This is a genomic window from Streptomyces sp. DSM 118878 (genome assembly GCF_052936595.1).
The window spans coordinates 4,145,769-4,200,327 of sequence record NZ_CP193622.1 but is presented as its reverse complement, the minus strand read 5'-3'; the positions used below and the strand labels follow the sequence as shown (position 1 = coordinate 4,200,327).

Genomic DNA, 54,559 nt, shown 5'->3' with positions numbered 1-54,559 from the left:
GTCATGGGCGACGTCACCACTTCCGCCTCCCCTCGCGCCGCGAGGTCGAGCCAGGCGATCATCCTCCGATCGCCGCGCACGGCCAGGGAGAGAGCCTCACAGTCCAGGACGAAGACACGCAGCGGCCTCTGCCCGTGCTCAACGGCTCGCTTCTTCACGCAGCCTCTCCGGTGTTGTGCTGTCCGGAGGTGCGCCGCCGCTCGTGTTCGGCGTCGAGATCCTCCAGCTCGTCGAGGGCTGCCACATGCTCGTCCTCAGTCACGGGCCCGTGTTCTTCCTGTAGCCAGTCGACCAGTTCCAGCAGTCGGTCCCGGTCGCGCTTGAAGCGCAGAGCCTCGGCGACGTACGCCGAGAGGCCCCGCTCTGCCGCCTCCGCGCGGATCTCGTCGAGGAGATCCTCTGGGATCGTCACGGTTACCTTCTTCGTCGCCATACAACAGACCATACTCGCGGTGTCACACTCCTTACCACTGGCGCGCGGCGCGTCAGGGGACCCCGCGAAGACCCACTTCGTGGGTGCCGTCTCATGGGTGCCGTCTGGTGGGTGCCGTCTGGTGGGTGCCGTCTCGCTGGGGTTCGCGCCGAATGGAAAGCGCGAGCGCTCGATACCGCGAACGTGCGCCGGGATTCAGGCGTTTGCCGTTGGGCGCGGATCTCGGCCACGGGGCGCGCTGGACATGCGAGCGCCCCGGCTTCGGCGGGAGGAAGCAGGGGCGCGGTCGGCGGGGGCCGGTGTCAGTCGCGGAACTCGCGGCGGTTGACCGCCCCTATGAAGTTCCGCCAGCCGTCGCGGGTGAACAGGAGTACGGGGCTGTCGAGGTCCTTGCTGTCGCGTGAGGCGATCGTGTTGGGCAGAACAGCGATCTCTATGCACTGCCCCTCACCGCTGCTGTAGCTGCTTGTGAACCAGTCGGCAGTGGTGAGGTCGGGGGCGTTCATGCTGTCTCCAGTTCATGCGTCAGTTCGGCCGTCGCCTTGGCAATCAGGGCGAGCGAATCATCGGGGCTGAGGGCCTGCGCCCGCAGGTTGTCGAAGGTCGTGGTGTAGCGGGTGATGTCGGCGTCTGATTCAAGGAAGCTGTCGTTGGCCATCGAGTCGATGTAGACGATCTGCCCGTCCTCGGGGTCCGGGAAGGAGAGCAGGGCGAAGCCGCCGGGCATTCCCTGGTGTGCACCAAAGGCGTAGGGAATGACGTGCACGCTGATGTGTGGCCGGTCCGCCAGTTCTTGCAGCTGCTGAAGCTGATCGGCCATGACGGTCGGTCCGCCGACCTGTCGTCGTAGCGCGGCCTCGTCCATGATCGCCGTGAGTTCCAGCGGGTGCTCTTTGGTGAGGACGGCTTGACGCTCCATGCGGGCTCTTACCCGTTGTTCGAGGTCGTCCCGCGTGGCATCGGGCAGGTGCCCCTTGATGACGGCGTGGGCGTAGTTCTCGGTCTGAAGGAGGCCAGGGATGTACAGAGCCTCCCAGTTGCGGACGATCTTCGCCTCAGCTTCGAACTGGATGTAGGTGTTGTACTCGTCGCGCAGTGCGTCGTGGTACGGCCGCAGCCAGCCCTGAGTGTCCGCTCCCTCGTGCAGCGCCGTGATCCGCGTGCGCTGGTCATCGCTGACTTCGTAGAGATCGAGCAGCGCCATCAACGTGCGCATCTGGGGCCGGCCTTCCGGCTTTTCGATGCGGTACAGCGTGGCGGGGCTGATGCGCGTCTGCGCGGTCACGTCGTCCTGGCTGAGCCCGGCGGCTTTCCGAGCCCGTTTGAGTTCGGACGCCAAGCGACGGAGGCGCACCGTCGGCGGCCTTGCGGTCACGCTCACTTCCCTTCCTCACTCCATGAGCGGTCACGGCCGAGTGTCGCCCATCAGGCGTCGTTCGCCAAGCCGATTCGCAAATGAAGGGACTTCATTTGAATGGCTTGCATTGAGCCGGACGGGAGGGTCATGCTGAGCCCCGGAGCGGCCACCCACTGTGACGAGTCGGTAGCCGGGAGTTGACTGCGCCCTGTGGGGCCGGGGTTCGCACCTTCGGGGCGTGGCCCGATCGACTGGGAGGACCGACCCTTGACCCTCGTGATCTATGCCCTTGCGCTGCTGCTGCCCGGCACTGGCCGCCGCAGGCTCCCCGCTGGTCCGCGACACCGGAAGGGGGGCCCGGCATGGACGGTGTGACGTACTGGTTCCGGCACACGGCCGAGCCCAGGGCGGTGCCGTTGGGGCGGCGGTTCGCGGTGAACGGTCTCAAGGACTGGGGACTTGAGCACATGCGCGAGTCCGTGACGCTGATCGCTTCGGAGCTGTTGACCAACGCCGTGGAGGCCACCGGCACCACGAAGGCCGAGCTGAGCTATCGCGAACGCGAGACGCTGCCGCTGGTCGCGGTGCGGCTGCGCGTGTGCAGCCGGACGCTGACGGTCGAGGTCACACCAGCCGGACGCTGCCCCGGATGCGAACGCCCGACGCGGACGCGGAGAACGGCCGGGGCCTGCCGATAGTGACGCTGTTGTGCGAGCGCTGGGACTCGTACCGCCATCCTTCGGGCGGCAAGGTGGTCTACGCGGTGATGCCTCTCGCGCGACCGGCGGTGGCGATCACGCGAGAGATGGCTGGCGGAACCGGAGGCGTTGTCGAGCCGGCCCCGCGAGCCGTCCTCGATGCCCCGGATGCCCCGGATGCCCAGGACGACCTGCCGTTCAGCCTCGGAAACGACCACCCTGGCCGCTAGGACGTCGAGTTCGCCCAGGAGGCCGGGCACGGCACCGGAGTCCCCACTTGGTGATGCGGTCTTCGAGTTCGCAGCGCGTGCCCATCAGGTGTGGAAGGGCCTGCGGGAGCAAGTCGGCTCCCAACTGGCTCCCAACCTGCTGATAGCCGGCCTCGCCGTGGGCGCGATCCCTCTATGGAAGCGTCCGATTGGGGGGTCTACAGGTCATCGGGCAGCAGCCGGAATGCTCCGTGTCCCGTCAGCGGCCGAACCATGCGGAAGTGCCGGTCCGAGGTGAACATGACCTCGGTTCGGTAGGCGGCGGCCAGAGCGACGTTCATGGCATCCGTCATGCCGATGCCCTTCCCTCCGTCTGCGTCCCGGTAGCCCTCGAGCACTGTCATCGCCGTGCGCACATGGGGGGTGATGTCGGGGATGGAGAACTTCCGCCTCTCAGTGCCCTTGGCGAGGAAGTCGAGCGCGTTGTATGCGGCCTGCGCACTGATCTTCGTGGTCACCAAGTAGTCGAGTTCAGCCAGGACCATGGGTGAGATCACCATATGTCCAATGGTGGAGAAGGCTTTGCGGTGGATGGCGCTGCCGTCCGTCAAGGAGACGAGAAGCCGATAGAGGGCATTGGTGTCAGCGATGACGACAGCGCTCAAGAGCCCATCCCCTTCAGGGCTTCTTCGATGTCCTCATTGGTGAGATCGGGCCCTGTCCCGATGTCCGGGATCTCCATATCCCCCATGGGCTCAGTCGAGTAGGGCGGAACCTCGTCGGCGTCGATCGGCACGACACGGGCGACGGGGCGGCCGTTCTTGGTCACCGTGATGGTCTCGCCTCGCTCAGCGGCGGCGAGTATCTGCGAGGACCTCTGGTTGAAATCACGAGCAGTGGTTTCCATGTACTACATGTTACTACTTCGTGGCGGCGTTCATCCGTTGCTGGCGCAGAGGGCGCAGACACAGCCGACCCTGCTCGGTCATTCACCCATGGCCGTGTACCTGCTTGTACTTCTTGATCAGATCCTGTGGCAGCCTGCCCCGTTCGTTGACGGCGTGTCCCTGGCCCTTGGCCCTTGGCCCATGCACGAACAAGAGACGGTGTGACGCCTGCACATGAATCCTGTTGCCGCGGGACGGACGGATTCCCAGGTGACTCAGGACTTGATCGTCTGGGAGGAGTGGGTGGTCCCTCTCCGCTAGGCCTCTCTGGCGGTCCCTCTAGACCGGTCGCTTCAATGACGGCAGCCGGCGCCCGCAGACGGGCGGCGGCCAAAGAGGGTGGCGCCGTGACGACATGGTGAGCAAGTCGGCTCCCAGATGGCTCCTAGTGCTGGCGGAGATCGACACGTCGCGACTCGTGGAATCGGCCGTGAAGCTGCGGTCGGCGACATCCGGCACTGGATGCGTCGTGGTGCCGCAGATCACTGAGGGGTATCTGGCAGCCGCGCAGTCTGTGCGCGCGACGCGCGGGGCTCAACCTCGACCTGGCCGACGCTGTGAAATGTGGGTGTGGCGTGGTCTCGTGAGGGCTGGGGAGCGAGTTGGCTCCCAAAACGGCCCCCCAACGCACATCAGGGTCGGTACTGATTTCTCAGTACCGACCCTGACCTGCTGTTTTGGCTGTCGGGGTGGCGGGATTTGAACCCACGACCTCTTCGTCCCGAAGCAACATCAGTGAGGGCTACTTCTGGGGCGGCTGCGCCCGTCACCTGCGCGGACAGCTCGCTGGCGGTCGCGGCTGATCGTCTCTGTGCGTCGGCGTTGTCACGCAGTTAGACACTCGGCCGGTGTACCGCGCGATCGAGTTTTTTTGATCTTGCGATCCGTTGGCGAGTGCGGCATCTGCGCAGATCACCCGGGCGCAAGACGCGATCTGCCAGACCGACCAGCAGCTTGAGACTTGTGGCCGCGCGACGCTGTACGCCTGTGTTGATGGGCTGGATCTAGCGCCTCCAAGCACCAATAACTGAACGCTTGTTCGATTGCTTCCGGTCTCGTTGGCGGCTACAAGCTATTGATAGGCGACAGCGCCTTCTGGGCATATGCCGATGAACGCTACCCTGCGTGCAGGTTAGGCGTGACGTAACTGGGGGGCGGCATGACAAGCTTCGGGTACAGGCTCTTCACGTTTTCTGTGTTCCGGGGGAACAAGCGTAGCCCCGTGAACCTCAAGGACTGCGAGGGTGAGCACTATAAGGACATCGCGGTCAGGCTGCTGAAGTCGCTATCTGTCCCGGTGGTTGGTGATCCTCCCCAAAAGCCGGACGAGTCATTGGTGGCCGAGACGGGAGAGATCCGCGGAAAGCCTGCCCTGCGGGTGGAGGACATCGACGTAGTCGACAACACGATACGTGCAAAGATGTGGGTCGGACGTATCGGAAGTCATGAAAAGGCTATGAGTCATGACGGAACCGGCGACTTCGACATATCTGACCGAGCGGCAATCAATGGATTTCGCGTCATATTCGCTTTCCCTGAGGATGGCACGCAAGGAATCCTTGCCGTGGAGTCAATCAGTCGAACCTGCCCCGTGAGCAGCCTGGTCAAGTGGCTCCGATACAAGTCGCAAGAGGAGAGCCACAATAAGAGTAGTGGTTCCGACGCAACTGTACTTTGGTGGAAGCCTAAGGTGCAGGGATTGGCTGACGAGGCCCGGCTCGCTGAGATGATCGAAGCAGGGTTGGCCCAAAGGCTCGTGCTTGTTAAAAAGACCGTCACCACTTCGCGCACCAGGGAAGAACGGGAATTCGAGATCCGAGCCCCGTTGACGAACCAGGGAAAGATCACGAGGGTGGCACGCCTGGTAAAAGGGTGGGCCTTTCAAGCTAAGGAGGCTGACGAGGCGAACGTGACGACCAACGCGCAGGCGGCCCGTCAACTAGCTGCCATCGTGAGCCCAGAGATCGAGGATCTTGATCTCGATGACGGATGGGTGGAGCTGAACGACCCGGACGATCAGACGAGGCGGGTGAACCCCAGCACTTTCACGGACGTGTTCACCTACAAGCTGTCCGACGATGAGCCCGTTGTCACACCCAAGTTCTATGCTGGGGTACGAGGGACTGCGCTAGGGCTACAGACAGCCGCCAATTTGGCGATTGAGTGGCCCCAGACGTAGCGACTAGGGGGGTAAGCGGTGCTTGATCGATTTAATGTCGCTCCCATTCTTCGTGGCCACTGGAAGGGCTTGAGTAATGGTCAATATCTCACGCATCGACCAGATCTGTCTGCCAGGGCGGTTTTGCTTCTACCGGTGGTCTTATTCGGTTTCATGATCTACCGCGGGGCCGGTCTGGCAACTCCTGCCGCCCTACTCACTGGGGCGGCACTTTTGGCGGGCGGGATGCTGAGCGCGTTCACGCATCTTTCAACACTACGCCTCAAGATCACGGAGTGGGATGGCGACGAGCGAGTAAGTCGCTTCAGTACCGAGAGGGACATGCTGGATGAGACTGCGGCCCACCTACTCACGGGCTCGCTTGCCTGCATTATAGATGCCGCGTCCCTCGTAGTGGGCATGAACGTGGGTCTCGACAAAAATGGCCATCTGACCGGTTTCTGGGCTGCCCTTTCGGCAGGCATCAGCCTCTACGTGCTGCTGCTATTCATCGTGGTCCTGCCGCGTTTGTATTCGGCATATGTCGAGATAAACGCTGTTGCTGGTCGACTCAGCGGATTCACGCGAACTAAGAAGAGGCGCTGAGGGGCAGGGAGGAGGGGTGCCGGTATCCTGCTGGCACCCCTCCTGATGAGTCCGTCGCCGTCAGCCGAGGTATGGGGATTCCCGGTGCTCCAAGAAGTGCTGGAGCCTGAGCCGCTGTGTGTGGTGCATCGGTAGTTCCTCAAGCTCCTCCGGACGGACAAATCGAAGCTCGGTCGACTCGTTGGAGATCGCGAGCTGGCCGCCGATGGTCCGAGCCGTGAAGCAGACGTTGAACTGTCGCCGGACCTCGCCGTCCGTGTACTCGATGATGTGCTTCGGGTCGGTGTACGTGCCGACCAGGCCCGTGATCTCTACGTCGAGGCCGGTCTCTTCCTTGACCTCGCGGACCGCCGTGCCGGGGAGAGAGTCGGTGAGGTCCATGCCGCCGCCCGGTAGTGCCCACAAGTCGTTGTCCCGGCGTCGCTGAAGCAGGATGCGCCCTTGCTCGTCGGTGACGACCGCTGAGGCCGCGACCACCATGCTGTTCGGCTTCGGGGCGTTCGGGTCGTCGTAGTACTCGGTGCGCGCCATGGTCACTCCTCCTGCTGTACCGGCTTCGCCGTCGCCCATACCGCGTCGAAGCTCTGCCCGTAGGTGTCGAACATGCCGCCTTCCCCGTGACGACGGAGATGCCACACCGGGGCGCCGTACGCGTTCACTCCCCAGACGTGGGCGTTGACCAAGAGCTGGTCATCGGCGCGGTACAAGGAGTTGTAGAGGGTCGTCTCGTGCGTCCTTATCTCGATGCCGGAGACGCCGATCAATGGGCGGTAGTGCATCAGGGCCAGTCGGCATCGGGACTCGATGCCGTGGCCGAACCGCTCCTCCTGGCCGCGCGCCTGGACGTTCGGGCTGTCGGCGTCGCCCACCGCGATGCGCACGGCGCAGCCTTCGGCAGCTCGCTCGCGCAGCAAATCGTTGAGCCGCGGGTACGCCTCATGAAGGAAGACGGCCGCGTACACCAGCACGTCGATGCGCTCACGGGCCTGCGTCATCATGTCGATGAACGTGGATACGGGGAGGTCTGCACGTTGCTCGTAGAGGCCCACGAGCTCCGGGCTGATGGCGCGGGCGGCGCGGGCCTGCCTGAGTGCCGGCCAGAGTGCGTGCACGTCTTCTCCTAGGGCTTCAGCCGCCTCCAAGGCTTTGGCACGGCGCGGAGTACGGCCCAGGTTCACCCATCGCTCGACCGACTTCGGGTCGACCTCAACTTCCTTCGCCAGGGCGGCGTACGTCCAGCCTCCGGCCGCCATGACGGCACGTAGTCTCTCGTTCTGCATGAGTCTCCCCCTGAGTCTCGGGACGTCACTAGGGACGTTCTACCCGACGCAGGACGTCCCGTAGTGGGGTTTGGGGGTGGTTCCTAGGTCCCATCGTTTGACTCGATGCTTCTTCGCATGAGCACGGCGGAAACCGACTGCCCGACGAGTGGCACAGCACTCCGGTTCGGAGTCGGTTTGTTCCCGCGGCGAGGAGGAGCAAAGGTGACCGACAACGCGGCTCTACCCGATATCGGTGCCCTCATGGTGGATAGGCGCACTGACAAGGCGGGGGTGGTCATGGGCCATGAAGGTCCGTACGTACAGCTCCGTCCGCCTCGCGGAGGCATGGAGTGGGATGTCCCGCCCGAAGCGCTCCGTAAGCCCAACCAGCCCGAGGAACTGAGCGCGAAAGTGGCCGTGGCCAATCAGGTGTCAGTCAGCGGGCGGTGGGGCCTGTGAGCCCTCGGACCACGTTGCGGTTCGAGACGTGGCTTCTCCAGCCCGACCGGGAGCCTGACGCCGAACCCACGACATACGCCATGCAGTGCGCCGTGGACGGCGAGACGTCACCGGCAAGTGAGGACTTCGCCGAATCTCAGGACTGGGTTCTCAAGCACTGCGGCAAGAACCCCTCGCACCACACTTTCCGCGAGATCATCACGCGCCCCTGGCGAGCATGGATGAGCGTATGACGCGCCGGGCGATCAACTGGCTGGGACAGTTCACCGGCCCACTGCTGATCATCATGATCTCCGGGTCATGCGGCCTTGTCATCGGCGCCGCCCTGGCCTCCAGGGCACCCCTCCTCTGAACTCCCATCCTCACCGACCGAAGCCGATCGACGTGGTTCCGCCACGTTCTGCGGGCTCGGTGAGGACGGGTCTCACATCTGCCTCCGGCTTGCCCAGAGCGCACAACTCCCGCCCCACCTCGGGCGAGGACGTCAAAACAAGAGACCGGACTACCCCTCAGCCTGGACAGCATTCCGGGTGGTCCGGTCGCGGAAGCCCTGATCAGGACCCCGGTGCCAATGGTACCGGGGCGGTCGGCGTGCTCGAACGCGGGTACAGCCGCAACCCCGGCACGGAATTGTCGAGTTGGAGGAATCTCTTGTTGCGGCGCGGCCCATGGAAGCCCCGTTCTGACCTCAGCCACCAAAAGTCAGCCACGACGGCGGGGCGGGCGAACATGCACTCGTCACGTATGTCTCCAGCAACCCCGTTCCGGTCTCAGCCACGCTACTTCTCTGCGTCACGGACCGCTCCACGGTTCGGCCTGCGCGTTGCCGACGTGGCATGGCGGCCGTGCTCGCGCTGCGGTTCTGCGATCGGCGCGGCTCTGGGGCATCGAACGGTTGAGTGGCGTGGTCGGGATCAGTGCGCGTTGGCCGGGCCACGGTGCTCGGGTGATCGGTCGCTATCGCATCTTGCCGTCCGCCTTGGCGGCCTTGCGCGCTGAGCGGCGTGGGGCCGCCGCAGCAGTGGCGGAGACATGGAGCGGCGGCGGCCCCAGAGCCGCCTATCACTTCCCGCGGGTCGACTCCGTCGCCGTGGGCACCGATGATCCCGCCCATCTGGGCGAACTCGTCGGCACTCTGGCCGCCGAAGTCGAGGAGCGAACTATCGAGGAGTACCGGAGTCTCCTACGGGACCGCTCGCGCGGTCAGCCTGCCTGAAGCTCCTTGATGACCTGTTCGGCCATGCGTCGGGCGGGTTCCAGCCGAGGGTCTTCCGGGTGCGCGTACGGCCCGAGGATCTTCGAGCAGGCGAACAACGTCATCAACTTGCCGTCCCGGCTCTCGAAGTCGGACCGACGCTCCTGCCGCACACGATCGGCCAGAGCCGGGACAGCAAGGGAACTCGCCCACAACGAGGCGGAGTCCAGCCCCAGGGGCGCGTTGCCCCAGTCCTCCCAGTCGAAGAGACTGAACGCCGGAGCGGTCATGTTGGCCCAGTTCAGATCCGCATGGGCCGGCACCCACCGCCCAATGGCAGTATCGAAACCGTCGGAGAAGGCACTGCGGATGGACTCGGTGACGAGGGACTGGGTGATGGTGTCGGCGTCCGGCGTGGCGACCCGCCTCGTGCGCTGGGCCGCCAGCGCGTCCAGCGAGGCGTTCAAGGCAGCCCACCAGTCGTCCGGCAGCTCCGGGGCTTCAGTCAAGATGGCGCTTCCGACGGGAGCCCCCGGCAGGAGTTCGGTTTCGTCGGCTCGCCACATCACCGGCTCGTCCGCGGCCCGCCAAACCACACATCCGTGCCATTCAGGCTGGGCGATGCCTTCCAGACGCGCGGCACTTTCCGTGCCGTTCCACCCCTGGTCGGGGACCTTTTCGAGCAGGCGCCGTTCGATCCGCACCCAGGTGTCGCGGTCAGTTCTAGCCCCCACGGATCGGCGCTTGCGCACCATCGTGTCCGGGAGCAACCCCACTTGCAGAGACCGCTCGACGCGATCAAGAACCATGTCAACCGGCTGTACGCGTAGGTCGGCAACCTGACCTGTGGAGACCGAAAGCGCCATGGACGCGACCGTAGCAGTAGCGCGGTGACGGGATCCGGCGCCGAAGCACCGGCGAGAGCCGCGGGCCACGTCCAGATGATGGTTACGACTGAGAGGGGGGCCGTGCAGCCGGTGCCGCCGGCAGCGGCTGCGCATGAGGAAGCAGGCTCTGCCGGCATCCGGCCCAGGTTTGGACACCACTCAGCTGCTGCTCACGGGCCCCTGGCCCCCGGGGGAATCCATGACGGCGACTTTTGCGTAGCGCCTGGTAACCAAGTCCCGAGCTCGGCTCCCCAGAAGACCTCCAAACGCAAATCAGGCCCGGTACTGATCTCTCAGTACCGGGCCTGACCTCTATTTCAGCTGTCAGGGTGGCGGGATTTGAACCCACGACCTCTTCGTCCCGAAGCAACTTGGGACGCTCGCTACCCGTGGGCTGCTGTGCCTGTCACCTGCGCTGATGGTCCGCTGACGTCCACGATTGTTCGTAGGTGTGCCTCGCGCGGTTGTCACGCAGTTAGACACTCAGTGCTTGGCGCTGGCTTGGATGGTTGGGCGCGAGGCGCGGCCTGAGTTTGGACAGTTACAGAAAGCGACAAACGGGCCAACGTCGGATTGGTCGGGTACTACGCTCCGTCGCTACGCTGATCTCCGATCACGGAGCGTAGTACCCGACCACGAGTCGCGCGTGCACTTTCTTAAAGCTTTACCTTGGTCAGGCGTCGGCCAGCACTGCGAACTGCTGAGTGTGGAACGCCCCAGCCTTGCTGCCGCGTAGCTGCTCGGCCCCCAGCTCCTCCCAGCCGGGCACGGTGCCGGGAGGGGGCCAACCTGGTGTCGCGTGTTCAGCCGAGTGGATTGCTGTTCGCACTAGGACGTCAGCTTGCTTCACGATCTCTGGGGCGGAGGCGCCCGTCAGAGTCATTTCGACGTCGATCGTCATCGCGCCTGCATCCATGGCTACGCCAGAGTCCAGGAGCTCGGGATTGCACTGCTCGAGCACGAGAAGCGCGTCCATGATGCTTTGCGAGCTAGTAGCCAGTTGCTCGGCCGTTTCGCTGCCTTCCACTCGGAAGGTCCACCGCACACTTGCTTGGAGAGTCACGGGATCCCCTTCCAACATGGCTGACGCTTCCCCCAGCTCACCACGTTCTTTGCATAGTCTGCCCCACTGGGCGTCAAGTGATACCACCGCATGTGGAGGCCGCACGGGCACTTGAGCATGTAGTACTTCGGCGGGTCTTCGATAGTCCAATCATTGCGATCGAACAGTTCGAGTACTGCTTCATGGTCTTTCCTGGTGTGCTTCTTCCAGTACCCCACGTCACCACCAGCTTAAGTTCCCCTGAGCTGGTCGATTCTAGGGGCAACATGCCCATGGTCACCCGGCTTTTGCCGTGTGTGTGCCACTCGCCTCTACCTACCGAATAGTACGTCTCGACGTCAAGAGGTGCAGGACACGCGGCGAGGTCTGCGACGAGGGTCGGTGGAGCGGCCTGGGACGGGAGCTGCCACGGGGCGGATGATCATGGCCTCGTAGCTTCTGGCGAGTCGGGCAGCCCGTGAAGTCACCCGCGGCGCGCCGTTGGGGCGGCAAGCCGTGGGCCCCTGCTAGCGCCCGATCGGAACCTCGTAGACGATCTCGCACAGTGCAGCGGGCACGACGATGTCGGCTGTCTCCACAGGTTGACCCTCGTCGCTGTAGTACGTCCGGCGGATGTGAGTCACCAGTGATGCCTTCTGGATACCCAGGAGCGATGCTTCCTCGGTGGTCGCTTGCCGCGGCTCCGGCTGCTCAATTGCGTGGCTGACGCTGACGCCGATCTTAGCCATGCGGTTCACGACTCCTGCCCCGGCGTGCGGGCCTCCCTCGGGGAGGACGACGAGAGTGCCGCCGGTGATCTCGTACGGCCAGCCACACACCCGGAGAATCCGCTCTCGCCGCGACGATCGCCCGAGACCTCCAGCTCAACCGCGATATCGCCCGTGGAGCCCTGCGCGACCAACTCGCCCCGGAAAGAGCCGCAGTATGACCACCGCCCCCGCTGACCTGCTGACCGTGCCGGAAGTCATGGTGCGGCTGAAGCTCGGACGCTCCAAGGTCTACGACCTGATCCGCACGCGCCGCTTGTCCTCGATCACCATCGACCGTGCCCGCCGTATCCCCGCCGTCGCGGTCCAGGACTTTATCCGTGACCAGATGGAAGAGGCGGCCTGATGTCGAAGCGACGCAGTAGGGGAGACGGCGGGACCCACTGGGACGAGAAGCGCCAACGCTGGAACGCCACGGCGAGCCTCGGCTTCGACGCCAGCGGCAAACGGATCGTGAAGCGGGCCAGCGGTACGACCAAGACGGCGGCTAAGGCCAGGCTCAAAGAGGTGCTGCGGGACTACGAGGACGGCCTTGCGATCGTGCCCACCGGCTACACCGTCAAGCACGCGGTGACGGACTGGCTCACGTACGGGCTCAACGGGCGGGACTCGTCGACGCTCACCAGCAACACGATCCTTTGCAACACCCACGTGATCCCCGCCCTGGGCGCTCGGAAGCTCCGGGATCTCAGCGCCGACGACGTGAACAAGTGGCTCGCGGCCAAGTCGAAGGTACTCAGCACGCGCCCACTCGAAGCGGTCCGCTCCTGCCTGAACCGTGCTGTGAAGCGAGCTATGGCGCGGGACAAGGTGAAGCGCAATGCCGTCGAGCTGTGCTCGGTCCCCGCTGGGCGCCCCGGCCGGCCATCCAAGTCTCTCACGCTCAAGCAGGCCGACGCCGTACTCGTGGCTGTCGAGGACTCCGCGCTCTACGCGTACTTCGTGGTCTCGCTCCTCACCGGCGGCCGTACCGAGGAGATGCGCCCTCCCCCGCTGGGATCACGTAGACCTTGACGGGGACTCGACCGTCGTCCCTGAGATACCGCCGCACCTCGCCGTATGGCGCTCGGTCCGGAGCTCCGGCGACACGAAGACACAAGAAGTCCCGCCGAAGGCTCGCCCTGCCCGGTCAGGCTGTCGACGCGCTCAAGATCCAGCGAGAGCGTCAGGGCTGACAGCGTCTCGCGGCTGGTGAACAGTGGCAGGAGGGTGGACTCGTCTTCACGTCGGCCGTGGGCACCGAACTGGACGCCGCGAACGTCCGGCGCGAGTTCCGCAAGGTTCTCGCCCAGACCGCGCAGATGCCCGGTATCGAGATCGACCCTCGGGAGTGGACACCCCGTGAGACCCGGACGTCCTTCGTCTCGATCTTGTCCGACGGGGGAATCCCGCTCGAAGAGATCTCCCGGCTCGTCGGGCACTCCAGTACGGCGTGACCGAGGAGGTCTACCGGAAGCAGATCCGCCCGGTGATCCAGGCCGGGGCCATCGCTATGGACCAAATCTTCGGGATGAGGAGCGGGAACTAGTAGTGCTGGTGAGAGTCAGAGAAATGGCCCTCACCAGCACCTTTAGCCGTTACGGGAGGTGGCCAGACCTCCACTGCGCGCGAAGGTCGGTGATCACCGTAAGCACAGTGCTAAGCACACGGGCGAAGGCTCGTACGAGGGGAGGAAGAAGCCCGAGAATACCCAGGGCGCCCAGAAGACACAGAGTGACGCGATCATCCCAGTTCACCAGCTATGCACCTTTCGTGACTGGCACGGCTGGACTGATCCACAGTGCGGCAGACTCAGCCCAACCGCGCATAGCGGTTGAGTGAGTTCTGCCGACGCACAGAACCTAAGTTCTCCTGGATGCCGATGACTGGTGATCAACGGCCGATCTGCACGAGAGAGAGTCGAGTGATCCCTACTCGCTGGCCGCGTCGCGCCGCGCAAATAGAGGTGTATCCCTCAGGTGGCGACTTTCCAGTCTGGCCCGCCACCTACCCGACCTATTCGGTCTGACGGCAGGTCCCTCAATCGAGAGCCACACCGTAGCGGGGATCGTGAGGCGGACGCGATGACTCCGGTGGAGATAGTCACTCAGATAGACACCCACAAAGCCAGAAGGCCGGTACTGAATCCAGTACCGGCCCGCTGGCCTGCTGCTTAGCTGTCGGGGTGGCGGGATTTGAACCCACGACCTCTTCGTCCCGAACGAAGCGCGCTGCCAAGCTGCGCTACACCCCGATGTCGTTGCTCCACTGTCCGCACTGCTGCGGTCGCGGCGACATCGACAACTCTAGCGGACCAGCGGCCGGAGACGAAATCCGGTTTTCGCGGGCCGGGGCGCCGGGGGGAGAGGTGGCTCTTCGGCCCTGCCGGGCCGCCACGCCCCCCGAGCCGGCGCTCAGGCCCGCGGCACCAGCGTGAGCAGGGTTACCTCCGGGGGGCAGGCGAAGCGCATGGGGGTGTAGCGGTTGGCTCCGCAGCCCGCCGAGACGTGGAGATAGGACGTGTGGCCCTCGGCCTCGTGCGTCGAGAGGCCCTTCACCCGGTCCGTGTCCAGGTCACAGTTGGTGACCAAGGCTCCGTAGAACGGGATGCAGACCTGTCCGCCGTGGGTGTGACCGGCCAGGATCAGCGGGTAGCCGTCCGCCGTGAAGGCGTCCAGGGAGCGCAGGTACGGGGCGTGCACGATGCCCATCGAGAAGTCGGCGTCGGCCTCCGGACCACCCGCCACGCGTGCGTAGCGGTCCCTTTTGATGTGCGGGTCGTCCAGGCCCGTGAGGGCGATCTCGTAGCCGTCGATCTTCAGGGAACCCCGCGTGTTCGTGAGGTTCACCCAGCCCGCGGCGTCGAAACCGTCGCGCAGGCCCTCCCACGGGTTGTGGATGACGCCGACCGCGGGCGCGTTCCCGTTCAGGCCGTGCTTGCCCTGGACCTTCTCGAGGAGGTAGCGGGCGGGGTTGCGGGGCTTCGGCCCGTAGTAGTCGTTCGAGCCGAAGACGTACGCCCCGGGGAACTCCATCAGCGGACCGAGCGCGTCCAGCGTCTCCGGCACGCCCTCGGGGTCGGAGAGGTTGTCGCCCGTGTTGATCACGAAGTCGGGGCGCAGCCCCGCCAGCGAGCGCAGCCACCGCTGCTTCTTGCGCTGCCCGGACACCATGTGGATGTCGGAGACCTGGAGGACCCGCAGAGGCCGTATCCCCGACGGCAGTACGGGCACCGTGACCCGCCTCAGCCGGAAGGAACGGGCCTCGAAGCCCACCGAGTAGGCGAGACCGGCCGCAGCCGTCGCCGTGATGCCCAGGGGTACTGCGTATCGCGCGCGCATCCCTCCATCGTGTCAGACCCCGCAGGCCCGCGACGCCGAGGGCATCCGCCCCCAACTGTCGCCCCGCCAAAGCGCCGGCGGCGAAATCGAGGGGCCGGGAACCTTCCGCACCTGCCACAATCGACCCATGACCACGCTCAAGTCGAAGCTGCAGGAAGACCTCACCGCCGCGATCCGGGGGCGTGACGAGCTGCGCTCCTCGACGCTCCGGCTGACCCTCTCCGCCATCACGAAGGAGGAGGTCTCGGGCAAGACCGCGCGCGAGCTCTCCGACGACGAGGTGCAGAAGGTGATCGCCCGCGAGGCCAAGAAGCGCCGCGAGGCCGCCGAGGCGTTCGGGCAGGGCGGCCGTGCCGAGCAGGCGGCGCGCGAGCAGGCGGAGGGCGAGATCCTCGCCGAGTACCTCCCGAAGCCGCTCACCGACGACGAGCTGCACGCGATCGTCGCCCAGGCCGTGGAAGAGGCCAAGGCCGCCGGGGCCGAGGGGCCGCGCGCCATGGGCCAGGTCATGAAGATCGTGAACCCGAAGGTCGCGGGCCTCGCCGAGGGCGGCCGCGTCGCCGCCGCGGTCAAGAAGCTCCTCGCGGGCTGACGGGCGCCCCCCGGGACAGACACCACACGGCAGGACCAGTAAACACGTACACGTACAAGAACAAGTACACGTACAAGCACTGAGGGCGCCCCCCGATTCGAGGGGCGCCCTCAGTCGCGTACACGAGCCGCCAACGCTGGAGGCGCGGGGCTACTGCCGCCGGCCGCCCCCACCACCGTTGCCGTTGCCGTTCCCGCCGCCGTTCCCGCCGCCGTTGCCCAGGCCGCCGATGGCGTCCGGCGGGATGGTGACGTCCTGCCAGTTGTCCCTGAGGCCGCCGTCGCCCCCATCACCGTCACCGTCGTCGTCGCCGTCACCATCGCCCGGCCTGGAGTCGTCCTGGCCCTGGCCGCGGTCCCTGTCGCGGTTCCTGTCGCGGTCGCGGCCCTTGCCCTTGTTGTCGCCGGGGATGTGGACCGTGTTGAAGCCGGGCGCCGGCTTGCCCGCGAGGGCGCCGGACATCGCGTCACGCCAGATGGGGCCCGGCACCTCGCCACCGAAGACCTTGTCGTACGGGACTCCGCCGATGGTGATATTGGTCATCGGCCGCTTGTGCTGCGGATCGCCGACCCAGACCGCGCCCGACATGTTCGGGGTGTAGCCCGCGAACCAGGCGGCGTAGCGGTAGTCGGTCGTACCCGTCTTGCCCGCGCTCGGACGGGAGCCGAGGCCGGCCTGCCGGCCCGTACCGTCCTCGACCACACCCTTCAGGAGGGTGTTGATCGTGTCCGCGGTCTTCTCCGACATCGCGCGCGAGCACGTCGACTTCGGCACCGGCAGCGACTTGCCGCTGAGCGTGCTGATCGACTCGATGGCGACCGGCGTGCAGTACGTGCCGCGCGAGGCGAAGGACGCGTACGCGCTCGCCATCGTCAGCGGCGACGTCTCCTGCGTGCCGAGGGCGATCGAGGGGGCCTGCGCCATGGCCTTGCCGTCGGCGCGGTCGACGCCCATCTTGTCGGCCATCCGCGTCACCGGGCAGATGCCGATGTCGCCGATGAGCTGTACGTAGTAGGTGTTGACCGACTTCGCGGTCGCTTCCCGCATGCCGTACGGGCCGACCTCGGTCTCGTTCTCGTTGGTGAGCGTCTCGTTGTTGCTGTTCACCCACCGCTTGCCGTCACAGGTCGAGACACGCGCCGGGTACGGCATCTCGTACGGGGACGAATAGCGCTGTCCCGCCGACTTGCCGCCCTCCAGGGCCGCCGCCGCGACGATCGGCTTGAACGTCGAACCCGGCTGGTAGCCGGCGCCGCCGCCCATGTCGCTGTCCACGGAGAGGTTGATCGTGGTCTCGTCCTTCTGGAAGCCGTAAGGACGTGACTGGCCCATGCCGAGGATCTTGCCCGTGCCCGGCTCGACGATGGTCGCGGCGGTCGCCACCTCGTCGGTCTTGTTCACGTGGTTCTTGATCGAGGCCTGGACCGAACTCTGCGCCTGCGGGTCGAGCGTCGTGCGGATCTTCAGGCCGCCCCGGTTCCAGACCTTGGCGCGCTCTTCCTTGGTCTTGCCGAAGACCGGGTCGTTGAGGAAGACCTCGCGTACGTAGTCACAGAAGAAGCCCGCGCCGCTGACCGCGGTGATGCAGCCGTTGTTCGGGCGGCTCACCTTCAGGCCCAGCTCGCTCTTCTTGGCCTCGTCCGCCTCCTGCTGCGAGATGTCGTGCGTCTCCGCCATGCGCTGGAGGACGACGTTGCGCCGCTGGGTGGCCTCTGTCGCGTCGTTGACCGGGTCGTACCGGCTCGGCGACTGCACGATGCCGGCGAGGAGCGCGGCCTCCTTGAGCTTCAGGTCCTTGGCGGGCTTGGAGAAGTAACGCTGGGAGGCGGCTTCGATGCCGTAGGCCTGCTGCCCGAAGTAGGTGATGTTCAGGTAGTTTTTGAGGATGCGCTTCTTGCCCAGCTTGTCCTCGACCTGAATCGCGTACTTCAGCTCGCGGATCTTGCGGCCGAGCGTCTGCTGCGTGGCCTGGGCGACCTTCGTCGGGTCGTCGCCGGCCTCCTCCACGAAGACGTTCTTCACGTACTGCTGCGTGAGGGTCGACGCGCCCTGCGAGACGCCGCCGCTCTGCGCGTTCTGGTTGAGCGCGCGCAGGATGCCCTTGAGGTCGACGGCGCCGTGCTCGTAGAAGCGGGCGTCCTCGATCGCGACGATCGCCTTCTGCATGTACGGCGAGATGTCCTTGAGGGGCACCACCGTGCGGTCACGTGAGTAGACCGTGGCGATGTTGCCGCCCTTGCTGTCCAGGATGGAGGTCCGCTGGCTCAGCGGCGGCTGCTTGAGGTTGGAGGGGATCTCGTCGAACCCTTCGACCGAACCCTTGGCCGCGAGGCCGAGCGCTCCGGCCGCGGGCAGGGCGATCCCGGCCAGCACCGCACCCGCCAGCACGCTGACACCTAGGAACTTCGCGGCTTGCTGAGTAGGTGACAGACCACCGCCCGAGCGCTTCTTTGCCATGGGGGCAGCCTACGTTCTGATTCGCCGGACACGCCTTAATGCCTTGGCCTAAGCTACTCCCAACTGTCACAGGAGTGCGGTGCGGCAACAAGCCCTCCGTCGCCCCGAAATCTGATGGGTTCATGTCCGAATTCGCCTTAAGTGGCGTCCGGCGTCCGTTGTGACACAGCTGAACTGCCCCGTTATGTCGGGTACCTCACGTATGTCGCCAGCTCACTCCGTCGGGTGATCTGCCGCTTACGCATAGTCCGTTCGGGCCATTCAAGATTGGGCCCGAAGGGGGTGTTGCGCTGTGCCCACCTTCCGTAACGTCCTCAACTGGCGGCGGTGCATATGCCGCTGCCGCCGTGGGGGAGCCTCGATTCGGGAGAGGACGGCGCCGGTATGGGCTGGGTAACCGACTGGAGTGCGCAGGCGGCCTGCCGCACTACCGATCCGGATGAACTGTTCGTTCAAGGAGCAGCGCAGAACAGGGCCAAGGCGGTGTGCACCGGATGTCCGGTGCGGACCGAGTGCCTGGCCGACGCGCTGGACAACCGCGTCGAGTTCGGCGTGTGGGGTGGCATGACGGAGCGTGAACGCCGCGCGTTGTTGCGCAGGCGCCCCACCGTCACCTCATGGCGCAGGCTCCTGGAGACAGCGCGCTCGGAGTACGAGCGCGGTACGGGCCTGCTGCCCGTGGACTTGGAGGACGAGGAGACGTACGAGAGCTACGCGGCTGTGGGGTAGCCGGCGGGTTCAGCCACCCGTGTCGGCGCAGTCGTCCATGTCGGCGCAGCTACCCGTGTCGGCGCAGCCATCCGTGTCGGCGCAGCTACCCGTGTTCGGTGGGCGCGTCAGCCTGCCAGCCGGTCCCCGATGGCCCGGAGCCCCGCCAGGTCGTGCACGTCGCCCGGCAGCGCGGCGACTTCGGCCACCGCCACCTCCGGGTGGAGCGCGGTGAAGCGATCACGCGTGCGCTGCTCACGGTTGAGCAGCTGCATGCGCTCCGCGTGCAGCCGGAGCAGACCTGCCGTCAGCAGGGCGGTCAGTTGCTCCTCTGACGTGCCCTCGGCGGACGAGCCCAGAGCCTCGGCGGGGGTTTCGGAGGTATCGGAGTGCTCGGGGGAGCTACGAACTGCTTCCTTCCCGTCCTCCTGATCCACAATGCGATTATCTTCAAGATTTTCCGCGGCGGCGAGCGCCCGCTCGGCCGAGAGCTGGGCGGCGCCGCTGCCGTGCACACGGTTCAGCACGAGGCCGGCCAGCGGCATGTCGTCCGCGGCGAGCCGTTCCACGAAGTACGCGGCCTCGCGCAGCGCGTCCCGCTCCGGCGATGCCACCACGAGGAACGCGGTGCCCGGCGCTTGGAGCAGCCGGTACGTGGCGTCCGCGCGCGTGCGAAAGCCGCCGAACATGGTGTCCATGGCAGCCACGAACGTCTGTACGTCGCGCAGCAGCGGCCCGCCGAGCAGCTTGCCGAGCGCCCCGGTCATCATCGACATGCCGACATTCAGGAACTTCATCCCCGCCCGGCCGCCCACCTTGGCGGGCGCCATGAGCAGCCGGATCAGCTTCCCGTCGAGGAAGGAGCCGAGGCGCTTGGGGGAGTCGAGGAAGTCCAGCGCCGAGCGCGAGGGCGGGGTGTCGACGACGATGAGGTCCCACTCCTCGCGCGAGCGGAGCTGCCCCAGCTTCTCCATCGCCATGTACTCCTGCGTGCCCGCGAAGCCCGCCGAGAGCGACTGGTAGAAGGGGTTGCCCAGGATGGCCGCCGCCCGCTCCTTGTCCGCGTGCGCCTCGACGATCTCGTCGAAGGTGCGCTTCATGTCGAGCATCATGGCGTGCAGTTCGCCGTCGCCGTCCACGTCCTTGACCCGCCGCGGGACGTTGTCGAGCGAGTCGATGCCCATCGACTGGGCGAGCCTGCGCGCCGGGTCGATGGTCAGCACGACGACCTTGCGGCCCCGCTCCGCCGCCCGCAGGCCGATGGCGGCCGCCGTGGTCGTCTTGCCGACGCCCCCCGAGCCGCAGCACACCACGATGCGGGTCTCCGGGGCGTCGATCAGCGCGTCGACGTCCAGCGTGCGTACGGCGTCGTCCAGCGCGCGTGGGGCGTCGTCCAGGGGCCGTACGGCGTCGTCCAACGTGCGTGCGGCGTCGTCCAGGGGCCGTGCCGGTTCCGGGGTCATGCGATCCCTTGCTTCCGCAGTGCCGTGGCGAGCTCGTAGAGGCCCGCGAGGTCCATCCCGCCCGACAGCAGCGGGAGTTCGTGCAGAGGCCGGCCGAACTCCGTCAGCACGGCACGCTGGTCCTCCTCCAGGGTGTGCCGCTCGGCGTACTCCGCGGCCTGCCCGAGCAGCGGGTCGACGAGACGCTCGGCACCCCCGCCGCGCCTGCTTCCGCCGAGCCCCGCGGCCGAGAGCGACCTGGCGATGGCCGTACGGGGCGGGCGGCCGAGGCCGAGCCGCAGCGCGGCCTCGTCGAGCAGGGCGGGGCGCACCATGTTCACCATGATCCGGCCCACGGGGAGCTGGGCGGCCCGCAGCTCCGCGATCCCGTCCGCGGTCTCCTGGACGGGCATTTCCTCCAGGAGCGTCACCAGGTGCACGGCGGTCTCGGGGGACTTCAGGACCCGCATCACGGCCTGCGCCTGGTTGTGTATGGGCCCGATCTTGGCGAGCCCCGCCACCTCGTCGTTCACGTTCAGGAAGCGGGTGATGCGGCCGGTCGGCGGCGCGTCCATCACCACGCAGTCGTACGCGAAGCGGCCCTGCTTGTCCTTCCTGCGCACCGCCTCGCAGGCCTTGCCGGTCAGGAGGACGTCCCGCAGACCCGGCGCGACGGTGGTCGCGAAGTCGATGGCCCCGAGCTTCTTCAGGGCTCTGCCCGCGCCCCCCAGTTTGTAGAACATCTGGAGGTAGTCGAGCAGCGCCAGCTCGGGGTCGATGGCGAGGGCGTACACCTCCCCGCCCCCGGGAGCGACGGCGATCTTCCGCTCCTCATAAGGCAGCGCCTCCGTCTCGAAGAGCTGCGCGATGCCCTGCCTGCCCTCGACCTCGACGAGGAGGGTCCGCTTGCCCTCCGTCGCGAGGGCGAGCGCGAGGGCGGCGGCCACCGTGGTCTTGCCGGTACCGCCCTTGCCACTGACGACCTGGAGCCTGCTCACACTTCCGAGCCTAACCAGTCGCCGGCCGGGCTACGCAGGAGCCCACCGTGAGCATCCCCTCACACCAGCTACAGTCGGCCATATGACCAAGTGGGAATACGCAACTGTGCCGCTGCTCGTCCACGCCACGAAGCAGATTCTGGACACCTGGGGCGAGGACGGCTGGGAGCTGGTCCAGGTCGTGCCCGGGCCGAACAACCCCGAGCAGCTCGTGGCCTACCTGAAGCGCGAGAAGCAGGCATGAGCGGCGTGGTCGAGGCCCGCCTCGCCGAGCTCGGCCTGACGCTGCCCGAGGTGGTCCCGCCGCTCGCCGCGTACCAGCCGGCCGTCCAGTCCGGTGTGTACGTCTACACCGCGGGGCAGCTCCCGATGGTGGAGGGCAAGCTCGCCGTGACCGGAAAGGTCGGCGGCGAGGTCACGCCGGAGGAGGCCAAGGGCCTGGCCCGCATCTGCGCGCTGAACGCGCTGGCCGCGGTGAAGTCGGTCGCCGGTGACCTGGACCGCGTCGCGCGGGTCGTGAAGGTCGTCGGTTTCGTGGCCTCCGCCCCGGACTTCACCGGCCAGCCCGGCGTGATCAACGGCGCCAGCGAGCTCCTCGGCGAGGTCCTCGGCGACAAGGGCGTGCACGCGCGCAGCGCCGTGGGCGTCGCCGTGCTGCCGCTGGACGCTCCGGTCGAGGTCGAGTTCCAGGTGGAGCTGACCGAGGCGTGAGGCCCGGCCCCGCGGGGCCTATGGGGCCGGTGCGCGGGGCTCATGGGCCGGGTGCGCGGGGCTCATGGGTCCGGTGCGCGGGGCTCATGGGTCCGGTGCGCGAGGCCTATGGGTCCGGTGCGCTTAATCGGGGTCTCTGTAGACCCCGATTGTTGCCTCTCGAACATCAGCTCACCAGGGGATAGCCTCCGCCCATGGCAAATGGGCAGTGGTATCCCCCGGAGTGGCCCGACCGCATCCGCGCCCTCGCGAGCGGCGAGCTGACTCCGGCGACCCCGCGCCGTGCCGCGACCGTCATGCTGCTCAGGGACGGCGCGGAGACCGGCGCGCCTCACGTACACATGCTGCGCAGACGCGCCTCCATGGCCTTCGCCGGAGGCGCGTACGCGTATCCGGGCGGCGGCGTCGACCCGCGCGACGACGACCACCTGGTGCGCTGGGCGGGCCCCACGCGCGCGTCCTGGGCGGCCCGCCTGGGCGTCGACGGCGAGGCCGAGGCCCAGGCGATCGTCTGCGCGGCGGTCCGCGAGACGTACGAGGAAGCGGGCGTGCTGCTCGCGGGCCCCACCCCGGAGACGGTCGTGGGCGACACCACGGGCGAGGACTGGGAGGCGGACCGCGAGGCTTTGGTCGCCCGTGACCTGTCCTTCGCGGAGTTCCTCGACCGCAGGGACCTGTACCTGCGCAGCGACCTCCTGGCCGCCTGGGCCCGCTGGATCACCCCGGAGTTTGAGCCCAGGCGCTACGACACGTTCTTCTTCGTGGCGGCGCTCCCCGAGGGGCAGCGCACCCGCAACGCCTCCACGGAGGCGGACCGTACGGTCTGGATCCGCCCGGCGGAGGCGGCCGCCCGCTACGACAAGGGCGAGCTCCTCATGATGCCGCCGACGATCGCGACGCTGCGGGCGCTGGGCGTCCACGCCTCGCCCGCCGGGGCGCTCGCCGCGGCCGGGGACCAGGACATGACGCCCGTACTCGCCCAGGCGCGCCTGGAGGGCGACAACCTGGTCCTTTCCTGGCCGGGCCACGACGAGTTCACCAAGCGCGTCGTACGGGGCCCGGAGGGCACGTCGTGACCTCCCCGCAGCGCTCCCCGAAGTCCTCCCCGAAGTCCTCGCCGAAGCCGTTGCTGAGCGGGGCCACGGCCGCCGTACGTGACGCGCACACCTCCACCCCGACGGGAGTCACCCCCGCATGACCGAAGCCGCCGCCCTGCCCGGACAGCCCCGTGGCGGGGTCCTCAGCGGGCCGGCCACCACCCGCGCGGTCAACGTTCTCGCGCCGAACGCCTCCGCCATGACGCTGGACGGCACCAACACCTGGATCGTCTCGGAGCCCGGCTCCCCCCTCGCGGTGGTCATCGACCCGGGGCCGCTCGACGACGGCCACCTGAGCCACGTCGTCGAGACGGCCGAGAAGCTGGGCAAGCGCGTGGCGCTCACCCTCCTGACCCACGGTCACCCCGACCACGCGGAGGGCGCGTCCCGCTTCGCCGAGCTGACAGGGACTCACGTACGCGCTCTCGACCCCGCCCTGCGGCTCGGCGAGGAGGGCCTCGGAGCCGGTGACGTGATCACCACGGGCGGCCTGGAGCTGCGCGTGGTGCCCACCCCCGGCCACACCGCGGACTCGCTCTGCTTCCATCTCCCGGCCGACCGGGCGGTCCTGACGGGCGACACCATCCTCGGCCGCGGGACGACGCTCGTGGCGCACCCTGACGGCCGTCTGGGGGACTATCTCGACTCCCTGCGCCGGTTGAGGTCCCTGACGGTCGACGACGGCGTCCACACGGTCCTGCCGGGCCACGGGCCGGTCCTGGAGGACGCGCAGGGGGCCGTCGAGTTCTACCTCGCCCACCGGGCCAACCGCCTCGCCCAGGTCGAGACGGCCGTGGAGAACGGTCACGTGACGGCTGAGGACGTCGTGGCGCACGTGTACGCGGACGTGGACCGTTCGCTGTGGCCCGCGGCGGAGCTCTCCGTCAGGGCTCAGCTGGACTACCTCCAGGAGCACGGCCTGATCTGAGGCGGCCGCCTTCCCGAGCTTCCGGGACGCGAGCACGGGCTTCCGGGACACAAGCACGGATGGGCCCCGCTTCTTCAAGAAGCGGGGCCCATCTCCGTACGTCGTATGAGTCTCCGTACGTCGTACGAGGGTCAGCGCGAACGCTTGGCGAGCCGCTCCACGTCGAGCAGGATCACCGCGCGGGCCTCCAGGCGCAGCCAGCCGCGCCCGGCGAAGTCCGCCAGTGCCTTGTTGACCGTCTCGCGGGAGGCGCCGACGAGCTGGGCCAGCTCCTCCTGGGTGAGGTCGTGCACCACGTGGATGCCCTCCTCGGACTGCACGCCGAAGCGGCGCGACAGGTCGAGCAGCGCGCGGGCCACGCGGCCGGGCACGTCGGAGAAGACGAGGTCGGACATCTGGTCGTTGGTCTTGCGCAGCCGCCGGGCGACGGCGCGCAGCAGTGCGGACGCCACCTCCGGGCGGGCGTTCAGCCAGGGCTGGAGGTCGCCGTGGCCCAGACCGAGGAGCTTGACCTCGGTGAGGGCGGAGGCGGTGGCGGTACGGGGGCCCGGGTCGAAGAGCGACAGCTCACCGATGAGCTCGCCGGGGCCGAGCACCGCGAGCATGTTTTCGCGGCCGTCGGGTGAGGTGCGGTGAAGTTTCACCTTGCCCTCGGTGACCACGTAGAGGCGGTCTCCGGGGTCTCCCTCATGGAAAAGGGCGTCTCCGCGCGCGAGCGTCACCTCACTCATGGAGCCGCGAAGCTCCGCGGCCTGCTCGTCATCGAGCGCCGCGAAGAGCGGGGCGCGCCGCAGAACGTCGTCCACGAGTTCTCTCCTTGTCGACCTGCATCAGGGGACCGTGTTCCCCAGTTTGCCGGACGGTCCAAACAGTGTGATCAGTCACAAGTCTGCCGCACCGGCGTGGCGTGCTGTGCGGGAGGGGGCCAATTGGGGGCCGATCCATGAGGTCAGGGACGGATGTCAGTGTCGGGCTCTAGGCTGGCCGGGTGTCCAAAAAGCCGGTGAACGCACAGGCCGAGGGGGGCTGAGAAGGTGGCCGCTCCTCGTGATTCCGCCGTGGGCGAACATGAGTCCAGTGAGTCGGGCAAACCGGCGAATCGGGCAGGAGTGACACGTCCGGAGGGTACGCCTCCGGTGCGGCGGACCGCACACGCGAAGCGGTCGGCCCCCGCCCGCCAGACCACCCCCGAGCACCGCCCGGCCACCCCGAAGAAGGCACCTCCAGTGAAGAAGAAGACACCACCGGACACGGAATCGCCCCTGACGGGCCCGACCACGGCCTCGGCGGGACCGACCGCGGCCTCGGCGGGGCAGGGCGCTGCCTCGGGGGACAAGGCCGCGCCTGCGGTGAAGAAGGCCGCCCCCGCAGCTCGAAAGGCGTCCGCCGCGAAGAAGACCGTGACCGCCGCCAAGAAGGCCACGTCCGCCGCGAAGAAGACCGTGACCGCCGCCAAGAAGGCCACGCCCGCCGCCAAGAAGACCGTGGCCGCAGCCAAGAAAGCCCCGGCCACCCCCAAGAAGGCCGCGGCCACCGCCAAGAAGACCCCCGCCGCCAAGAAGCCTCCGCAGGAGTCCCACGCCTCGCTCGTCCGCCGCGCCCGGCGGATCAACCGGGAGCTCGCCGAGGTGTATTCGTACGCCCACCCCGAGCTGGACTTCGAGAACCCCTTCGAGCTGCTGGTGGCGACGGTCCTCTCCGCGCAGACCACGGACCTGCGGGTGAACCAGACGACGCCACGGCTTTTCGCCAGGTACCCCACTCCGGAGGACCTGGCCGCGGCCGTGCCCGAGGAGGTCGAGGAGCTGATCCGGCCGACCGGGTTCTTCCGCGCCAAGACCAAGTCGATCATGGGCCTGGCCAAGACCCTGACGGAGGACTTCGGGGGCGAGGTCCCGGGGCGCCTCGACGACCTGGTGAAACTCCCCGGCGTCGGCCGCAAGACGGCCTTCGTGGTCCTGGGCAACGCCTTCGGAGTCCCCGGCATCACCGTGGACACCCACTTCGGGCGTCTCGTCCGCCGCTGGAAGTGGACGGAGGAGACGGACCCGGAGAAGGTCGAGACGGCCGTGGCCGCGCTCTTCCCGAAGAGCGAGTGGACGATGCTCTCGCACCGCGTGATCTTCCACGGCCGCCGCATCTGCCACTCCCGCAAGCCCGCCTGCGGCGCCTGCCCGATCGCCCCGCTCTGCCCGTCGTACGGAGAGGGCGAGACGGACCCGGAGAAGGCGAAGAAGCTCCTGAAGTACGAGATGGGCGGCTTCCCGGGCCAGCGCCTCAAGCCCCCGGCGGACTACCCCGGAAAGCCGGCGCCCCCGCTTGCCGAGGGGTGACATCGCGGCGGGGCGGAACGAACGGGGAGATGAAGAGCGTTGTCCAGACGGACGGGGGTGCCGATGACGCACGCGAGCGAGATGACGGATACCACGAGCAACGACAGCAGTAACCACGCCGACGGCGGCCGGCCCACCACACGCCCGCCCGGCGAAGCCGCGCGCCTCGGCGGCGATGCCCCGCCCAGCCAAGGCGAACCCCCGCACAGCCGAGGCGATGCCCCCCACAGCCGAGGCGATGCCTCCCACAGCCAAGGCGATGCCCCGCTCGTCAGCTCCGTCGGTCTGCCGTCCTGGCTCGCCCCCGTCGTGGACGCCGCGCGGACCATACAGCCGCTCCAGCTCAGCCGCTTCCTGCCCCCGGCGGACGGGGCGGGACGCCAGTCGGCCGTGCTCGTCCTCTTCGGAGAGGGCAAGCAGGGCCCCGAGCTGCTCCTGATGGAGCGCGCGAGCTCCCTGCGCTCCCACGCGGGACAGCCCTCCTTCCCCGGCGGCTCCCTCGACCCCGAGGACGGCGACCCGCGTACGGAGGGGCCGCTGCGCGCCGCCCTGCGCGAGGCCGAGGAGGAGACGGGCCTCGACCCCAAGGGCGTCCAGCTCTTCGGCGTGCTGCCCCGCCTCTTCATCCCCGTGAGTGACTTCGTGGTCACCCCGGTGCTCGGCTGGTGGCACACGCCGACCCCGGTCGGCGCCGTCGATCCGAACGAGACAGCCCGCGTCTTCACGGCCCCCGTGTCCGATCTCACGGACCCGGCCAACCGCGCGACGGCCGTCCACCCGAGCGGCCACCACGGCCCCGCGTTCCTCGTCGAGTCCGCCCTCGTATGGGGATTCACGGCAGGCGTGATCGATAGAATCCTGCACTTCGCGGGCTGGGAGCGCCCCTGGGACCGCACCAGGCAGGTCCCGCTCGACTGGCGCGCATGACAAGGTTGCGTGGACGTGGCGGTCGCGATGCGAGGCGAGGATTGAATCGGTGAACGTGCTGGACGTCCTGTTGCTCCTCGCCGCGGTCTGGTTCGCGGTCGTGGGCTATCGCCAGGGCTTCGTGGTCGGCATCCTGTCGGTGATCGGGTTCCTGGGCGGCGGTCTCGTCGCCGTGTACCTGCTGCCGGTCGTCTGGGACGCGCTCAAGGACGACGACGCGGCGGGAGTGAGCACGACCGCGGCGGTGGTCGCCGTCGTCATCGTGATCGTCTGCGCCTCGATCGGCCAGGCCTTCACCACGCACCTGGGCAACAAGCTGCGCCGATACATCACGTGGCAGCCCGCCCGCGCCCTGGACGCGACGGGCGGCGCCCTGGTGAACGTGGTGGCGATGCTCCTGGTCGCCTGGCTGATCGGCTCCGCCCTGGCGGGTACGACGCTGCCGACGGTCGGCAAGGAGGTGCGCAACTCCAAGGTGCTGCTCGGCGTCTCGCGGGCGCTGCCCGGCCAGGCCGACACATGGTTCAACGACTTCTCCTCGGTCCTCGCGCAGAACGGCTTCCCGCAGGTCTTCAGCCCGTTCTCGAACGAGCCGATCACCGAGGTCCAGCCTCCCGACCCCAAGCTCGCCAAGAGCAAGGTCGCCACGACCGCGAAGCGCTCCATCGTGAAGGTCCGCGGCGAGGCCCGTAGCTGCGGCAAGGTCCTGGAGGGCACCGGCTTCGTCTTCGCCGACCGCCGCGTGATGACGAACGCGCACGTGGTCGGTGGCGTGGACGAGCCGACCGTCCAGATAGGCGACACGAACCAGACGTACGACGCGAAGGTCGTCCTCTACGACTGGGAGCGGGACATCGCGGTCCTGGACGTGCCCACGCTGAAGGCGCCCGCCCTGAAGTTCACGTCCGAGGACGCGTCGAGCGGCGCGGGCGCCATCGTCGCCGGCTTCCCCGAGGACGGCCCCTACGACGTCCGCCCCGCGCGCGTGCGCGGCCGCATCCAGGCCAAGGGCCCGGACATCTACCACCGCGGCACGGTGCGACGGGACGTCTACTCGCTCTACGCGACCGTCCGCCAGGGCAACTCCGGCGGCCCGCTGCTCACACCCGAAGGCAAGGTCTACGGCGTGGTGTTCGCGAAGTCGCTCGACGATCCCGACACGGGGTACGTCCTGACGGCGGACGAGGTGCGCGAGGACATCAAGCGGGGCCGCACCGCGAACCAAGAGGTCGACAGCCAGGGCTGCGCCCTCTAGAGCTCACGAGCGGTGGTCCGAAGGAGGAGCGGGGTCAGCCGCGCGTGTGCCGGAGCCGCGCGGAGACCCAGCGGGCCCTCCGGCGGAGGATGCGGGAAATGCCCATGGCCTGCGGCGGGCCGTGACGGCCCCTGTCCGGTTGCCCGCCCCTCTCGCGGCTGTTCAGCGCTGCGGCCGAGCGGCGATTGCGTGCTACGTCACTGTAGTCGTGCGTCCAGCCCATACCCCGACGTGTGCCCGGGCCCCATGGTCGGTAATCGCGCGCAGGGGCCCCAATTGGCCTATGCGTCGGGCAATTGGCGTTCGTAGGACAAGTGTTCCCAGAAGTTATCCGGATCCTCGCCCTCCGGAGGCTTGGCCGCCGAGGGCCAAGCCCGTGCGGGCGAGTGCCGGAGCCTCAGCGGTCGGGCTCGGGGTCCTTCAGCCAGTTCACCAGTTCCGTGGAGAACGCCACCGGGTCCTCCTCGTGCGGGAAGTGCCCGAGGCCGTCGAACAGCCGCCAGCGGTACGGGGCTTCGACGTACTCGCCGGACCCGGCCGCGCTCCTCGTACGCATCACGGGATCGAGCGAGCCGTGCAGATGCAGCGTCGGTACGCGCACGGGCCGCTTCATCCGGCGGTTGAACTGGATGCCGTCGGGCCGCGCCAACGACCGCACCATCCAGCGGTACGGCTCGATCGAGCAGTGGGCCGTCGAGGGGATGCACATGGCCCTGCGGTACGTCTCGACCGCCTCGTCGTCCGGCAGCCGGGGCCCCGACCAGTCCCGCACCAGACGCCCCACCAGGGCGCCGTCGTCGGCGACGAGTTGCCGCTCGGGAAGCCACGGTCGCTGGAAGCCCCACACGTACGACCCCGCGGCGGTCTGCCTGCGGTCGGAGAGCATCGCCGAACGCCAGCGCCTGGGGTGCGGCATCGAGGAGACCGCGAGGCGGCGCACCAGCTTGGGCCGCATCACGGCCGCCGTCCACGCGAGGTAGCCGCCGAGGTCGTGGCCGACGAGCGCGGCGTCCGGCTCGCCGAGCGAGCGGACGACGCCGGTGATGTCCAGGGCGAGGTTCGCCGGGTCGTAGCCGCGCGGTGTGCGGTCGCTGCCGCCCACCCCTCGCAGGTCCATCGCCACGGCCCGGAAGCCCGCGTCGGCGAGCGCCACCAGTTGGTGCCGCCACGTCCACCAGAACTGCGGGAAGCCGTGCAGCAGCAGGACCAGCGGCCCGTCGCCCATCTCGGCGATGTGGAAGCGGGCCCCGTTGGCGGCCACGTCCCGGTGGGTCCAGGGCCCCTCGGCGCGTACGACCGACGAGGGTTGCGCGGGTTGTGCCAGTTGCGTGGGCTGGGAAGGTTGCTCCGTATGGGCGACGAGGTCCCGCGCGGGGTCCGGGTCGTGGCCGTGCCGCGGGGTGCCGTCGATGGACTGGTCCTGAGGAGCGGGGTCCGTCATGAGGACGAGCGTGCCACAGTGGCCCCCGTCTCACCGACTCGGACGTCGACCGCACCCGCGGGGATCACGGAACGGGAGTGCGGCTTGACGTTCCCCAGTACGGCAGCCGTCTCCTTGGCCGAGGCGGCGACCTTCTGCGGGCCCTTGCCCTTCTTCGCCTTCTTGGCGAAGACGACGCCGATCAGCGCGAGCGCCCCGGCCACCAGCACATTGGCGGCGAAGGACAGCAGGAAGCAGACGGCGAGGTTCCAGTCGCTCCAGGTGTGGATGCCGTACGCGAGCGCGAAGCTCAGCATCGGCAGCGAGAAGATGAGGACCATGCCGGCCGCGCCGAACGCGCCGCCGCCGATCGCCCCGCGCTTGACGTCCTGACGCAGCTGGGCCTTGGCCAGCGCGATCTCGTCGTGCACCAGCGCGGACATCTCACTGGTCGCGGTGGCGACCAGCTGACCGAGGCTGCGCTCGGCGCCGACGGGGCCGTCGGGTGAGCTCATGGCGTTCTCCCCTTTTTCTCTTCTGATCTCTTCTGAGATATGTCTGCTCAGATCATGCCGGACCGTTGCCATCCTCGCTTTCCCCACCCGCGACTTCGGCAAGCCTGCGGTGTTCCGCGGCCTTCTTCTCGTGGATGGCCGCCATACGGAGGTGGTAGTCCGGCCTGTCCAGCTCGTAGACATCGGGTATGCCGTCGAGGTCCTCGTCGCGCTCCTCGTCCTCCCACAGCCTTCGGTACGTGGCGTTCCGCAGCTTCAGGAGGATTCCGGAGAGCACGGCCGCGATGAGGGAGCCCGCCAGGACGGCGGCCTTGACCTCGTCGGTGAGCATCGGATCGTCGGTGAAGGCGAGCTCGCCGATCAGCAGGGAGACGGTGAAGCCGATACCGGCCAGTGAAGCGACCGCGAACACGTCGGGCCAGGCCAGGTCGTCGTTCAGCTCGGCCTTGGTGAAGCGCGCCGCGAGCCAGGTGCCGCCGAAGATGCCGACGGCCTTGCCGATCACGAGGCCGAGCACCACACCGAGCGTCTCCGGTTGGGTGAATACGTCGCGAAGAGCGCCGCCCGAGACGGAGACACCCGCGCTGAACAGGGCGAACAGCGGTACGGCGAGCCCTGCGGAGAGAGGGCGTACGCGGTGTTCGATGTGTTCGCCCGGGGAGTGCGGCTCGCTCTCGTCCTCGCGGTGGCAGCGCAGCATGAGGCCCATGGCGACGCCCGCGATGGTGGCGTGGATGCCGCTGTTGTACATCAGGCCCCAGATGGCCAGGCCCAGCGGAACGTAGATGTACCAGCCGCGGACCCGCTTCCTGAGCAGCAGCCAGAAGACGACGAGGCCGAGGACGGCGCCGCCGAGCGCCGCGAAGTTCAGGTCGCTGGTGAAGAAGACCGCGATGATCAGGATGGCGAAGAGGTCGTCGACGACGGCCAGGGTGAGCAGGAAGGCGCGCAGCGCGGACGGCAGCGAGGTGCCGAGGACCGCGAGGACCGCGAGCGCAAAGGCGATGTCGGTGGCGGTGGGCACGGCCCAGCCGGCCATCGAGCCGCCGCCGAGTGTGTTGGTCAGGACGTAGACGAGCGCGGGCGCGGCCATGCCGCAGAGTGCCGCGATCACCGGCAGCGCGGCGGCCTTGGGATCGCGGAGATCACCGGCGACCAGCTCGCGCTTGAGTTCGATGCCCGCCACGAAGAAGAAGATGGCGAGCAGCCCGTCGGCGGCCCAGTGCTGGATGGAGAGGTCGAGTCCGAGCGAGCCGGGCCCGATGTGGAAGCCGCGCACCGACTCGTACGAGCCGCCTGCCGTATTGGCCCAGATCAGCGCGGTGACCGCGGCCACGAGCAGCAGGATCCCGCCGACGGTCTCGGTGCGCAGGGCTTCGGCGACGAAGTTCCGCTCGGGCAGGGACATGCGGCCGAGGAGCTTGCGGCGGGTGCGAGGGGCGGGCGCGGTCACGGGGTGGACCTCCGGTCAGGTGGGCAGGACTGAGCACATGCCGACCAGACTTCCCGGCGCACCTTGGTACTTCTCGTCGCGTTTCCGCCGCGATCTCTTGTCGCGGCCTTGACGCGGTTGACAGCCTACCCAAGCGGTGCCAGGACGTATCCGTCGATCTTTACTTTACGGACAAAGAGGGCACCCGGCGCGCTGCCGGATGCCCTCCTCGTACCGCTGGTGCGGGTTCGCCGCCGTCGGCCCGTGCGGTCAGTCCTCGCTGGGCGCGGCCGGGAGCCGCGTCTGGATCAGGTCCATCACGGAGGAGTCCGTGAGCGTGGTGACGTCACCCAGCTCGCGGTTCTCCGCGACGTCCCGCAGCAGGCGCCGCATGATCTTCCCGGAGCGCGTCTTCGGCAGCTCCGCCACCGGCAGGACGCGCTTGGGCTTGGCGATCGGGCCGAGCGTGGTGCCCACGTGGTTGCGCAGGTCGGCGACGAGCCCCTCGGCCTCGGCGTCGGCGGAGCCCCGCAGGATCACGAAGGCGACGATGGCCTGCCCGGTCGTCTCGTCCGCGGCACCGACGACCGCGGCCTCGGCGACGGCCGGGTGCGAGACGAGCGCGGACTCGACCTCGGTGGTGGAGATGTTGTGCCCCGAGACGAGCATCACGTCGTCCACCCGGCCGAGCAGCCAGATGTCGCCGTCCTCGTCCTTCTTGGCGCCGTCACCCGCGAAGTACTTGCCCTCGAAGCGCGACCAGTACGTGTCGATGAACCGCTGGTCGTCGCCCCAGATGGTGCGCAGCATCGAGGGCCACGGCTCGGTCAGTACGAGGTAGCCACCGCCGCCGTCCGGCACTTCCCTGGCCTCGTCGTCCACCACGGTGGCCGAGATGCCGGGCAGGGCGCGCTGCGCGGAGCCGGGCTTGGTCTCGGTCACACCGGGCAGCGGCGAGATCATCATCGAGCCGGTCTCGGTCTGCCACCAGGTGTCCACGATGGGGCACTTGTCGCCGCCGATGTTCTTCCGATACCACATCCAGGCCTCGGGGTTGATCGGCTCGCCGACCGAACCGAGCACCCGCAGGCTGCTCAGGTCGAACTTCGCGGGGATGTCGTCGCCCCACTTCATGAACGTCCGGATCGCCGTCGGCGCGGTGTAGAGAATCGTGACCCCGTACTTCTGGATGATCTCCCAGAAGCGGCCCTGGTGCGGGGTGTCGGGGGTGCCCTCGTACATCACCTGCGTCGCGCCGTTCGCCAGCGGGCCGTACGTGATGTACGAGTGGCCGGTGACCCAGCCGATGTCGGCCGTGCACCAGTAGACGTCGGTCTCAGGCTTGAGGTCGAAGACGGCGTGGTGGGTGTAGGCCGCCTGCGTCAGATAGCCGCCGGACGTGTGCAGGATGCCCTTCGGCTTACCCGTGGTGCCCGAGGTGTAGAGGATGAAGAGCGGGTGCTCCGCGTCGAAGGCCTCGGGGGTGTGCTCGGCGGACTGCCTCTGCGTGATCTCGTGCCACCACACGTCGCGGCCCTCGGTCCACGCCACGTCCTGGCCGGTGCGGCGCACCACGAGGACGTGCTCGACCTGCGGCGAACGCGTCACCGCGTCGTCGACGGCGGGCTTGAGCGCGGAGGGCTTGCCCCGGCGGTACCCGCCGTCGGAGGTGATGACGACCTTGGCGTCGGCGTCCTTGATGCGGGCGGCGATGGCGTCCGCGGAGAAGCCGCCGAAGACCACCGAGTGGGCGGCGCCGATGCGGGCACAGGCCAGCATCGCGATGACCGCCTCGGGGATCATCGGCAGGTAGACCGCGACGCGGTCGCCCTTCTCGACGCCCAGCTCGGTCAGGGCGCCTGCGGCGCGGCTGACCTCGTCCTTGAGCTCGGCATAGGTGATGGCCCTGCTGTCGCCGGGCTCACCCTCGAAGTGGATCGCCACGCGGTCGCCGAGTCCCGCCTCGACGTGGCGGTCGACGCAGTTGTACGCGACGTTGAGCTTGCCGTCGGCGAACCACTTGGCGAACGGCGGGTTCGACCAGTCGAGCGTCTCGGTCGGTTCCGTGGCCCAGGTCAGCCGGCGGGCCTGCTCGGCCCAGAAGCCGAGCCGGTCAGCCTTGGCCTGTTCGTACGCCTCCGCCGTGACGTTGGCGGCGGCAGCCAGCTCCGCCGGCGGCGCGAAGCGACGCTCCTCCTTCAGAAGGTTGGCCAGGCTTTCATTGCTCACGACATCTCCCTTTCCCAGGGTGTCCGTTGTGTCCGAAGCCACAGCTCATCAGACACAACCCGGTGTGACAAGGGGCTGCCGAAAATTGGTTTAGACCTTTACACGTTCATGGCTGCCGTGCCGCCGTCCGCGTGGGCCCCAACCGCGCGGGTGCCACCTGATCGAAGACCTCATAGGGCAGTCTCTCCGCCCCGGAGCCCTCGGTCAGGAGATAGGACTGCGCCTCTCCGACGTGGAAGTACATACCGTGCAGCTTAAGATCACCGGCCGCAAGTCGACGTGCCACCGACGCGTGCGCCCTCAGGTGCTCCAGCTGCTGGATCACATTGGTCAGGCACAGTTGCTCGACCGGGTCCGAGGGTGCCCGGCCCGCGAGGCGCGCCCAGTCCTCACCCTGAGCGGCCACCCGCTCCAGGCTCGGCAGGCCGTGCCGCAGCCATCGCCACAGCGGGGTCTGCGTGTCCTCCGCCGGGATGTTGAGCAGGGCCTGCATCGCACCGCACCCGGAGTGGCCGCACACCGTGATGGACCGCACCTTGAGCACCTCGACCGCGTACTCGATCGCGGCGCCCACCGAGTCGTCCCCGCTCTCGGCACCCGGCAGCGGCACCAGATTGCCCACATTGCGCACGACGAAGAGGTCACCGGGGCCGCTGGAAGTGATCATCGATGTGACGACCCTGGAGTCCGCGCACGTCAGGAACAGCTGCGCGGGCTGCTGTCCCTCCCGGGCGAGCCTGGCCAGCTCGCCCCGGACATGAGGTGCCGTGTTCCGCTGGAAGGCGCTGATCCCGCTGGCCAGTTGCTGATCGCGGGGCTGCCCCGTCTCCTGCCGCTCCTGGGGGCGGTCGCAGTGGTGGTTGCGCCACGGGGTCCACGGCCGGCAGCACGAGTGCGCGGCGTTCGCGGGCTCGGCGATGCGGGTCCCGGCGCGGCCGGTGACCTCGACGCCGCCGCCGTGCGCGGTGTGCGCGTCCTGCCAGCACTGCAGCGACTCGAAAGCGGCATGGTCCATGAACGAGCCGTCCAACTCCACCACAACGTCTTCCCCTTGGGGAACGAGGTGCAAGGTCCTGCTGAGCCGGGGCACGGCGAGGAACGTCAGCTGTCCGCGGACGCGGACATGGTGAACGCCGGCCACCTTCTCGTGGGTGATACGGGTGCGGGCGAGACGGTGCAGCGCGACGGTGACGGCTACGGCGATGCCGAGCGCCACGCCCTCCAGGACGCCGAGGACGACCACGCCGAGGGTGGTGGTCGCGTACACGACGATCTCGCGGTGGCGGGTGATGGTGCGGATGTGGTTCAGGCTGACCATCTGGATGCCGACGGCCATGACGAGGGCGGCGAGGGCCGCCAGCGGGATCAGCTCCAGGGCGGGGACCAGGAGCAGCGCGGCCACTACTACCCAAACGCCGTGCAGCATCGTGGAGTTCCTGCTGACGGCTCCCGCTCGCACATTGGCCACGCTGCGCACGGCGACCCCGGCGACGGGCAGACCGCCGAGCACGCCGGAGGCGATGTTGGCGCTGCCCTGGCCGAGCAGCTCGCGGTCGAGGTTGGAGCGCCGGACGCTCGTGTTCAGCTCGGGCCGCTGAGAGGCGAGCTTGTCTACGGCTACGGCGCCGAGCAGGGACTGCACGCTGCACACCAGGGTGGTGGTGAGCACGGCGGCGACGATGCCGAGCACGGGGCCTTCGGGGAGCCCGGCGAGCGCGTGGCTGCGCCAGGAGGGCAGGTCGACCCGGTCGAGGCGGAGCCGGGTGACGGAGGCGAAGCAGGTGGCGACGGCCACCGAGACCAGGGCGGCGGGCACGACGCGGGTCATGCGCCCGGCCCGTCCGGGAATGCGCGGCCAGAGCAGCAGAACGACGAGGGTGAGCAGGCTGACCGACAGGGCGGCCGGATGCAGGGCGGCCAACTGTGCGGGCAGCGCGTGGAGGTTGTCGAGCACGGCGCTCTGCGGGGTGCCGCCGAGCACGATGTGCAGCTGGGCCACGGCGATGGTGACGCCGATGCCGGCCAGCATGCCGTGCACGACGGCGGGGCTGACGGCGAGGGCCGAGCGGGCCACCCGCAGGCAGCCGAGGCCGAGTTGGGCGAGGCCGGCGAGGATGGTGATGGCGCAGGTGGTCTGCCAGCCATAGCGGTGGATGATGTCCGCCGTGACGACCGTGAGGCCGGCGGCGGGGCCGCTGACCTGGAGGGCCGACCCGCCGAGCCGCCCGGCGACGAGGCCGCCGACGGCGGCGGCGACGAGGCCCGCCTGCAGCGGGGCTCCGGTCGCGAGGGCGATGCCGAGGGAGAGCGGCAGGGCGATCAGGAAGACGGCGATCGACGCCGAGAAGTCGGCGCCCGCGATGCGGAACCTCTTCCCGGGCGGCGGGGCGTGCGGCTTGTGGGCCCGGGGCTCGTGGGCCGAGTCGGGCGTCTCGATGGGGGCGCAGGCAGTCATGTTTCCCGTCTCCTCCGGGGCAGCGCGGTCGCGGACATGGGGCCCTCCAAAGCGGTGCGGAGGGTGGGATCGCGGCCGTGGGTCACGGCGTAAAGCGGCGGGGGCTATCAACGCTCGGTAAACGAATCGTAATGCAGAGTAAAGGTCGTGGATGGATTTTCCGGGCAAATAGGGCAAGCGATCACTCGGATGAGCGAATAAAAACTTTTATCGGCTTGTCGGATCGGACATTTCGGGCCTGCGCGTGAGGCTGCTGTCTGTTCTGTCCCGACTTGCGCGAAAGAAGGTGGGCGGAAGATGGCCGCCACCCGGAGAGTCACCGCGAGCCTGACCGCCCTCGTGGCCTGCGCGGCAGCGTTGGCCGGCTGTGCCGAGAGCGGCGACGGCGTGAAGGAGGGCGCGCACGGCGCCAAGAAGGGCGCCGGTGCCCCGCCCCAAAGTCCGGTCCGTCTGATCGGGGACGGCTCCACCGCCTACACCGGGAAGCAGCCGCACCTGCCGAGGCCGGCACGGTTGAGACCGGGCCAGAAGCCGCCGCAGTTCGTGGTCTTCTCCTGGGACGGCGCGGGGGAGGACAGCCAGAAGCTGTTCTCCCACTTCCGCAAGGTGGCCAAGCGGAACGACGCCACCATGACGTACTTCCTCAGCGGCGTATACATGCTTCCCGAAAAGAAGCGGGAGCTCTACAAGCCGCCTCGGCACCTCACGGGCAGCTCGGACATCGGCTTCAACGACCGCCGGGGAATCGCGGACACCGTGGCGCAGCTCCGCGGTGCCTGGCTGGAGGGCAACGAGATCGGCACCCACTTCAACGGCCACTTCTGCGGCGCGGGCCGCGGTGTCGGCGAGTGGTCCGTCGACGACTGGAAGAGCGAGATCAGGCAGGCCAAGTCCTTCGTGAAGGCCTGGAAGACGAACACCGGCATGAAGCGTGCGAAGCCGCTGCCCTTCGACTACGAGAAGGAACTGGTGGGCGCCCGCACCCCCTGCCTGGAGGGCCAGAAGAACTTCATGCGGGCGGCGCGCGAGCTGGGCTTCCGCTACGACACCAGCGGCGTCAACAACCAGCGCTGGCCCAAGAAGAAGGAGGGTCTCTGGGATCTGTCGATGCAGCTCGTGCCGGTCCCCGGCCGCGAGTTCGAGACGCTCACCATGGACTACAACTTCATGGTCAACCAGTCCGGCGCGACCTCACAGGGCGACCCCTCCAAGCACGAGTACTGGGGTGACCAGATGCGCGACGGCCTGCTCCAGGGCTTCGAGCGGGCCTATAAGGGCAACCGCGCTCCGCTGATCATCGGCAACCACTTCGAGTCCTGGAACGGCGGCACATACATGCGCGCCATCGAGGAGACCATCGAGAAGGTGTGCACCAAGTCCGAGGTGCGCTGCGTCTCCTTCCGCCAGCTCGCGGACTGGCTCGACGCGCAGGACCCGAAGGTCCTGGCGCGGCTGGAGAAACTGCCGGTCGGGCAGGCCCCGAAGGAGGGCTGGACGAGATTCCTCTCGGCCCAGCCCGCTCCGGCCCCGAAGGGTGTACCGGGGGCTCCGGCGCGCCAGCAGGAGTAGGCGGCGGGCAAGGCCCGGGCTCCATGGCCCTGTTCAGGCAGTGGCCACCATCTGCTCGCGCAGGACGAAGTCGGGGTCGACCTGGCCCGTCAGGTCGGCGCCCGTTCGTTCGTTGCCCCAGCTCTGCGCGTTCTTCAGGTGGAAGTGCACCATCTGGCGCGTGTAACGCTCCCAGTCCCTGTGGGCGTACGAGGCGTCGACGGTGGCCTGGAGCGTCCGCAGGGAGCGGCGGTTCTCCTCTTCGAGCAGCTCGAAGCGGGGCGGGCGGCCCTTCTCCATGGCGCGCACCCAGTCCGAGTGCCCGACGGTCACCAGGAGGTCGTCGCCGACCTGCTCACGCAGGAAGTCGACGTCGTCCTGGCCCTGCACCTTGTTGCCGACGACCTTGAGCTCCACGCCGAAGTCGCGTGCGTACTCCTTGTACTGCCGGTAGACCGAGACGCCCTTCCTCGTCGGTTCGGCCACCAGGAACGTCAGGTCGAAGCGCGTGAACATGCCGGAGGCGAAGGAGTCCGAGCCCGCGGTCATGTCGACGACTGCGTACTCGTCGCGTCCGTCGACCAGGTGGTTCAGGCACAGCTCCACCGCTCCCGTCTTGGAGTGGTAGCAGGCGACACCGAGGTCGGCTTCGGTGAACGGCCCGGTGACCATCAAACGCACGGTGCTGTCGTCGAGTTCCACGGGCCGGGCGCACGCGTCGAACACCGGGTTGTTCTCGCGCACCCGCAGGAGCCGGGAGCCCTCGCCGGGCGGTGTGGTCTTGATCATCGTGTCGGCGGAGGCGATCCGCGGATTGGAGCCCCGCAGGTACTCCTTGATCAGCGGCAGGTGTGCGCCGAGGGCGGGCAGCTCGGCGGCGTGCGTCTCGTCGAGGCCGAGAGCCGGGCCCAGGTGCTGGTTGATGTCGGCGTCCACCGCGATGACGGGCGCGCCGGTGGCGGCGAGGTGGCGGATGAAGAGCGAGGACAGCGTGGTCTTGCCGCTGCCGCCCTTTCCCACGAAAGCGATTTTCATAACCACGAAGCGTAGTCGAGTGATCGCCGTGCGTGTGCGAGTGGGTGAAGAAGACCACTCCTTCGTGGAGTGGGGCTGTTCAGTACGTAGGGTCTACTCATGAGTACGACACCCGATCCGCTCGCGGCCCTGGGGACGATCCCTGGCGTGGCCGACTCCGTGGACTCCGTTCGCAAGGCCGTGGACCGGGTCTACGGCCACCGGGTCATGCGGCGCCGCAGCAACGAGGTCACTTCTGAGGCGGCCCTGAGGGGCGCCCGCGGATCCGCGGCGCTCTCGGGCGCGGAGTGGGCCCTGGAGGAAGTGCGCAGGCGCAGCGACTTCAGTGGCGACGACGAGGCGCGCGTGGTCGGCGGGGCCCTGCGGCTGACCGCGGAGGCGGGCCAGTTGCTCTCGATCTGGCGGCAGTCGCCGCTGAGGGTCCTGGCGCGCCTGCATCTGGTCGCCGCGGCCGACGCCGATGAGGCGGCGGGGCGTCCGCGCCTCGCGGGCGAGTCCGTCGACGAGCCGCTGATCGAGCTTCCCACGCCGGACGCGGACGAGGTGGCGGGGCGCCTGGAGGGCCTCTCCCAGTTGATCATCCAGGGCGGCTCGGCGCCGGCCCTGGTGACGGCGGCCGTGGTCCACGGCGAGCTCATCAGCCTGCGCCCCTTCGCCTCGCGCAACGGCCTGGTCGCGCGCGCCGCCGAGCGGATCGTCCTGGTGGGCAGCGGCCTCGACCCCAAGGCGGTCTGCCCGGCGGAGGCGGGCCACGCGGAGCTGGGCCGGGCGGCCTATGTGGCGGCGCTGGAGGGATACGCGTCCGGCACCCCGGAGGGCATGGCGGCCTGGATCGCCCACTGCGGCAAGGCGGTGGAACTGGGCGTCAGGGAGTCCACGGCGGTCTGTGAGGCGTTGCAGCGGGGCGCGGCGTAAGGACCCGGACAGGGTTGCGGCGGTACGGAGTCCCGTACCGCCGCTGGCATGTTCACCGTGTTACCAAGCGTCCTCGAATGTTGCCCATCAGGTCGGGTCTTTGCCCGTCACCTGGTGCGGCTGGCCCGTAATCGACGGGTCGACGTCGCGTGGGTGCTCGGTGTTCATGCTTCGGTCCGTGGGGCCGTTACTGCGTTTGAAGGTGATCCTCTCGGATGTCCTTGGTCTCGCGGGCCGTTGACTCCTTTTTACTCCTGTCCTGGGGTAAGCGGAAGTCCTGGCCGCACTTCTTTACTTTTAGGTTCAAATACGCCTGAATCGGGTGCGCTTCGGCAAGCCGGCGTGGTCAGCTCACGGGGGTCCGGCGGCGGCTGGCGAGCCAGACGAGACTCGCGGTGGCGGCCGCGGCGCCCACTGCGGCCGCCGCGATCAGGGCGGGCCGCGGCGGAGCGGGCAGGCGCTGCTTGAGCCGTACCGGGCGGTGGAAGTCGAGGATCGGCCACGCGCGCGTGAGTGCCTCGCGGCGGAGCGCGCGGTCGGGGTTGACGGCGAAGGCGTGCCCGACCGACTCGAGCATCGGCAGGTCCGTCACCGAGTCGCTGTAGGCGTAGCAGCGGTCCAGGTCGTACCCCTCCGACAGGGCGAGCTCCTTGATCGCCTGTGCCTTGGTGGGCCCGTACGCGTAGTACTCGACCTCGCCCGTGAAGCAGCCGTCGTCGCCGACGATCATGCGAGTGGCCACCACGCGGTCCGCGCCGAGCAGCTCGCCGATCGGCTCGACCACCTCCGCGCCCGACGTGGAGACGATGACGACGTCCCGCCCCGCCGCGTGGTGCTCCTCGATGAGGGAGGCGGCCTCGTCGTAGATGATCGGGTCGATCAGGTCGTGCAGCGTCTCGGCGACGATTTCCTTGACCTGTCGAACGTTCCAACCGCGGCACAGCGCGGAGAGGTACTCGCGCATCCGCTCCATCTGATCGTGGTCCGCGCCGCCCGCCAGGAAGACGAACTGCGCATAGGCGGTGCGCAGCACCGCTCTACGGTTGATCAGGCCGCCTTGGTAGAACGACTTGCTGAACGTGAGCGTGCTCGACTTCGCAATGACCGTCTTGTCCAGGTCAAAGAAGGCAGCGGTGCGAGGCAGGGAGTGGTTTTCCACGAGGTTGAGCATAGGGGCCCACCATTCGGCGTAAGCTGAGGCGTGTGGGTTTGCCTGAGAAGGCTCTCGGGTACACCATGGAAGTCACGGATCGTTCGCGACCGTGCTAACCCGGTCTGGCTCCTCCCCCCCCGAGTCGGACCGTGGGGACGACCCCCGCTCTCCCCCCCGGCGGGGGTCGTCGCATGTCCGGATGGGTTTTTGGGCCCTCCGTCGATCATCTTCCGGCCCCGTCGGCCCCCCTCGCAGTCACCGGGCTTCCCTCTGTCTTGCCCAAGGGTCGTCACTGTATGTAGCCGAATCGCTGCACTGTGGAAACCCGCGGGAAGCCGGTCGGGAACCTGTCGGAACTCGGCGTGATGTCGATGCGCCGTCACCGGTATGGGTGACGGAGATATTCACAGTCATCGCCCGGTCCACAGTTATTGAGCAAGATCCACACGATTACCGACGCCGCTGCACGCTGATTCCACGCGTTCCGCTTGCGAAGTTCATGGCCGGATTGCTTTGTCCGGTTCTTCGTCGATGCGGGGCGCGCCATTCAGGGGTGCTTGCGGTGAAGGGGGATGGAGATCGTGGGTGGAGTCATTTCGCGGGACAGGTCCGCGTCGTCCGACGGGCGGCAGAGCGGACCACTGATCCTGACCGAGGACGTGGAGCTCCTCGACGACCTGCTGCGGCTCTGCGCCGCGGCGGGTGCGCGACCCGAGGTGCACCACGGCGGGCCGGGGTGCGCACAGGGGTGGGATTCGGCCCCGCTCGTCCTGGTCGGCGACGACGCGGCGGACCGGGTGCGTGGGGCCGCCCGACGGCGTGGGGTCGTGCTGGTTGGGCGTGATCAGGACGATTCCGGTATCTGGCGGCGCGCGGTGGAGATCGGCGCCGACCACGTGCTGCTCCTGCCCGACGGCGAGCAGTGGCTGGTGGACCGCATCGCCGATGTGGCGGAAGGCGTGGGACGGCCCGCTCTGACCGTCGGAGTCATCGGCGGGCGCGGTGGAGCAGGTGCCTCCACCCTGGCCTGCGCCCTCGCGGTCACGGCGGCGCGGTCGGGCCGGCGCACCATGCTCGTCGACGCCGATCCGCTGGGCGGCGGCCTGGACGTCCTCCTCGGGGGCGAGACGGCCGACGGCCTGCGCTGGCCGGCGTTCGCCGCGTCACGGGGCCGGGTCGGCGGGGAGGCCCTGGAGGAATCCCTGCCGGAGCTGCACGCCCTGCGGGTGCTGAGCTGGGACCGGGGCGAGGCGGTGGCGGTCGCCCCGGAGGCGGTGCGGGCAGTGGTGTCAGCGGCCCGCAGGCGCGGCGGTGTGGTCGTCGTGGACCTGCCGCGCCGGGTGGACGAACCGGTCGCGGAGGCATTGGCCCAGGTGGACCTGGGGCTCCTGGTGGTGCCGCCCGAGCTGCGGGCGGTGGCGGGGGCCCGGCGGGTCGCGTCGACCGCGGGGCTGGTGCTGCGGGACCTGCGGGTGGTGGTCGGTGCCGGGGCGGGTCCTGGTGGCCCATCCGGTCGAGGCGGACTCGACTCCGAAGAGGTCGCCCGTCTCCTCGGGCTGCCGCTGGCCGGTGACGCGCCCTGGGAGGCGGGTCTCGCGGTGGCACAGGCCGCGGGGGTGCCGCCGGGCGGGTGCGCGCGCGGGCCGCTGGCCCGGTTCTGTGACGCCTTCTGGGGCCGGGTGCCGGCCGACGCCGTGGGCGGTGGCGTATGAGTGCGGTCGTCGGGGCGCGGATGCTGGACGGGGTGCGCCAGTGGCTCGCGGAGAGCGGCAAGGAGCCGACCCCGGCCAGGGTCGCCGAGGCGCTGCGGGCCCAGGGCCGGGTCCTGGGGGACACGGAAGTGCTCGGCGCCGCCTCGCAGTTGCGCTCGGAGCTGGTCGGAGCGGGGCCGCTCGAGCCCTTGCTCGCGGACGACTCCGTGACCGATGTGCTGGTCTCCGCGCCCGACCGGGTCTGGGTGGACCGGGGCGGCGGGCTCGAACTCACCGGGGTGACGTTCGCGAATGCCGACGCGGTGCGGCGGCTCGCCACGCGCCTCGCGGCCGTCGCGGGGCGGCGTCTGGACGACGCGCGGCCCTGGGTGGACGCCCGCCTCCCGGACGGCACCCGGTTGCACGCGGTCCTGCCGCCGGTCGCCGTGGGCTCCACGTGCCTCTCGCTGCGGGTCGTGCGCCCCCGTGCCTTCACCCTCGCCGAGCTGGTCGAGGCGGGGACGGTGCCGCCCGGCGGTGACCGGGTGCTGCGGGCGCTGCTCGACGCCCGCCTGTCGTTCCTGATCAGCGGGGGGACGGGCAGCGGCAAGACCACTCTGCTGAGCGCGCTGCTCGGCCTCGTGGGGCCCGGGGAGCGGATCGTGCTGGCCGAGGACTCCGCGGAGCTGCGGCCCGAGCACCCGCATGTGGTCCGCCTGGAATCCCGGCCCGCGAACCAGGAAGGGGCCGGCCACGTAGGCCTGGACGACCTGGTCCGCCAGGCGCTCCGTATGCGGCCCGACCGGCTGGTCGTGGGCGAGGTGCGGGGCGCGGAGGTGGTCCACCTGCTGGCCGCGCTCAATACGGGACATGAGGGCGGTTCCGGCACTGTCCACGCCAATGCCGCCGGGGACGTGCCCGCTCGGCTCGAGGCTCTGGGGACGGCCGCGGGACTCGACAGGGCGGCGTTGCACAGCCAGTTGGCCGCGGCCCTCTCGGTGGTGATCCATCTGGTGCGCGACCGGTGGGGACGGCGCCGCGTCGCGGAGGTGCACGTGCTGGCGCGGGAGCCGTCGGGCCTGGTCGTCACGGTGCCGGCGCTGCGATGGGACACGAAGTCCTTCAGCGAGGGACCGGGATGGAAGCGGCTCAAGCCCTTGCTCGACGGCGGCGCTGGGAGTGAGCCGACGTGAGTACGTCGACGTGGGCGGCGGCGCTGTGTGCGGTCGGCGCGATCTGGCTGGTGGGCGGCCGGGGCAAGGAGGCCGGAAGGGTCCATGCGGTGCTTGCGGCCGGGGTGCGGGCGCAGGCGGGCGGTCGGTCCTGGCGGCGGGTCCTCGCCGCCGGGCGCGGTCGGATGCCGCATGAGTGGTGGTGCCTCGCGGCGGGACTGCTGGTGGCATTGGTCGGGGCGTCCGTACTGCCGCTGGTGGCCGGGGCGGCGGCAGTTCCCCTGGCCGGGCGGGTGCGGCGGGCACGGGACGCGCGAGGCGAGCGGGAGCGGCGTGGCGCTGCGGTCATCGCGCTCTGCGGGGCGCTCGCGGGCGAGGTGCGGGCGGGAAGGCAGCCCGGGGACGCGCTGCGGCTGTCCCTCGGCGAGGCGGCTTCCTGCGGGATCTCCGACGAGGCGCGGAGTGCGGCCCTCGCGGCGGCGCGCTTCGGCGGGGACGTGCCGGACGCGCTGCGAGAGGCGGCGCGGGAGCCGGGAGCCGAGGGGTTGCTCGGGCTCGCGGCGTGCTGGCGGGTGGCGGTCGACCGCGGGGCCGGGCTCGCGGCGGGGCTTGAACGGCTGGAGGCGGCGTTGCGCTCCGAGCGCGATCAACGGGCGGAGCTGCGCGCACAGCTGGCGGGTGCGCGCTCGACCGCGGTGATGCTCGCGGGCCTGCCGGTGCTCGGACTGCTGATGGGCAGCGCGTTGGGGGCCGAGCCGCTGCGGGTGCTGCTGCACACGGGGGCGGGCCTCGGCTGCCTGGTGACGGGCGGGGTGCTCGAAGGCGCCGGGATGTGGTGGGCGCTGCGGATCGTACGGGGAGCGGAGGGGCGATGAACGATATCCACAGGCTGGGGGTAACGGCGTGGGTAACCGCGGCCACGCTGTGGGTGGTGTGGACGCTGCTGGTCGCGCGGCGCGAGAGAACGGTGCGGCGCCGGACCGGAGCGGTGCTGGACGCGGAGGGACCGGCTGCGGGGCGGGTGAAGCGGTGGCCGGCCCTGCGGGGCGGGGCGCATGCCTGGCTCACGGTGACCGGCACGGCGGGCGCGGTCTATGCCCTGGTGGGCGGCGGCATGGGGCTGCTGTTGGCGGTGACCGCGGGGTACGGCGCATGGCGTTGGGGACGCACCCGTGCCTCACCCCAGCGGTGCGGGGAGTCGAGCGAGGCGGATGCCGCGCAACTTCCGCTGGCGGCCGACCTCTTGGCGGCGTGCGTGGCCGCGGGGGCGAGCCCTGTCGCGGCTGCCGGAGCGGTCGGCGAGTCGTTGCGGGGGCCGGTGGGCGAGCGGCTGGCGCGGGGGGCCGCGGAAGTACGGCTCGGTGGTGAACCAGCCGAGGCATGGCGGCACGTGCGTGCGATTCCGGGGGCCATACCGCTGGCCCGCCTCCTGGAGCGCGCCGACGAGTCAGGAGCACCGGCCGCGGAACCGGTGGCGCGCCTCGCGGCGGACGCACGCGCCGAGCGGGGCCGGGCGGCCACGGCCAAGGCGCGGCGGGCGGCGGTCCTGATGACGGCTCCCGTGGGCCTCTGTTTCCTCCCGGCGTTCGTAGCGGTCGGCGTGCTGCCGGTGGTGATCGGACTCGCGGAGGGGCTGCTGAACACGGGCTGAACGCAGGTGGGGTGACCGTTTCGGCCGCGGGGCCGAGCGAAGTGAGCAAACCAATGGCGGAGTGAGCAAACCAATGGAGGTCGGACATGTTCGGGCACAGGTGGAGTACGCGATGGCTGCTGCGGCGGGTCCAAGCGGCGGGCAAGGACGCGGGAATGGTGACGTCCGAGTACGCGATGGGGCTGATCGCAGCGGTGGGGTTCGCCGGGCTGCTCTACAAGGTGGTGACGAGCGGGCAGGTCAGGGCGGCGCTGCAGGCGATCGTGGAGAAGGCCCTCCATGCGCAGTTCTGAGGCTTGGCGGAGGCGGTGGGCAGGAGCCCGGCCCCGGAGGGGCGCCGGTCTCCGGGACCGCTGTCGGGACGCGGGGTTCGTGACGGCGGAGGCAGCCGTGGTGCTGCCGACGCTGGTCCTCTTCGCCATGGCGCTCGTCTGGACGCTCCTTGCCGCGTGTGCGCAGGTCCAGTGCGTGGACGCGGCGAGGGCGGGTGCCCGTGCCGCGGCACGGCAGGACCCGGAGGCGGTGGCCGTCGCGGCGGCGCGGCAGGCGGCACCGCGTGGGGCGCAGGTATCGGTGCGGCGGGAGGGCGACCTGGTGCGCGTCGAGGTCGAGGCGGACGCCCCGGGCCCCACGGTCCTGGGCCTCGGCGTGCGGCTGCGGTCGGAAGCGGTGGCGTTGGCTGAGGAAAGCGTGGGGGTGGGCGTATGACGGGCAGGCCTTGGCGCGGGATGGCGCGGGATCGAGGGGCGGCGACGGTATGGGTGACGGTGGTGATGGCTGTGCTCTGCGTGATCTGCGGGGCGGTGCTGGCGATGGGGCAGGCCGTCATGGCCCGGCACCGGGCGGGAGGGGCGGCGGATCTGGCGGCGCTGGCGGCGGCGGACCGCTGGGCGGCGGGGAGCGCGAAGGCGTGCGAGGGGGCGGCCAGGGTGGCCGAGGCGCAGGGCGCGCGGCTGGTGGACTGTTCCGTACGGGGAGAAATCTCCGAGGTGACGGCCTCGGCCTCCGTAGGCCCCTTCTCGCCGCGGATCAGGTCCCGCGCGGGGCCACGGCGGGCAGCGCCGCCCGAAGGACCGGGGGCCGCGTCGCCGCGAGGCCCGGCGTCGTCAACCGGAGCCGGACCTATAACCCGCCCACCCGGCCTCCCCTAGGCGGCCCCCGCCCCCCGAAGCCGCCTCTGGTCCCGAGGGGCAGCCGTGCCCGCCCCGGAAGCGGCCCTGGGCCCTGCTAGGCCGCCTGCCGCGGAGGTGGAGGGCGCCCCGGTCCCTGGAGCCGCTCCCGCTCCCGGAGGGGAAGCCATGGCTGCCGTGGAGGGCGTACCTGGCTCTCAGGCCGCCTCTGGTCCCGAGGGGGAAGCCGGGCGTGGCCTGGACGCTGTACCTGGCTCTGGCGAGGCCGTGGCTGCCGTGGGGGCCGTACCTGGCCCCGAGGCTGCCTCCGGACCCGAGGGCGAAGCCGCGCCCGCCCCCGCAGCCGAGGCCGCCCCCGAAGCCACCCCCGCCCCCGAGCTCGCCCCGGAAGTTTCCGCATCCCGCAACAGCACCGAAAGCAACCGCACCGCGCCCCGTTTGTGCAACGGCTCGTTGCCGTTGCCGCACTTGGGGGACTGGATGCAGGAGGGGCAGCCGGCATCGCATTCGCAGGAGGCGATGGCCTGGCGGGTGGCCGTCAGCCATTCGTGGGCCGTGTGGAAGGCCCGTTCGGCGAAGCCCGCCCCGCCGGGGTGGCCGTCGTACACGAAGACCGTGGGAAGGAGCGTGTCCGGATGCAGCGGCACGGAGACACCGCCGATGTCCCAGCGGTCACACGTGGCGAAGAGCGGCAGCATGCCGATGGAGGCGTGCTCGGCGGCGTGCAGGGCCCCGCCGAGGACCTCGGGGTTGACGCGGGCGGCGTCCAGTTGGTCCTCGGTGACGGTCCACCAGACCGCCCGGGTGCGCAGCGTACGAGGAGGGAGGTCCAGCTTGGTCTCGCCGAGGACCTCACCCGTGATGACCCGTCGGCGCAGGAAGGAGACGACCTGGTTGGTCACCTCGACGGAGCCGTAGCAGAGGCGTCCCTGGCCCCAGGGGACCTCGACGTCCGTCTCCAGGATGGAGATCGCCGTGGTGTCGCGCGCGGTCGTGGAGTACGGCGGCGCGGCCTCCTCGACCAGGGCCACGGAGTCCTCGAGGTCGAGGTGGCGCACGAGATACGTGCGCCCCTGGTGCAGGTGGACGGCGCCCTCGTGGACGGTGGTGTGCGCGGCGGACGCGTCGACGGTGCCGAGCAGCCGCCCCGTGCCCTCCTCGACGATCTGGACGGGCTCACCGCCCTCGCCGCGGATGTCCGTGAGGTCGGCGGCCCGCTCCCGGCGGGTCCAGTGCCAGGCCTTGGTGCGGCGGCGCAGCAGCTTCGCGGCCTCCAACTGCGGAAGCAGCTCCTCGGCGGCCGGGCCGAAGAGCTCCAGGTCCCCCTCGGTCAACGGCAGTTCGGAGGCGGCCGCGCAGAGGTGGGGCGCGAGCACGTAGGGGTTGTCGGGGTCGAGGACCGTGGACTCCACGGGCTGCCGGAACAGCGCTTCGGGATGGTGGACGAGATAGGTGTCCAGCGGATCGTCCCGGGCGACGAGGACGGCCAGCGACCCCTGCCCGGAGCGACCGGCGCGCCCGGCCTGCTGCCAGAGCGAGGCGCGCGTGCCCGGATAGCCCGCGATGATGACGGCGTCGAGGCCCGACACGTCGACGCCGAGTTCGAGGGCCGTGGTGGCGGCGAGGCCGAGGAGTTCGCCGGAGTGCAGGGCGCGTTCCAGGGCGCGGCGCTCCTCCGGGAGGTAGCCGCCGCGGTAGGCGGCGACGCGGTGGGGGAGGGAGCGGTCGACCTCGGCCAGGCGTTCCTGGGCGATCACCGCGATCAGCTCGGCGCCGCGCCGGGACCGTACGAAGGCGACCGAGCGGACGCCCTGGACGGTGAGGTCGGTGAGGAGGTCGGCCGTCTCGGCGGTGGCGGTGCGGCGGACCGGGGCGCCCTTCTCGCCGTGGAGGTCGGTGAGCGGCGGCTCCCACAGGGCGAAGACGAGGTCACCGCGGGGTGAGGCGTCGTCGGCGACCTCCTTCACCGGCACCCCGGTGAGACGCTCCGCCGACGCGGCGGGCTCGGCGGAGGTGGCGGAGGCGAGGAGGAAGACGGGTTCGGAGCCGTAGCGGGCGCAGAGGCGGCGCAGGCGCCGCAGGACCTGGGCGACATGGGAGCCGAAGACGCCGCGGTAGGTGTGGCACTCGTCGATGACGACGTAGCGCAGGGCGCGCAGGAAGGAGGACCAGCGCGGGTGGGACGGCAGTATCCCGCGGTGCAGCATGTCGGGGTTGGTCAGCACGTAATTGGCGTACTGGCGCACCCACTCGCGCTCCTCGAAGGGCGTGTCGCCGTCGTAGACGGCCGGACGCACGGCTTTGCCCAGGGGAGCGGCCAGTTCCCGGACGGCACGGCGCTGATCGGCCGCGAGGGCCTTCGTGGGGGCGAGGTACAGAGCGGTGGCGCCACGCCCGTTCGGTGCCTCGGATCCGTCCATGAGGGCGGAGAGGACGGGGGTGAGATAGGCGAGCGACTTGCCCGAGGCGGTTCCGGTCGCGACGATCACCGATTCGCCGTCCAGCGCGTGCTCGGCGGCCAGCGCCTGGTGGGCCCAGGGGCGCTCGATGCCCGCGGCCCGGACGGCGGACACGACCTCCGGCCGGATGCGGTCGGGCCAGCCTGCATACCGGGCCTCACGTGGGGGCATGTGCTCCGTATGAGTGACGCGCGAAGCACGGCTCGGCCCAGCGGTGAGTCGGTCGAGGACCGCCCGCGGAGAGGCGTGTGCCCGGGCGCCCGCAGGGGGTTCTCCGGGGGGAGAAATGTTGGCCATCGGCATCGAGTGTGTCACTGGTGGGATGGACAATGGTCGTAAGGCGTCGTGCATGCCCGCCGGTAAGTGATTGAATGCCATCGCGGCTGGCGATCCGTCCTGGGGGCTCTGCCGAGGTGTCCCGAGGGATGACCGCTCGATAGCAAGGTGCTGGAGGATCCGTGGACCTGTCCCTGTCGACCCGTACCGTCGGCGATCGTACGGTCGTCGAGGTCGGTGGCGAAATCGATGTATATACCGCGCCCAAGCTGCGCGAGCAGTTGGTCGAGTTGGTGAACGACGGCAGTTTCCATCTGGTCGTCGACATGGAGGGCGTGGATTTCCTCGACTCCACCGGACTCGGCGTGCTGGTCGGCGGCCTGAAGCGCGTGCGTGCCCATGAGGGCTCGCTGCGCCTGGTCTGCAACCAGGAGCGCATTCTCAAGATTTTCCGTATCACCGGTCTGACCAAGGTGTTCCCGATTCACACCTCGGTCGACGAAGCGGTCGCGGCCACCGACTGAGTGGCGGCGGCCGAGCGCCGGACGACGGAGGTCCGGCGCACGGCCGGACGCTCCGGGCTCTCGGCCCGGTGCGGCAGTACAGCAGGGGGCTGGGCTTCGGCCCGGTCCCCTGACCGCACGCGTGTATGTCCGAGGGGGACGTATGGCCACCGTCGAGCTCCGCTTCAGCGCGCTGCCCGAGCACGTGAGGACCGCCCGTCTGGTGGCGGCCGCGGTCGCGCGCAGGGCCGGGGTGGACGAGGCCGTTCTCGACGAGGTCAGGCTCGCCGTCGGCGAGGCCTGCACGCGCGCCGTCGGACTGCATCAGACCAGCGGCGTCACGGCGCCGGTGCGGGTCTCGCTCATCGAGGACGAGAAGCAGTTCTCCATCGAGGTCGGCGACGAGGCACCCCGTTCGGCCCCCGGTGACCGGGCGCCCGGCGCGGCGGGCCAGGGCGAGGAGCTCGAGGCCGACGGCGAGGACGAGATGGGTCTCGCCGTCATCAGCGGTCTCGTGGACGACGTCGAGGTCACCGCGGGCGAGTCCGGTGGCCAGATCCGCATGAGCTGGCCGACGACCCCCGCGCCGCTCCTTTCCTGAGCGCGGCGCGCCGGGGCACTCCTGCCGCGACGATCACCGCGGGACCCATGAAACCGGTATGCCCGCACCTCCCGTACCTCCCACACCGCCCCCACCCCCTGTCGTCCCCGTGATGAACACACCCCTGTCATCCCCGTGATGAACAGGGGCTTTTCTTTGGGTGATCTTATTTCAGGCTTGATCGACGATCTTTCGGCAATCACTCGTCAACGGGTTTGAGGCATTACCGCTTTTGGGGCCAATCGATGACCCGGATCATTTGCTGAGGAGCAATCTCCGGTCAATTGCGTTAGTGGCGCTCTGTTTTGATCAGGTTCTGCTCCCTACAATCCGTCCACATCTTGAGCTCAGGTCAAGCGTCAAGGAGGACGAATGGCGGGGCTTTCTACCCCTCATCAGATTGACCACCCCTCAACCTTCGCAGCTGCAGTACTGACGGACGACAACCGTCTCATCGTCATGGTGATCGCGGCCGTGGCGCTCGCGGCGCTCGTCGTCGCGGGCGTGCTGGTACGCCAGGTTCTCGCGGCCGGCGAGGGCACCGACAGCATGAAGAAGATCGCGAAGGCGATCCAGGTGGGCGCGAATGCCTATCTGGGACGCCAGCTGCGCACTCTCGGCGTATTCGCCGTCGTGGTGTTCTTCCTGCTCATGCTGCTGCCCGCGGACGACTGGAATCAGCGCGCCGGACGATCGATCTTCTTCTTGGTCGGAGCGGCGTTCTCGGCGACCACCGGCTATATCGGTATGTGGCTCGCCGTGCGCAGCAATGTGCGCGTGGCGGCCGCCGCCCGGGAAGCCACTCCTGCGGAAGGTGAACCCGAAAAGGATCTCACCGCCGTCTCGCACAAAGCCATGAAGATCGCTTTCCGCACGGGCGGCGTCGTCGGCATGTTCACGGTGGGGCTCGGTCTTCTGGGCGCCTCCTGTGTGGTGCTCGTCTACGCGGCCGACGCGCCGAAGGTGCTGGAAGGTTTCGGCCTCGGTGCGGCGCTGATCGCGATGTTCATGCGTGTCGGCGGCGGCATCTTCACCAAGGCCGCCGACGTCGGCGCCGACCTGGTCGGCAAGGTCGAACAGGGCATTCCGGAGGACGATCCGCGCAATGCCGCGACCATCGCCGACAACGTGGGCGACAACGTCGGCGACTGCGCGGGCATGGCCGCCGACCTCTTCGAGTCGTACGCCGTGACGCTCGTCGCCGCGCTGATCCTCGGCAAGGTGGCGTTCGGCGACGCCGGGCTCGCCTTCCCGCTGCTCGTCCCGGCCATCGGTGTCGTGACAGCGATGATCGGCATCTTCGCGGTGGCGCCCCGGCGCTCCGACCGCAGCGGCATGAGCGCCATCAACCGCGGATTCTTCATCTCCGCGGTGATCTCGCTGATCCTCGTGGCCATCGCCGTCTTCGTCTACCTGCCGTCCACGTACGCGAAGCTGGACGGCGTCACGGACGCGGCGATCAAGGGCCACGACGGCGATCCGCGGCTGCTCGCGCTGATCGCCGTGGCCATCGGCATCGTGATGGCCGCCCTGATCCAGCAGCTCACCGGGTACTTCACCGAGACGACCCGACGCCCCGTCAGGGACATCGGCAAGACCTCGCTGACAGGACCGGCCACGGTCGTCCTCGCCGGCATCTCGATCGGCCTGGAATCGGCCGTCTACACCGCGCTGCTCATCGGGCTCGGCGTGTACGGGGCGTTCCTGCTCGGCGGTACGTCGATCATGCTCGCCCTGTTCGCGGTCGCCCTGGCCGGTACGGGACTGCTGACCACCGTCGGTGTCATCGTCGCCATGGACACCTTCGGCCCCGTCTCCGACAACGCGCAGGGCATCGCGGAGATGTCCGGTGACGTCGAGGGCGCGGGCGCGCAGGTGCTCACCGACCTGGACGCCGTCGGCAACACCACCAAGGCCATCACCAAGGGCATCGCCATCGCGACCGCGGTCCTCGCGGCCTCGGCGCTCTTCGGGTCGTACCGCGACGCCATCGCGACCGCGGCCAGGGACGTCGGCGAGAAAGTCGGCGACGGCGCTCCGATGAACCTGGTCATGGACATCTCGCAGCCGAACAACCTGGTGGGCCTGATCCTCGGCGCCGCGGTCGTCTTCCTCTTCTCGGGGCTCGCGATCAACGCGGTGTCGCGGTCGGCGGGCGCCGTGGTCTACGAGGTGCGGCGGCAGTTCCGCGAGCACCCCGGGATCATGGACTACACCGAGGAACCGGAGTACGGGCGCGTCGTCGACATCTGTACCAAGGACGCGCTGCGCGAGCTGGCCACGCCAGGTCTGCTCGCCGTGCTCACGCCGATCGCGGTCGGTTTCTCGCTCGGCGTCGGCGCGCTGGGCTCGTTCCTCGCGGGCGCGATCGGCACGGGCACGCTGATGGCGGTCTTCCTCGCCAACTCGGGCGGTGCCTGGGACAACGCGAAGAAGCTCGTCGAGGACGGCCACCACGGCGGCAAGGGCAGCGAGGCCCACGCCGCGGTCGTCATCGGCGACACCGTGGGCGACCCGTTCAAGGACACCGCGGGGCCGGCGATCAACCCCCTGCTGAAGGTGATGAACCTGGTGGCGCTGCTCATCGCGCCCGCGGTCATCAAGTTCAGCTACGGGGACGACGCCAGCGCCGGCATGCGGGCGCTGATCGCGGTGCTCTCCATCGCGGTCATCATCGGCGCGGTCTACATCTCCAAGCGGCGCGGTATCGCCGTGGGGGACGAGGGCAACGCCGAGCGCGCGGCCAAGCCGGTCGACCCGGCGGTCGTCTCGTAGAAGGCCCCTCAGGGACCGTCCAACACGCGGGCGGACGGCGCGTTTTGACGCGACGTCCGCCCGTCGGCGTGCCCCGCTCTCCGCCCGCTGCCGTGCGGCGGGCGAGCCGTGAGCCTTCTCTCCCGCTCCCGGCACTCTCTGGCTTGGTGCAAATGGCTGCAATAGGGGTTGTATCAGACCCTCGGCATGCGGATGTAGCCCAGTTGGCGTGTAAGTTCCGGGGCCGAGAGCCATGGAAGGGACCAATCCGGTGAACAAGAAGCTTGCAGCCGCACTGTCCGGCGGTGCGGTACTGGTACTCGCTCTGTCAGGGTGCAGCAGCGACGACGGCAACAAGGAGCTGGACGACTGGGCCAAGAAGGTCTGTGACTCCGTTCAGCCGCAGTCGAAGAAGATCGCGGACGCCAACACCGCGATCCAGGAGGAGACCTCGGACAACAGTTCGCCGGCCGACGTCCAGAAGACGGACTCCAAGGCGTTCCAGGACATGTCCGACGCCTACAAGGCGATGGGTGACTCCGTGAAGAAGGCCGGCGCCCCGCCGGTCGACGACGGCAAGAAGAAGACGGACGACGCCGTCAAGGAACTCCACGCCATCTCCGCGTCGTACGGGGACCTGAAGAAGCAGGTCGACGGCTTGGACACCAAGAACCAGGCGGACTTCGCGGACGGCCTCAAGGACGTCGCGGGCGAGCTGGACAAGCTGAGCAAGAGCGGCAACAGGGCGCTGGAGAAGCTCCAGGAGGGGGAGGTCGGCAAGGCGATGGGCCAGCAGGACAGCTGCAAGAGC

56 protein-coding genes, 1 tRNA gene and 3 pseudogenes (2 of these 60 only partly in view) are annotated in these 54,559 nt (G+C 69.1%); 33 read left to right on the top strand and 27 right to left on the bottom strand.

Features of this window, described 5'->3' with window-relative positions:
* The 4 genes from ACRAKF_RS18635 to ACRAKF_RS18620 all read right to left on the bottom strand — a co-directional run.
* Positions 1 to 158, bottom strand: the 5' end (the start) of a protein-coding gene (locus ACRAKF_RS18635; protein WP_447038286.1) for a PIN domain-containing protein. It extends 268 nt beyond the left edge of the window; 158 of the gene's 426 nt are visible here — the first part of the coding sequence; its start codon is at positions 156 to 158; its stop codon lies off the left edge, out of view.
* A complete protein-coding gene (locus ACRAKF_RS18630; RefSeq protein WP_447038285.1) occupies positions 155 to 433 on the bottom strand; it encodes a CopG family transcriptional regulator in 279 nt (92 codons plus the stop codon). Before ACRAKF_RS18630 ends, ACRAKF_RS18635 begins: the two co-directional genes overlap by 4 nt.
* A 302-nt stretch (positions 434 to 735) precedes the next feature.
* Positions 736 to 939 carry a DUF397 domain-containing protein gene (locus ACRAKF_RS18625; protein ID WP_447038284.1) on the bottom strand — a complete coding sequence of 68 codons (204 nt, stop codon included), beginning with the start codon at positions 937 to 939 and terminating at the stop codon, positions 736 to 738.
* Positions 936 to 1,814, bottom strand: coding sequence for a helix-turn-helix domain-containing protein (locus tag ACRAKF_RS18620; protein WP_447038283.1), 879 nt, complete (start codon positions 1,812 to 1,814; stop codon positions 936 to 938). Before ACRAKF_RS18620 ends, ACRAKF_RS18625 begins: the two co-directional genes overlap by 4 nt.
* Before the next feature lie 338 nt (positions 1,815 to 2,152).
* Between ACRAKF_RS18620 and ACRAKF_RS18615 the strand changes: the two genes are divergently transcribed.
* Positions 2,153 to 2,488, top strand: coding sequence for a hypothetical protein (locus tag ACRAKF_RS18615; RefSeq protein WP_447038282.1), 336 nt, complete (start codon positions 2,153 to 2,155; stop codon positions 2,486 to 2,488).
* Entirely contained in the window at positions 2,440 to 2,718 is a 279-nt protein-coding gene (locus ACRAKF_RS18610) for a hypothetical protein (protein ID WP_447038281.1), read from the top strand. Before ACRAKF_RS18615 ends, ACRAKF_RS18610 begins: the two co-directional genes overlap by 49 nt.
* A 197-nt stretch (positions 2,719 to 2,915) precedes the next feature.
* Here ACRAKF_RS18610 and ACRAKF_RS18605 read toward each other — a convergent pair whose 3' ends face one another.
* The 3 genes from ACRAKF_RS18605 to ACRAKF_RS18595 form a co-directional block, all read right to left on the bottom strand.
* Positions 2,916 to 3,362, bottom strand: coding sequence for a PIN domain-containing protein (locus ACRAKF_RS18605; protein WP_447038280.1), 447 nt, complete (start codon positions 3,360 to 3,362; stop codon positions 2,916 to 2,918).
* The gene (locus tag ACRAKF_RS18600) at positions 3,359 to 3,604 is read right to left on the bottom strand and encodes a type II toxin-antitoxin system Phd/YefM family antitoxin (RefSeq protein ID WP_206968351.1); all 246 of its coding nucleotides are present in this window, start codon (positions 3,602 to 3,604) and stop codon (positions 3,359 to 3,361) included. The genes ACRAKF_RS18605 and ACRAKF_RS18600 overlap by 4 nt, the downstream gene beginning before the upstream one ends.
* An 82-nt stretch (positions 3,605 to 3,686) precedes the next feature.
* Positions 3,687 to 3,791, bottom strand: a complete 105-nt coding sequence (locus tag ACRAKF_RS18595) for an Lsr2 family DNA-binding protein (protein WP_447038279.1) — start codon at positions 3,789 to 3,791, stop codon at positions 3,687 to 3,689.
* A gap of 1,012 nt (positions 3,792 to 4,803) precedes the next feature.
* On the opposite strand from ACRAKF_RS18595, the gene ACRAKF_RS18590 reads away from it, so the two are divergent.
* Together ACRAKF_RS18590 and ACRAKF_RS18585 are read left to right on the top strand one after the other, a co-directional pair.
* Positions 4,804 to 5,823, top strand: a complete 1,020-nt coding sequence (locus ACRAKF_RS18590) for a hypothetical protein (RefSeq protein ID WP_447038278.1) — start codon at positions 4,804 to 4,806, stop codon at positions 5,821 to 5,823.
* Between the two features lie 18 nt (positions 5,824 to 5,841).
* Positions 5,842 to 6,408, top strand: coding sequence for a hypothetical protein (locus tag ACRAKF_RS18585; protein WP_447038277.1), 567 nt, complete (start codon positions 5,842 to 5,844; stop codon positions 6,406 to 6,408).
* Between the two features lie 60 nt (positions 6,409 to 6,468).
* On the opposite strand, the gene ACRAKF_RS18580 is transcribed toward ACRAKF_RS18585, so the two are convergent.
* Entirely contained in the window at positions 6,469 to 6,939 is a 471-nt protein-coding gene (locus tag ACRAKF_RS18580) for an NUDIX domain-containing protein (protein ID WP_447038276.1), read from the bottom strand.
* A gap of 2 nt (positions 6,940 to 6,941) precedes the next feature.
* Positions 6,942 to 7,688, bottom strand: coding sequence for an XRE family transcriptional regulator (locus ACRAKF_RS18575; RefSeq protein WP_447038275.1), 747 nt, complete (start codon positions 7,686 to 7,688; stop codon positions 6,942 to 6,944).
* 243 nt (positions 7,689 to 7,931) lie between these two features.
* On the opposite strand from ACRAKF_RS18575, the gene ACRAKF_RS18570 reads away from it, so the two are divergent.
* The 4 genes and pseudogenes from ACRAKF_RS18570 to ACRAKF_RS18555 form a co-directional block, all read left to right on the top strand.
* The gene (locus ACRAKF_RS18570; protein ID WP_447042056.1) at positions 7,932 to 8,129 is read left to right on the top strand and encodes a hypothetical protein; all 198 of its coding nucleotides are present in this window, start codon (positions 7,932 to 7,934) and stop codon (positions 8,127 to 8,129) included.
* Positions 8,117 to 8,362, top strand: coding sequence for a DUF7848 domain-containing protein (locus ACRAKF_RS18565; RefSeq protein ID WP_447038274.1), 246 nt, complete (start codon positions 8,117 to 8,119; stop codon positions 8,360 to 8,362). The genes ACRAKF_RS18570 and ACRAKF_RS18565 overlap by 13 nt, the downstream gene beginning before the upstream one ends.
* The gene (locus tag ACRAKF_RS18560) at positions 8,347 to 8,481 is read left to right on the top strand and encodes a hypothetical protein (protein WP_447038273.1); all 135 of its coding nucleotides are present in this window, start codon (positions 8,347 to 8,349) and stop codon (positions 8,479 to 8,481) included. Before ACRAKF_RS18565 ends, ACRAKF_RS18560 begins: the two co-directional genes overlap by 16 nt.
* A gap of 699 nt (positions 8,482 to 9,180) precedes the next feature.
* Positions 9,181 to 9,345: pseudogene (locus ACRAKF_RS18555) on the top strand (aldo/keto reductase); the annotation flags it as partial.
* Here ACRAKF_RS18555 and ACRAKF_RS18550 read toward each other — a convergent pair.
* From ACRAKF_RS18550 to ACRAKF_RS18540, 3 genes and pseudogenes are all read right to left on the bottom strand, one after another.
* A complete protein-coding gene (locus ACRAKF_RS18550) occupies positions 9,333 to 10,190 on the bottom strand; it encodes a hypothetical protein (RefSeq protein ID WP_447038272.1) in 858 nt (285 codons plus the stop codon). The pseudogene ACRAKF_RS18555 and the gene ACRAKF_RS18550 overlap by 13 nt on opposite strands.
* 694 nt (positions 10,191 to 10,884) lie before the next feature.
* Entirely contained in the window at positions 10,885 to 11,274 is a 390-nt protein-coding gene (locus ACRAKF_RS18545; protein ID WP_447038271.1) for a hypothetical protein, read from the bottom strand.
* A 506-nt stretch (positions 11,275 to 11,780) separates the two neighbouring features.
* Positions 11,781 to 12,080: pseudogene (locus tag ACRAKF_RS18540) on the bottom strand (UTRA domain-containing protein); the annotation flags it as partial.
* Between the two features lie 118 nt (positions 12,081 to 12,198).
* On the opposite strand from ACRAKF_RS18540, the gene ACRAKF_RS18535 reads away from it, so the two are divergent.
* Positions 12,199 to 12,387 (top strand): helix-turn-helix domain-containing protein, encoded by a 189-nt coding sequence (locus ACRAKF_RS18535; RefSeq protein WP_447038270.1) that lies wholly within the window; start codon positions 12,199 to 12,201, stop codon positions 12,385 to 12,387.
* Positions 12,387 to 13,569 (top strand): annotated as a pseudogene (locus tag ACRAKF_RS18530) (site-specific integrase). Before ACRAKF_RS18535 ends, ACRAKF_RS18530 begins: the two are co-directional and overlap by 1 nt.
* A gap of 631 nt (positions 13,570 to 14,200) precedes the next feature.
* Here the strand turns inward: ACRAKF_RS18530 and ACRAKF_RS18525 are convergent.
* Positions 14,201 to 14,274: transfer RNA gene (locus ACRAKF_RS18525), tRNA-Pro, on the bottom strand.
* A gap of 160 nt (positions 14,275 to 14,434) precedes the next feature.
* Positions 14,435 to 15,361 (bottom strand): metallophosphoesterase, encoded by a 927-nt coding sequence (locus ACRAKF_RS18520; protein WP_447038269.1) that lies wholly within the window; start codon positions 15,359 to 15,361, stop codon positions 14,435 to 14,437.
* A 127-nt stretch (positions 15,362 to 15,488) separates the two neighbouring features.
* Here ACRAKF_RS18520 and ACRAKF_RS18515 point away from each other — a divergent pair, with 127 nt between their 5' ends.
* A complete protein-coding gene (locus tag ACRAKF_RS18515) occupies positions 15,489 to 15,953 on the top strand; it encodes a GatB/YqeY domain-containing protein (RefSeq protein ID WP_447038268.1) in 465 nt (154 codons plus the stop codon).
* 150 nt (positions 15,954 to 16,103) lie between these two features.
* Here ACRAKF_RS18515 and ACRAKF_RS18510 read toward each other — a convergent pair whose 3' ends face one another.
* The gene (locus ACRAKF_RS18510; protein WP_447038267.1) at positions 16,104 to 18,410 is read right to left on the bottom strand and encodes a transglycosylase domain-containing protein; all 2,307 of its coding nucleotides are present in this window, start codon (positions 18,408 to 18,410) and stop codon (positions 16,104 to 16,106) included.
* 384 nt (positions 18,411 to 18,794) lie between these two features.
* Here ACRAKF_RS18510 and ACRAKF_RS18505 point away from each other — a divergent pair, with 384 nt between their 5' ends.
* Positions 18,795 to 19,139 (top strand): WhiB family transcriptional regulator, encoded by a 345-nt coding sequence (locus ACRAKF_RS18505; RefSeq protein ID WP_016642765.1) that lies wholly within the window; start codon positions 18,795 to 18,797, stop codon positions 19,137 to 19,139.
* A 107-nt stretch (positions 19,140 to 19,246) separates the two neighbouring features.
* On the opposite strand, the gene ACRAKF_RS18500 is transcribed toward ACRAKF_RS18505, so the two are convergent.
* A complete protein-coding gene (locus tag ACRAKF_RS18500) occupies positions 19,247 to 20,581 on the bottom strand; it encodes an ArsA family ATPase (protein ID WP_447038266.1) in 1,335 nt (444 codons plus the stop codon).
* Positions 20,578 to 21,558 (bottom strand): ArsA-related P-loop ATPase, encoded by a 981-nt coding sequence (locus ACRAKF_RS18495; protein ID WP_447038265.1) that lies wholly within the window; start codon positions 21,556 to 21,558, stop codon positions 20,578 to 20,580. The genes ACRAKF_RS18500 and ACRAKF_RS18495 overlap by 4 nt, the downstream gene beginning before the upstream one ends.
* An 82-nt stretch (positions 21,559 to 21,640) precedes the next feature.
* Between ACRAKF_RS18495 and ACRAKF_RS18490 the strand changes: the two genes are divergently transcribed.
* The 5 genes from ACRAKF_RS18490 (at position 21,641) to ACRAKF_RS18470 (ending at position 24,294) form a co-directional block, all read left to right on the top strand.
* Positions 21,641 to 21,802: a DUF4177 domain-containing protein gene (locus tag ACRAKF_RS18490; RefSeq protein ID WP_003975360.1), complete on the top strand. Its 162-nt coding sequence runs from the start codon at positions 21,641 to 21,643 to the stop codon at positions 21,800 to 21,802.
* The gene (locus ACRAKF_RS18485; RefSeq protein WP_447038264.1) at positions 21,799 to 22,269 is read left to right on the top strand and encodes a RidA family protein; all 471 of its coding nucleotides are present in this window, start codon (positions 21,799 to 21,801) and stop codon (positions 22,267 to 22,269) included. The genes ACRAKF_RS18490 and ACRAKF_RS18485 overlap by 4 nt, the downstream gene beginning before the upstream one ends.
* 194 nt (positions 22,270 to 22,463) lie before the next feature.
* A complete protein-coding gene (locus ACRAKF_RS18480) occupies positions 22,464 to 23,345 on the top strand; it encodes an NUDIX hydrolase (RefSeq protein WP_447038263.1) in 882 nt (293 codons plus the stop codon).
* A complete protein-coding gene (locus tag ACRAKF_RS18475) occupies positions 23,342 to 23,467 on the top strand; it encodes a hypothetical protein (RefSeq protein WP_447038262.1) in 126 nt (41 codons plus the stop codon). Before ACRAKF_RS18480 ends, ACRAKF_RS18475 begins: the two co-directional genes overlap by 4 nt.
* Positions 23,464 to 24,294, top strand: a complete 831-nt coding sequence (locus tag ACRAKF_RS18470) for an MBL fold metallo-hydrolase (protein ID WP_447038261.1) — start codon at positions 23,464 to 23,466, stop codon at positions 24,292 to 24,294. The genes ACRAKF_RS18475 and ACRAKF_RS18470 overlap by 4 nt, the downstream gene beginning before the upstream one ends.
* 131 nt (positions 24,295 to 24,425) lie before the next feature.
* On the opposite strand, the gene ACRAKF_RS18465 is transcribed toward ACRAKF_RS18470, so the two are convergent.
* Entirely contained in the window at positions 24,426 to 25,100 is a 675-nt protein-coding gene (locus tag ACRAKF_RS18465; protein ID WP_055553109.1) for a Crp/Fnr family transcriptional regulator, read from the bottom strand.
* Between the two features lie 636 nt (positions 25,101 to 25,736).
* Here ACRAKF_RS18465 and nth point away from each other — a divergent pair.
* The 3 genes from nth to ACRAKF_RS18450 all read left to right on the top strand — a co-directional run bounded on the left by nth (position 25,737) and on the right by ACRAKF_RS18450 (position 28,809).
* The gene (gene nth / locus ACRAKF_RS18460) at positions 25,737 to 26,627 is read left to right on the top strand and encodes an endonuclease III (protein ID WP_447042055.1); all 891 of its coding nucleotides are present in this window, start codon (positions 25,737 to 25,739) and stop codon (positions 26,625 to 26,627) included.
* 63 nt (positions 26,628 to 26,690) lie between these two features.
* Positions 26,691 to 27,554, top strand: a complete 864-nt coding sequence (locus tag ACRAKF_RS18455) for an NUDIX hydrolase (RefSeq protein ID WP_447038260.1) — start codon at positions 26,691 to 26,693, stop codon at positions 27,552 to 27,554.
* Positions 27,555 to 27,603: 49 nt separating this feature from the next.
* Complete coding sequence (locus tag ACRAKF_RS18450) at positions 27,604 to 28,809, top strand: MarP family serine protease (protein WP_447038259.1); 1,206 nt, start codon at positions 27,604 to 27,606, stop codon at positions 28,807 to 28,809.
* A 34-nt stretch (positions 28,810 to 28,843) separates the two neighbouring features.
* On the opposite strand, the gene ACRAKF_RS18445 is transcribed toward ACRAKF_RS18450, so the two are convergent.
* From ACRAKF_RS18445 to ACRAKF_RS18420, 6 genes are all read right to left on the bottom strand, one after another.
* Positions 28,844 to 29,032 (bottom strand): hypothetical protein, encoded by a 189-nt coding sequence (locus ACRAKF_RS18445; protein ID WP_447038258.1) that lies wholly within the window; start codon positions 29,030 to 29,032, stop codon positions 28,844 to 28,846.
* Positions 29,033 to 29,206: 174 nt separating this feature from the next.
* Positions 29,207 to 30,250, bottom strand: a complete 1,044-nt coding sequence (locus tag ACRAKF_RS18440; protein WP_447038257.1) for an alpha/beta fold hydrolase — start codon at positions 30,248 to 30,250, stop codon at positions 29,207 to 29,209.
* Entirely contained in the window at positions 30,247 to 30,744 is a 498-nt protein-coding gene (locus tag ACRAKF_RS18435) for a phage holin family protein (protein WP_447038256.1), read from the bottom strand. Before ACRAKF_RS18435 ends, ACRAKF_RS18440 begins: the two co-directional genes overlap by 4 nt.
* Positions 30,745 to 30,796: 52 nt before the next feature.
* Entirely contained in the window at positions 30,797 to 32,197 is a 1,401-nt protein-coding gene (gene nhaA / locus ACRAKF_RS18430; protein ID WP_447038255.1) for a Na+/H+ antiporter NhaA, read from the bottom strand.
* A 249-nt stretch (positions 32,198 to 32,446) separates the two neighbouring features.
* Positions 32,447 to 34,447, bottom strand: a complete 2,001-nt coding sequence (gene acs, locus ACRAKF_RS18425; protein WP_447038254.1) for an acetate--CoA ligase — start codon at positions 34,445 to 34,447, stop codon at positions 32,447 to 32,449.
* A gap of 64 nt (positions 34,448 to 34,511) precedes the next feature.
* Positions 34,512 to 36,860 (bottom strand): bifunctional SulP family inorganic anion transporter/carbonic anhydrase, encoded by a 2,349-nt coding sequence (locus ACRAKF_RS18420; RefSeq protein WP_447038253.1) that lies wholly within the window; start codon positions 36,858 to 36,860, stop codon positions 34,512 to 34,514.
* 297 nt (positions 36,861 to 37,157) lie between these two features.
* Here ACRAKF_RS18420 and ACRAKF_RS18415 point away from each other — a divergent pair, with 297 nt between their 5' ends.
* A complete protein-coding gene (locus tag ACRAKF_RS18415; protein ID WP_447038252.1) occupies positions 37,158 to 38,429 on the top strand; it encodes a hypothetical protein in 1,272 nt (423 codons plus the stop codon).
* Between the two features lie 33 nt (positions 38,430 to 38,462).
* On the opposite strand, the gene ACRAKF_RS18410 is transcribed toward ACRAKF_RS18415, so the two are convergent.
* Positions 38,463 to 39,443, bottom strand: a complete 981-nt coding sequence (locus ACRAKF_RS18410) for an ATP-binding protein (RefSeq protein WP_447038251.1) — start codon at positions 39,441 to 39,443, stop codon at positions 38,463 to 38,465.
* A gap of 99 nt (positions 39,444 to 39,542) precedes the next feature.
* Here ACRAKF_RS18410 and ACRAKF_RS18405 point away from each other — a divergent pair, with 99 nt between their 5' ends.
* On the top strand, positions 39,543 to 40,358 hold the full coding sequence (locus tag ACRAKF_RS18405; RefSeq protein ID WP_447038250.1) for an oxidoreductase: 816 nt from the start codon (positions 39,543 to 39,545) through the stop codon (positions 40,356 to 40,358).
* Between the two features lie 346 nt (positions 40,359 to 40,704).
* Here the strand turns inward: ACRAKF_RS18405 and ACRAKF_RS18400 are convergent, their stop codons facing one another.
* Complete coding sequence (locus ACRAKF_RS18400) at positions 40,705 to 41,529, bottom strand: HAD family hydrolase (RefSeq protein ID WP_447038249.1); 825 nt, start codon at positions 41,527 to 41,529, stop codon at positions 40,705 to 40,707.
* Positions 41,530 to 42,083: 554 nt separating this feature from the next.
* On the opposite strand from ACRAKF_RS18400, the gene ssd reads away from it, so the two are divergent.
* The 7 genes from ssd (at position 42,084) to ACRAKF_RS18365 (ending at position 47,176) form a co-directional block, all read left to right on the top strand.
* The gene (ssd, locus tag ACRAKF_RS18395) at positions 42,084 to 43,223 is read left to right on the top strand and encodes a septum site-determining protein Ssd (RefSeq protein ID WP_447038248.1); all 1,140 of its coding nucleotides are present in this window, start codon (positions 42,084 to 42,086) and stop codon (positions 43,221 to 43,223) included.
* Positions 43,220 to 44,395, top strand: a complete 1,176-nt coding sequence (locus ACRAKF_RS18390) for a TadA family conjugal transfer-associated ATPase (protein WP_447038247.1) — start codon at positions 43,220 to 43,222, stop codon at positions 44,393 to 44,395. The genes ssd and ACRAKF_RS18390 overlap by 4 nt, the downstream gene beginning before the upstream one ends.
* On the top strand, positions 44,392 to 45,249 hold the full coding sequence (locus tag ACRAKF_RS18385) for a type II secretion system F family protein (RefSeq protein ID WP_447038246.1): 858 nt from the start codon (positions 44,392 to 44,394) through the stop codon (positions 45,247 to 45,249). The genes ACRAKF_RS18390 and ACRAKF_RS18385 overlap by 4 nt, the downstream gene beginning before the upstream one ends.
* Entirely contained in the window at positions 45,246 to 46,025 is a 780-nt protein-coding gene (locus tag ACRAKF_RS18380) for a type II secretion system F family protein (RefSeq protein WP_447038245.1), read from the top strand. Before ACRAKF_RS18385 ends, ACRAKF_RS18380 begins: the two co-directional genes overlap by 4 nt.
* 86 nt (positions 46,026 to 46,111) lie before the next feature.
* Positions 46,112 to 46,318 (top strand): DUF4244 domain-containing protein, encoded by a 207-nt coding sequence (locus ACRAKF_RS18375; RefSeq protein WP_447038244.1) that lies wholly within the window; start codon positions 46,112 to 46,114, stop codon positions 46,316 to 46,318.
* A complete protein-coding gene (locus tag ACRAKF_RS18370; RefSeq protein WP_447038243.1) occupies positions 46,305 to 46,733 on the top strand; it encodes a TadE family type IV pilus minor pilin in 429 nt (142 codons plus the stop codon). Before ACRAKF_RS18375 ends, ACRAKF_RS18370 begins: the two co-directional genes overlap by 14 nt.
* The gene (locus ACRAKF_RS18365) at positions 46,730 to 47,176 is read left to right on the top strand and encodes an Rv3654c family TadE-like protein (protein WP_447038242.1); all 447 of its coding nucleotides are present in this window, start codon (positions 46,730 to 46,732) and stop codon (positions 47,174 to 47,176) included. The genes ACRAKF_RS18370 and ACRAKF_RS18365 overlap by 4 nt, the downstream gene beginning before the upstream one ends.
* Before the next feature lie 176 nt (positions 47,177 to 47,352).
* Here ACRAKF_RS18365 and ACRAKF_RS18360 read toward each other — a convergent pair whose 3' ends face one another.
* A complete protein-coding gene (locus ACRAKF_RS18360; RefSeq protein WP_447038241.1) occupies positions 47,353 to 49,992 on the bottom strand; it encodes a DEAD/DEAH box helicase in 2,640 nt (879 codons plus the stop codon).
* Positions 49,993 to 50,072: 80 nt separating this feature from the next.
* Between ACRAKF_RS18360 and bldG the strand changes: the two genes are divergently transcribed.
* The 4 genes from bldG to ACRAKF_RS18340 all read left to right on the top strand — a co-directional run.
* Positions 50,073 to 50,414: an anti-sigma factor antagonist BldG gene (bldG, locus tag ACRAKF_RS18355; RefSeq protein WP_005475923.1), complete on the top strand. Its 342-nt coding sequence runs from the start codon at positions 50,073 to 50,075 to the stop codon at positions 50,412 to 50,414.
* Positions 50,415 to 50,556: 142 nt separating this feature from the next.
* Positions 50,557 to 50,994: an ATP-binding protein gene (locus ACRAKF_RS18350; protein ID WP_447038240.1), complete on the top strand. Its 438-nt coding sequence runs from the start codon at positions 50,557 to 50,559 to the stop codon at positions 50,992 to 50,994.
* A gap of 372 nt (positions 50,995 to 51,366) precedes the next feature.
* Positions 51,367 to 53,769: a sodium-translocating pyrophosphatase gene (locus tag ACRAKF_RS18345; protein WP_447038239.1), complete on the top strand. Its 2,403-nt coding sequence runs from the start codon at positions 51,367 to 51,369 to the stop codon at positions 53,767 to 53,769.
* A 232-nt stretch (positions 53,770 to 54,001) separates the two neighbouring features.
* On the top strand, positions 54,002 to 54,559 hold the 5' portion of the coding sequence (locus ACRAKF_RS18340; protein ID WP_447038238.1) for a small secreted protein. The gene runs 30 nt beyond the window's last position; 558 of the gene's 588 nt are visible here — the first part of the coding sequence; its start codon is at positions 54,002 to 54,004; the stop codon falls past the right edge of the window.

Bases quoted from the DNA above. Each gene is read 5' to 3' on its own strand.
- ACRAKF_RS18630 (WP_447038285.1), bottom strand. From the start codon at position 433: ATGGCGACGAAGAAGGTAACCGTGACGATCCCAGAGGATCTCCTCGAC.
- ACRAKF_RS18625 (WP_447038284.1), bottom strand. From the start codon at position 939: ATGAACGCCCCCGACCTCACCACTGCCGACTGGTTCACAAGCAGCTAC.
- ACRAKF_RS18615 (WP_447038282.1), top strand. From the start codon at position 2,153: ATGGACGGTGTGACGTACTGGTTCCGGCACACGGCCGAGCCCAGGGCG.
- ACRAKF_RS18610 (WP_447038281.1), top strand. From the start codon at position 2,440: ATGCGAACGCCCGACGCGGACGCGGAGAACGGCCGGGGCCTGCCGATA.
- ACRAKF_RS18600 (WP_206968351.1), bottom strand. From the start codon at position 3,604: ATGGAAACCACTGCTCGTGATTTCAACCAGAGGTCCTCGCAGATACTC.
- ACRAKF_RS18590 (WP_447038278.1), top strand. From the start codon at position 4,804: ATGACAAGCTTCGGGTACAGGCTCTTCACGTTTTCTGTGTTCCGGGGG.
- ACRAKF_RS18580 (WP_447038276.1), bottom strand. From the start codon at position 6,939: ATGGCGCGCACCGAGTACTACGACGACCCGAACGCCCCGAAGCCGAAC.
- ACRAKF_RS18575 (WP_447038275.1), bottom strand. From the start codon at position 7,688: ATGCAGAACGAGAGACTACGTGCCGTCATGGCGGCCGGAGGCTGGACG.
- ACRAKF_RS18570 (WP_447042056.1), top strand. From the start codon at position 7,932: ATGGTGGATAGGCGCACTGACAAGGCGGGGGTGGTCATGGGCCATGAA.
- ACRAKF_RS18560 (WP_447038273.1), top strand. From the start codon at position 8,347: ATGGATGAGCGTATGACGCGCCGGGCGATCAACTGGCTGGGACAGTTC.
- ACRAKF_RS18550 (WP_447038272.1), bottom strand. From the start codon at position 10,190: ATGGCGCTTTCGGTCTCCACAGGTCAGGTTGCCGACCTACGCGTACAG.
- ACRAKF_RS18535 (WP_447038270.1), top strand. From the start codon at position 12,199: ATGACCACCGCCCCCGCTGACCTGCTGACCGTGCCGGAAGTCATGGTG.
- ACRAKF_RS18520 (WP_447038269.1), bottom strand. From the start codon at position 15,361: ATGCGCGCGCGATACGCAGTACCCCTGGGCATCACGGCGACGGCTGCG.
- ACRAKF_RS18515 (WP_447038268.1), top strand. From the start codon at position 15,489: ATGACCACGCTCAAGTCGAAGCTGCAGGAAGACCTCACCGCCGCGATC.
- ACRAKF_RS18510 (WP_447038267.1), bottom strand. From the start codon at position 18,410: ATGGCAAAGAAGCGCTCGGGCGGTGGTCTGTCACCTACTCAGCAAGCC.
- ACRAKF_RS18505 (WP_016642765.1), top strand. From the start codon at position 18,795: ATGGGCTGGGTAACCGACTGGAGTGCGCAGGCGGCCTGCCGCACTACC.
- ACRAKF_RS18500 (WP_447038266.1), bottom strand. From the start codon at position 20,581: ATGACCCCGGAACCGGCACGGCCCCTGGACGACGCCGCACGCACGTTG.
- ACRAKF_RS18490 (WP_003975360.1), top strand. From the start codon at position 21,641: ATGACCAAGTGGGAATACGCAACTGTGCCGCTGCTCGTCCACGCCACG.
- ACRAKF_RS18485 (WP_447038264.1), top strand. From the start codon at position 21,799: ATGAGCGGCGTGGTCGAGGCCCGCCTCGCCGAGCTCGGCCTGACGCTG.
- ACRAKF_RS18480 (WP_447038263.1), top strand. From the start codon at position 22,464: ATGGCAAATGGGCAGTGGTATCCCCCGGAGTGGCCCGACCGCATCCGC.
- ACRAKF_RS18470 (WP_447038261.1), top strand. From the start codon at position 23,464: ATGACCGAAGCCGCCGCCCTGCCCGGACAGCCCCGTGGCGGGGTCCTC.
- ACRAKF_RS18455 (WP_447038260.1), top strand. From the start codon at position 26,691: ATGACGCACGCGAGCGAGATGACGGATACCACGAGCAACGACAGCAGT.
- ACRAKF_RS18445 (WP_447038258.1), bottom strand. From the start codon at position 29,032: ATGGGCTGGACGCACGACTACAGTGACGTAGCACGCAATCGCCGCTCG.
- ACRAKF_RS18440 (WP_447038257.1), bottom strand. From the start codon at position 30,250: ATGACGGACCCCGCTCCTCAGGACCAGTCCATCGACGGCACCCCGCGG.
- ACRAKF_RS18435 (WP_447038256.1), bottom strand. From the start codon at position 30,744: ATGAGCTCACCCGACGGCCCCGTCGGCGCCGAGCGCAGCCTCGGTCAG.
- ACRAKF_RS18420 (WP_447038253.1), bottom strand. From the start codon at position 36,860: ATGACTGCCTGCGCCCCCATCGAGACGCCCGACTCGGCCCACGAGCCC.
- ACRAKF_RS18415 (WP_447038252.1), top strand. From the start codon at position 37,158: ATGGCCGCCACCCGGAGAGTCACCGCGAGCCTGACCGCCCTCGTGGCC.
- ACRAKF_RS18410 (WP_447038251.1), bottom strand. From the start codon at position 39,443: ATGAAAATCGCTTTCGTGGGAAAGGGCGGCAGCGGCAAGACCACGCTG.
- ACRAKF_RS18405 (WP_447038250.1), top strand. From the start codon at position 39,543: ATGAGTACGACACCCGATCCGCTCGCGGCCCTGGGGACGATCCCTGGC.
- ACRAKF_RS18400 (WP_447038249.1), bottom strand. From the start codon at position 41,529: ATGCTCAACCTCGTGGAAAACCACTCCCTGCCTCGCACCGCTGCCTTC.
- ssd (WP_447038248.1), top strand. From the start codon at position 42,084: ATGGAGATCGTGGGTGGAGTCATTTCGCGGGACAGGTCCGCGTCGTCC.
- ACRAKF_RS18390 (WP_447038247.1), top strand. From the start codon at position 43,220: ATGAGTGCGGTCGTCGGGGCGCGGATGCTGGACGGGGTGCGCCAGTGG.
- ACRAKF_RS18380 (WP_447038245.1), top strand. From the start codon at position 45,246: ATGAACGATATCCACAGGCTGGGGGTAACGGCGTGGGTAACCGCGGCC.
- ACRAKF_RS18375 (WP_447038244.1), top strand. From the start codon at position 46,112: ATGTTCGGGCACAGGTGGAGTACGCGATGGCTGCTGCGGCGGGTCCAA.
- ACRAKF_RS18370 (WP_447038243.1), top strand. From the start codon at position 46,305: ATGCGCAGTTCTGAGGCTTGGCGGAGGCGGTGGGCAGGAGCCCGGCCC.
- ACRAKF_RS18365 (WP_447038242.1), top strand. From the start codon at position 46,730: ATGACGGGCAGGCCTTGGCGCGGGATGGCGCGGGATCGAGGGGCGGCG.
- ACRAKF_RS18360 (WP_447038241.1), bottom strand. From the start codon at position 49,992: ATGGCATTCAATCACTTACCGGCGGGCATGCACGACGCCTTACGACCA.
- ACRAKF_RS18350 (WP_447038240.1), top strand. From the start codon at position 50,557: ATGGCCACCGTCGAGCTCCGCTTCAGCGCGCTGCCCGAGCACGTGAGG.
- ACRAKF_RS18345 (WP_447038239.1), top strand. From the start codon at position 51,367: ATGGCGGGGCTTTCTACCCCTCATCAGATTGACCACCCCTCAACCTTC.